The organism is Erysipelatoclostridium sp. MSK.23.31, assembly GCF_019125875.1.
Lineage (GTDB): Bacteria > Bacillota_I > Bacilli_A > Erysipelotrichales > Coprobacillaceae > Thomasclavelia > Thomasclavelia ramosa.
On record NZ_JAHOCB010000017.1, the window covers coordinates 1 to 57671 of the forward strand.

Annotated in this window: 56 protein-coding genes and 1 riboswitch (1 of these 57 running past the window's edge); of the genes, 40 read left to right on the top strand and 16 right to left on the bottom strand. The window is 31.3% G+C overall.

Annotated features, from left to right (window positions below; genetic code table 11):
• Positions 1 to 973: tyrosine-type recombinase/integrase (locus KSU54_RS08955; protein ID WP_226817388.1), on the top strand; the 973-nt coding region annotated here is incomplete at its 5' end.
• A 512-nt stretch (positions 974 to 1485) separates the two neighbouring features.
• On the opposite strand, the gene KSU54_RS08960 is transcribed toward KSU54_RS08955, so the two are convergent.
• From KSU54_RS08960 to KSU54_RS08985, 6 genes are all read right to left on the bottom strand, one after another.
• Entirely contained in the window at positions 1486 to 2871 is a 1386-nt protein-coding gene (locus KSU54_RS08960; RefSeq protein WP_003535622.1) for a hypothetical protein, read from the bottom strand.
• The gene (locus tag KSU54_RS08965; RefSeq protein ID WP_040434129.1) at positions 2852 to 4279 is read right to left on the bottom strand and encodes a hypothetical protein; all 1428 of its coding nucleotides are present in this window, start codon (positions 4277 to 4279) and stop codon (positions 2852 to 2854) included. Before KSU54_RS08965 ends, KSU54_RS08960 begins: the two co-directional genes overlap by 20 nt.
• Positions 4280 to 4400: 121 nt before the next feature.
• Complete coding sequence (locus KSU54_RS08970; RefSeq protein ID WP_008792571.1) at positions 4401 to 5624, bottom strand: MFS transporter; 1224 nt, start codon at positions 5622 to 5624, stop codon at positions 4401 to 4403.
• Complete coding sequence (locus KSU54_RS08975) at positions 5617 to 6399, bottom strand: zinc dependent phospholipase C family protein (protein WP_117561337.1); 783 nt, start codon at positions 6397 to 6399, stop codon at positions 5617 to 5619. Before KSU54_RS08975 ends, KSU54_RS08970 begins: the two co-directional genes overlap by 8 nt.
• Before the next feature lie 202 nt (positions 6400 to 6601).
• Positions 6602 to 7387: a zinc dependent phospholipase C family protein gene (locus KSU54_RS08980; RefSeq protein WP_008792573.1), complete on the bottom strand. Its 786-nt coding sequence runs from the start codon at positions 7385 to 7387 to the stop codon at positions 6602 to 6604.
• Entirely contained in the window at positions 7387 to 7737 is a 351-nt protein-coding gene (locus KSU54_RS08985; RefSeq protein WP_003535627.1) for an arsenate reductase family protein, read from the bottom strand. The genes KSU54_RS08980 and KSU54_RS08985 overlap by 1 nt, the downstream gene beginning before the upstream one ends.
• A 167-nt stretch (positions 7738 to 7904) precedes the next feature.
• Here KSU54_RS08985 and KSU54_RS08990 point away from each other — a divergent pair, with 167 nt between their 5' ends.
• The 10 genes from KSU54_RS08990 to KSU54_RS09035 all read left to right on the top strand — a co-directional run bounded on the left by KSU54_RS08990 (position 7905) and on the right by KSU54_RS09035 (position 16797).
• Complete coding sequence (locus tag KSU54_RS08990; RefSeq protein WP_003535628.1) at positions 7905 to 9812, top strand: BglG family transcription antiterminator; 1908 nt, start codon at positions 7905 to 7907, stop codon at positions 9810 to 9812.
• A gap of 10 nt (positions 9813 to 9822) precedes the next feature.
• Positions 9823 to 10401 carry an RDD family protein gene (locus KSU54_RS08995; RefSeq protein WP_008792574.1) on the top strand — a complete coding sequence of 193 codons (579 nt, stop codon included), beginning with the start codon at positions 9823 to 9825 and terminating at the stop codon, positions 10399 to 10401.
• A gap of 86 nt (positions 10402 to 10487) precedes the next feature.
• The gene (locus tag KSU54_RS09000) at positions 10488 to 10811 is read left to right on the top strand and encodes a PTS lactose/cellobiose transporter subunit IIA (RefSeq protein WP_008792575.1); all 324 of its coding nucleotides are present in this window, start codon (positions 10488 to 10490) and stop codon (positions 10809 to 10811) included.
• A gap of 24 nt (positions 10812 to 10835) precedes the next feature.
• Positions 10836 to 11156, top strand: coding sequence for a PTS sugar transporter subunit IIB (locus KSU54_RS09005; protein ID WP_003535631.1), 321 nt, complete (start codon positions 10836 to 10838; stop codon positions 11154 to 11156).
• Between the two features lie 16 nt (positions 11157 to 11172).
• Positions 11173 to 12540, top strand: a complete 1368-nt coding sequence (locus tag KSU54_RS09010) for a PTS sugar transporter subunit IIC (RefSeq protein ID WP_117792149.1) — start codon at positions 11173 to 11175, stop codon at positions 12538 to 12540.
• Between the two features lie 11 nt (positions 12541 to 12551).
• Complete coding sequence (locus KSU54_RS09015; protein ID WP_003535633.1) at positions 12552 to 13073, top strand: GrdB-related putative oxidoreductase; 522 nt, start codon at positions 12552 to 12554, stop codon at positions 13071 to 13073.
• Positions 13074 to 13131: 58 nt separating this feature from the next.
• Positions 13132 to 14088, top strand: a complete 957-nt coding sequence (locus KSU54_RS09020; protein WP_003535635.1) for a N(4)-(beta-N-acetylglucosaminyl)-L-asparaginase — start codon at positions 13132 to 13134, stop codon at positions 14086 to 14088.
• 1 nt (position 14089) lies between these two features.
• Entirely contained in the window at positions 14090 to 15190 is a 1101-nt protein-coding gene (locus KSU54_RS09025) for a Sapep family Mn(2+)-dependent dipeptidase (protein ID WP_009008842.1), read from the top strand.
• A 15-nt stretch (positions 15191 to 15205) separates the two neighbouring features.
• On the top strand, positions 15206 to 15940 hold the full coding sequence (locus KSU54_RS09030; protein ID WP_003535639.1) for a copper homeostasis protein CutC: 735 nt from the start codon (positions 15206 to 15208) through the stop codon (positions 15938 to 15940).
• A complete protein-coding gene (locus KSU54_RS09035) occupies positions 15937 to 16797 on the top strand; it encodes a YitT family protein (protein WP_003535645.1) in 861 nt (286 codons plus the stop codon). The genes KSU54_RS09030 and KSU54_RS09035 overlap by 4 nt, the downstream gene beginning before the upstream one ends.
• Before the next feature lie 47 nt (positions 16798 to 16844).
• Here the strand turns inward: KSU54_RS09035 and KSU54_RS09040 are convergent, their stop codons facing one another.
• Positions 16845 to 17813, bottom strand: a complete 969-nt coding sequence (locus KSU54_RS09040) for an HD domain-containing protein (protein WP_003535646.1) — start codon at positions 17811 to 17813, stop codon at positions 16845 to 16847.
• A gap of 21 nt (positions 17814 to 17834) precedes the next feature.
• On the bottom strand, positions 17835 to 18206 hold the full coding sequence (locus KSU54_RS09045; RefSeq protein WP_003535647.1) for a hypothetical protein: 372 nt from the start codon (positions 18204 to 18206) through the stop codon (positions 17835 to 17837).
• Positions 18207 to 18437: 231 nt separating this feature from the next.
• On the opposite strand from KSU54_RS09045, the gene KSU54_RS09050 reads away from it, so the two are divergent.
• Positions 18438 to 20972, top strand: a complete 2535-nt coding sequence (locus KSU54_RS09050) for a bifunctional diguanylate cyclase/phosphodiesterase (protein WP_003535648.1) — start codon at positions 18438 to 18440, stop codon at positions 20970 to 20972.
• A 35-nt stretch (positions 20973 to 21007) separates the two neighbouring features.
• Here the strand turns inward: KSU54_RS09050 and KSU54_RS09055 are convergent, their stop codons facing one another.
• On the bottom strand, positions 21008 to 21775 hold the full coding sequence (locus KSU54_RS09055) for a MurR/RpiR family transcriptional regulator (protein WP_003535649.1): 768 nt from the start codon (positions 21773 to 21775) through the stop codon (positions 21008 to 21010).
• A gap of 189 nt (positions 21776 to 21964) precedes the next feature.
• Between KSU54_RS09055 and KSU54_RS09060 the strand changes: the two genes are divergently transcribed.
• From KSU54_RS09060 to KSU54_RS09080, 5 genes are all read left to right on the top strand, one after another.
• Entirely contained in the window at positions 21965 to 23374 is a 1410-nt protein-coding gene (locus tag KSU54_RS09060; RefSeq protein WP_008792586.1) for a PTS sugar transporter subunit IIC, read from the top strand.
• Complete coding sequence (locus tag KSU54_RS09065) at positions 23355 to 24830, top strand: sialate O-acetylesterase (RefSeq protein WP_003535652.1); 1476 nt, start codon at positions 23355 to 23357, stop codon at positions 24828 to 24830. Before KSU54_RS09060 ends, KSU54_RS09065 begins: the two co-directional genes overlap by 20 nt.
• A gap of 306 nt (positions 24831 to 25136) precedes the next feature.
• Complete coding sequence (gene mgtE, locus KSU54_RS09070) at positions 25137 to 26480, top strand: magnesium transporter (protein ID WP_003535653.1); 1344 nt, start codon at positions 25137 to 25139, stop codon at positions 26478 to 26480.
• A gap of 11 nt (positions 26481 to 26491) precedes the next feature.
• Complete coding sequence (locus KSU54_RS09075; protein ID WP_003535654.1) at positions 26492 to 28246, top strand: hypothetical protein; 1755 nt, start codon at positions 26492 to 26494, stop codon at positions 28244 to 28246.
• Between the two features lie 2 nt (positions 28247 to 28248).
• On the top strand, positions 28249 to 28425 hold the full coding sequence (locus tag KSU54_RS09080) for a hypothetical protein (protein WP_003535655.1): 177 nt from the start codon (positions 28249 to 28251) through the stop codon (positions 28423 to 28425).
• A 160-nt stretch (positions 28426 to 28585) separates the two neighbouring features.
• Here the strand turns inward: KSU54_RS09080 and KSU54_RS09085 are convergent, their stop codons facing one another.
• Positions 28586 to 31456 (bottom strand): MBL fold metallo-hydrolase, encoded by a 2871-nt coding sequence (locus tag KSU54_RS09085; RefSeq protein ID WP_003535656.1) that lies wholly within the window; start codon positions 31454 to 31456, stop codon positions 28586 to 28588.
• 374 nt (positions 31457 to 31830) lie between these two features.
• Between KSU54_RS09085 and KSU54_RS09090 the strand changes: the two genes are divergently transcribed.
• The 11 genes from KSU54_RS09090 to KSU54_RS09140 all read left to right on the top strand — a co-directional run bounded on the left by KSU54_RS09090 (position 31831) and on the right by KSU54_RS09140 (position 42864).
• The gene (locus KSU54_RS09090; RefSeq protein WP_008792589.1) at positions 31831 to 32490 is read left to right on the top strand and encodes a response regulator transcription factor; all 660 of its coding nucleotides are present in this window, start codon (positions 31831 to 31833) and stop codon (positions 32488 to 32490) included.
• Positions 32487 to 33497: a sensor histidine kinase gene (locus tag KSU54_RS09095; RefSeq protein ID WP_003535659.1), complete on the top strand. Its 1011-nt coding sequence runs from the start codon at positions 32487 to 32489 to the stop codon at positions 33495 to 33497. Before KSU54_RS09090 ends, KSU54_RS09095 begins: the two co-directional genes overlap by 4 nt.
• A 67-nt stretch (positions 33498 to 33564) precedes the next feature.
• Positions 33565 to 34332: an ABC transporter ATP-binding protein gene (locus KSU54_RS09100; RefSeq protein WP_003535661.1), complete on the top strand. Its 768-nt coding sequence runs from the start codon at positions 33565 to 33567 to the stop codon at positions 34330 to 34332.
• On the top strand, positions 34322 to 36295 hold the full coding sequence (locus tag KSU54_RS09105; RefSeq protein ID WP_003535663.1) for an ABC transporter permease: 1974 nt from the start codon (positions 34322 to 34324) through the stop codon (positions 36293 to 36295). The genes KSU54_RS09100 and KSU54_RS09105 overlap by 11 nt, the downstream gene beginning before the upstream one ends.
• Positions 36296 to 36388: 93 nt before the next feature.
• On the top strand, positions 36389 to 36937 hold the full coding sequence (locus tag KSU54_RS09110; protein ID WP_003535665.1) for a sugar O-acetyltransferase: 549 nt from the start codon (positions 36389 to 36391) through the stop codon (positions 36935 to 36937).
• Positions 36938 to 37163: 226 nt separating this feature from the next.
• Positions 37164 to 38498 carry a dicarboxylate/amino acid:cation symporter gene (locus tag KSU54_RS09115; RefSeq protein WP_003535667.1) on the top strand — a complete coding sequence of 445 codons (1335 nt, stop codon included), beginning with the start codon at positions 37164 to 37166 and terminating at the stop codon, positions 38496 to 38498.
• 246 nt (positions 38499 to 38744) lie between these two features.
• A riboswitch (Lysine riboswitch) is annotated at positions 38745 to 38918 on the top strand.
• Positions 38919 to 38978: 60 nt separating this feature from the next.
• Positions 38979 to 39449, top strand: a complete 471-nt coding sequence (locus KSU54_RS09120; RefSeq protein ID WP_008792590.1) for an ACT domain-containing protein — start codon at positions 38979 to 38981, stop codon at positions 39447 to 39449.
• A gap of 9 nt (positions 39450 to 39458) precedes the next feature.
• Positions 39459 to 40352 (top strand): 4-hydroxy-tetrahydrodipicolinate synthase, encoded by an 894-nt coding sequence (gene dapA, locus KSU54_RS09125; RefSeq protein WP_003535671.1) that lies wholly within the window; start codon positions 39459 to 39461, stop codon positions 40350 to 40352.
• Between the two features lies 1 nt (position 40353).
• The gene (gene dapB / locus KSU54_RS09130; protein ID WP_009008852.1) at positions 40354 to 41097 is read left to right on the top strand and encodes a 4-hydroxy-tetrahydrodipicolinate reductase; all 744 of its coding nucleotides are present in this window, start codon (positions 40354 to 40356) and stop codon (positions 41095 to 41097) included.
• A gap of 12 nt (positions 41098 to 41109) precedes the next feature.
• A complete protein-coding gene (gene lysA, locus KSU54_RS09135) occupies positions 41110 to 42417 on the top strand; it encodes a diaminopimelate decarboxylase (protein ID WP_003535675.1) in 1308 nt (435 codons plus the stop codon).
• A gap of 42 nt (positions 42418 to 42459) precedes the next feature.
• Positions 42460 to 42864: a GNAT family N-acetyltransferase gene (locus tag KSU54_RS09140; RefSeq protein WP_008792592.1), complete on the top strand. Its 405-nt coding sequence runs from the start codon at positions 42460 to 42462 to the stop codon at positions 42862 to 42864.
• Between the two features lie 38 nt (positions 42865 to 42902).
• On the opposite strand, the gene KSU54_RS09145 is transcribed toward KSU54_RS09140, so the two are convergent.
• Positions 42903 to 43733 carry a class I SAM-dependent methyltransferase gene (locus tag KSU54_RS09145; protein ID WP_003535680.1) on the bottom strand — a complete coding sequence of 277 codons (831 nt, stop codon included), beginning with the start codon at positions 43731 to 43733 and terminating at the stop codon, positions 42903 to 42905.
• Positions 43734 to 44051: 318 nt separating this feature from the next.
• Positions 44052 to 45029 carry an aldo/keto reductase gene (locus KSU54_RS09150; protein WP_117792153.1) on the bottom strand — a complete coding sequence of 326 codons (978 nt, stop codon included), beginning with the start codon at positions 45027 to 45029 and terminating at the stop codon, positions 44052 to 44054.
• 159 nt (positions 45030 to 45188) lie between these two features.
• Between KSU54_RS09150 and KSU54_RS09155 the strand changes: the two genes are divergently transcribed.
• Entirely contained in the window at positions 45189 to 45791 is a 603-nt protein-coding gene (locus tag KSU54_RS09155) for a LysR substrate-binding domain-containing protein (RefSeq protein WP_081446366.1), read from the top strand.
• Positions 45792 to 45816: 25 nt separating this feature from the next.
• Here the strand turns inward: KSU54_RS09155 and KSU54_RS09160 are convergent, their stop codons facing one another.
• Positions 45817 to 46308 carry an ECF transporter S component gene (locus KSU54_RS09160; protein WP_003535694.1) on the bottom strand — a complete coding sequence of 164 codons (492 nt, stop codon included), beginning with the start codon at positions 46306 to 46308 and terminating at the stop codon, positions 45817 to 45819.
• Between the two features lie 352 nt (positions 46309 to 46660).
• Between KSU54_RS09160 and KSU54_RS09165 the strand changes: the two genes are divergently transcribed.
• Entirely contained in the window at positions 46661 to 46807 is a 147-nt protein-coding gene (locus KSU54_RS09165) for an IS3 family transposase (RefSeq protein WP_369931495.1), read from the top strand.
• A gap of 27 nt (positions 46808 to 46834) precedes the next feature.
• Here the strand turns inward: KSU54_RS09165 and KSU54_RS09170 are convergent, their stop codons facing one another.
• Positions 46835 to 47527: a GTP pyrophosphokinase gene (locus KSU54_RS09170; protein ID WP_008792597.1), complete on the bottom strand. Its 693-nt coding sequence runs from the start codon at positions 47525 to 47527 to the stop codon at positions 46835 to 46837.
• Positions 47528 to 47600: 73 nt separating this feature from the next.
• Here KSU54_RS09170 and KSU54_RS09175 point away from each other — a divergent pair, with 73 nt between their 5' ends.
• The 3 genes from KSU54_RS09175 (at position 47601) to KSU54_RS09185 (ending at position 51192) form a co-directional block, all read left to right on the top strand.
• Positions 47601 to 47963, top strand: coding sequence for a hypothetical protein (locus KSU54_RS09175; protein WP_003535696.1), 363 nt, complete (start codon positions 47601 to 47603; stop codon positions 47961 to 47963).
• Positions 47964 to 48102: 139 nt separating this feature from the next.
• Positions 48103 to 49101 carry a diguanylate cyclase domain-containing protein gene (locus KSU54_RS09180; protein ID WP_003535697.1) on the top strand — a complete coding sequence of 333 codons (999 nt, stop codon included), beginning with the start codon at positions 48103 to 48105 and terminating at the stop codon, positions 49099 to 49101.
• Positions 49102 to 49194: 93 nt separating this feature from the next.
• Positions 49195 to 51192: an AAA family ATPase gene (locus KSU54_RS09185; protein WP_003535699.1), complete on the top strand. Its 1998-nt coding sequence runs from the start codon at positions 49195 to 49197 to the stop codon at positions 51190 to 51192.
• Here the strand turns inward: KSU54_RS09185 and KSU54_RS09190 are convergent.
• Together KSU54_RS09190 and KSU54_RS09195 are read right to left on the bottom strand one after the other, a co-directional pair.
• Positions 51189 to 51767 carry a DedA family protein gene (locus KSU54_RS09190; RefSeq protein ID WP_003535700.1) on the bottom strand — a complete coding sequence of 193 codons (579 nt, stop codon included), beginning with the start codon at positions 51765 to 51767 and terminating at the stop codon, positions 51189 to 51191. The two genes, KSU54_RS09185 and KSU54_RS09190, sit on opposite strands and share 4 nt — an antisense overlap.
• Positions 51739 to 52707: a Na/Pi cotransporter family protein gene (locus KSU54_RS09195; protein WP_307726370.1), complete on the bottom strand. Its 969-nt coding sequence runs from the start codon at positions 52705 to 52707 to the stop codon at positions 51739 to 51741. The genes KSU54_RS09190 and KSU54_RS09195 overlap by 29 nt, the downstream gene beginning before the upstream one ends.
• A gap of 105 nt (positions 52708 to 52812) precedes the next feature.
• Between KSU54_RS09195 and ispD the strand changes: the two genes are divergently transcribed.
• The 7 genes from ispD to deoC form a co-directional block, all read left to right on the top strand.
• Complete coding sequence (ispD, locus tag KSU54_RS09200) at positions 52813 to 53448, top strand: 2-C-methyl-D-erythritol 4-phosphate cytidylyltransferase (RefSeq protein WP_003535706.1); 636 nt, start codon at positions 52813 to 52815, stop codon at positions 53446 to 53448.
• A complete protein-coding gene (locus KSU54_RS09205) occupies positions 53449 to 54834 on the top strand; it encodes a glycoside hydrolase family 3 N-terminal domain-containing protein (protein WP_008792600.1) in 1386 nt (461 codons plus the stop codon). It abuts the gene before it with no gap.
• 134 nt (positions 54835 to 54968) lie between these two features.
• Complete coding sequence (rpsF, locus tag KSU54_RS09210) at positions 54969 to 55250, top strand: 30S ribosomal protein S6 (RefSeq protein ID WP_003535710.1); 282 nt, start codon at positions 54969 to 54971, stop codon at positions 55248 to 55250.
• Positions 55251 to 55265: 15 nt separating this feature from the next.
• On the top strand, positions 55266 to 55748 hold the full coding sequence (gene ssb, locus KSU54_RS09215; RefSeq protein WP_003535713.1) for a single-stranded DNA-binding protein: 483 nt from the start codon (positions 55266 to 55268) through the stop codon (positions 55746 to 55748).
• Positions 55749 to 55765: 17 nt separating this feature from the next.
• Positions 55766 to 55996: a 30S ribosomal protein S18 gene (gene rpsR, locus KSU54_RS09220; RefSeq protein ID WP_003535715.1), complete on the top strand. Its 231-nt coding sequence runs from the start codon at positions 55766 to 55768 to the stop codon at positions 55994 to 55996.
• A gap of 360 nt (positions 55997 to 56356) precedes the next feature.
• Entirely contained in the window at positions 56357 to 57127 is a 771-nt protein-coding gene (locus tag KSU54_RS09225; protein WP_003535716.1) for a DeoR/GlpR family DNA-binding transcription regulator, read from the top strand.
• Positions 57128 to 57330: 203 nt separating this feature from the next.
• Positions 57331 to 57671: the 5' portion of a deoxyribose-phosphate aldolase gene (deoC, locus tag KSU54_RS09230; protein ID WP_008792602.1), read on the top strand. It continues 340 nt past the right edge of the window; only the first 341 of its 681 coding nucleotides appear in the window; its start codon is at positions 57331 to 57333; its stop codon lies off the right edge, out of view.

The window sequence follows — 57671 nt, forward strand, 5'->3', positions numbered from 1 at the left end:
TATCGACAGCACAGGCAAGAAAATGACGCTTTGCCAACTCTATGCCAAACAGAACTTACAGAGGGCGAATGTGAAGAAAAGCACACAAAAACAACGGGAACAACTCATGCGGTTATTGAAAGAGGACAAGTTGGGTGCTAGGAGCATTGATGCGATAAAACCCTCTGACGCTAAGGAATGGGCGTTACGCATGAAAGATAAAGGCTTTTCCTATAACACCATTAACAACCATAAACGCTCGTTAAAAGCGTCATTCTATATCGCCATACAAGACGATTGTGTAAGGAAGAACCCTTTTGATTTTAAGTTAAGTGAAGTCCTAGAAAATGATACCAAAGAGAAAGTCGCATTGACAGAGGAACAGGAACAAGCCTTACTCTCATTTATCAAGACAGACAATGTGTATCACAAGCATTATGATGATGTGCTGATACTGTTAAAGACTGGACTTCGTATCTCGGAACTGTGCGGACTGACAGTAGCTGATATTGATTTCAAGAATGAAGTTGTAATTATCGACCACCAGTTACTAAAGAGCAAGGAACAGGGCTATTATATTGAAACGCCTAAGACGAAAAGCGGAATAAGACAAGTGCCATTAAGTAGAGAAACAATACAGGCATTTCAACGGGTTATGAAGAAACGCCCAAAGGCAGAACCATTTGTGATAGACGGACAGAGCAATTTCTTATTTGTCAATCATAAAGGCAAGCCCAAAGTTGCGATTGATTACAACGCCTTATTTGTCCGTATGGTAAAGAAATATAACAAGCACCACAAGGACAATCCCTTGCCACATATCACACCGCATACGCTACGCCATACATTCTGCACAAGACTGGCAAGCAAGAACATGAACCCAAAAGATTTACAGTATATCATGGGACATTCAAACATTAGTATCACAATGAACTGGTACGCTCATGCGTCCATAGATACCGCAAAATCAGAGGTTCAGCGTCTAATCGCATAGAAGTATTTACCACGATTTTAACCACGCTTGATAGCGAAAATATAAGAAGATAGACCTAGATATGTGAGGTTTACCACAAAAGCAAAATGCCCGTAGAGCCTATAAAATAAGGCTTTGCGGACATTTAAGGAGATATAAAAAGATAGTCAAAAAGACATATATAATTTTTATCAATTAATTTATTAATATATTGATCTAAGTAAAAATTTTTTATTTTGTTAGACAAGCCTTGTTTTGAAGAAATGAAGACTACTTTATTTGTATTATCTTTGATTATTAAAATGATGATTGCCATTAAAAATATTTCCGCAAGCAAATGGTTTTCTTGATACAAATACTGGTTCTAATTATCGCTTGGATTTATTAACAGCATTAGCTAATTTTTTACTGGGTTCTCACTTTGGTGATTTATTAAAAAATTAATATAATTTTAATAACTAAATAGACTAATAATTATTGTAAAAGCAAGAGTGATAAGTTTAGCTCTATAGCTAATATCGATTCTTTTCATTTCATGCTCCGATCTTTATTGATAAGCTCCGATTAGTAAAAGAATAGTGATATTGGTGTCTTTTAATAATCTCAATACAGTCATTAAGGGTTTTTAGATCATCATCAAGATAATTAAAATTATTATTTGAAAAAGTTATTTTATGATGATTTAATTCAATAATTAGTTCGTCGTTTTGATTACTATGGCGCAGAGAAAAATTATATAACCTTGTAACCAAATCAATTATCTGTTCACGATTACCTTTGATAATCATCATTTGTGGTTTATAGGATAACTTTATCTTTTTAAAATTCAACACATTAGCACTGTTGTGTACTAATTGGGTGATTAGTTGTGAAATATCTATTTCTTCTATATTTTCTGGAATCGAATCAAAACTCGAAGCTTTAGAATCAGGAGAAACTGGAATTTGTTTTTTTTCAGCAAAGATTATTCCTACTCCAAGATAGATCATCCCTAAAAGGATGAGCGCTAATAAATAGTTATAATAGTGTGTTGCTAAATAATCAAAAAAGGTATACTCTTCAAATAAACCATCAAATTGATACCAGACTAAATAGCCTTTTTCATTAAAATCATTAATTCCATATAGCTCATTAAAGTCAGTATGCTGGCTATATTTTCCTGATAATTCTTGAATACAAATACTTGATGTAATTGTACTTGTTGTTTCTAGAATCTGCTTTTGATTAGAATCAATATTTTGATAATAACCGTTTTGATCAAGATTTTGATAATTTTTTTTAAAACATTTTTCTAAATTTTCATAAGATTGCAGGGTATAATTGTAAGCATAGTCGCTATCATATTCATAAATAGTAATTAAAGGGCAGTCTAGACTGACAAGCTGGCAAGTAATTGTTGAAGAATTTGCTTGCCCTAAAATAACTTGTTCATCAAAGGCTAAATATGATAGTTTTGAAACTTCAATAAAATCATTGTTGTTTTGATCATAATTTAATGTAACATTAATTGTTTCAATATTATTTTCTGATACTTGAGAAAGTAGATATTGGCTTAAAATTTTTAATTGATCATAATTTAGCTGCTTTAATGAGATAACTGATTCTTTATTATTACTATTTATAGTCATTGACCAAGTTTCACTGGCTGGTAAATAGGGATTAAGCTCTTCATCATAAACAATATAGGTATTTGTAAGAATACGCTCGAATTGTGCATTAACGGCATCTTCAACATGATATGAAGAAATTTTTAAATCATCATTAATACTATCAGCAACAATTTTAACAGGTGAATCGTCTTTATAGATCTGTTTAGCCTTTTGATAATCTTGGTATGTAAAAAAGCTTATTATGATAGCGATACTAAAAGTTATAAGAATCATTATTTTAGCAAGTTTATTAAAGTGGATTCGTTTCATCGGTTGCTCCTTTAATTATTTGTTTAAATAATAAATTATTGTGGTCAAAAGTATACTCATAATTATGAATTTTAATAATTTCTAAACAGTCATTTAATGCAGTTAAGTTTTCAGTAGTATAAGTAAAATTATCATTAGTGAAGGATAGTCCGTTTTCGATAAAAATAATCGATAAATTATCATTACTAGCACTATATCTAATCGCAAAATTATATAAAGTAGTTATAAGTTTTGTTATTTGTTTACGATTCCCTTTAATAATAGTTGTCTGAGGCTGATATGATAAAATCAATTTTTTAAATTGTAATAAGTTTGAGCTATTATCAATAAGTTCAGTAATAATCGGTTCAATGTCAACATCTTCAACATTCTTTGGTGTAACTGCGGGAACTGGATTAAGAACAATTGTTTCATATTGTGGTAAAGTGATGATATTTCGTTTTAAGATTAAAATAAAGAGAATACTAGTTATGCCAATAAGAAGATATATATAGTAATAGTCAGTAAAATAATTAAAAATAGTATATTTTTGATAATAATCGTCTACTTGATTCCAGACTAGATAGCCAAGACGATCATCAGGATAATCAAATTCTTTAGCTGAAAATGAGTCATGATGACTATATTCGCGTGACAGTTTTTGGATACAGTAACTAAAATTATATGCATTTTCTTCTGCTTCGTTATTTATTTTAAACGGATCATCATCAGGGGTCGATAGTTTATAGTAACCGTCATCTTGAGTTTTTGTATAATTTTGCTTAAAGAAATTTTCTAAATAGTTATATATTTTAATGTTTGAATTATAATAATAACCATTCCAGTCTTCATCTGATGGAATCTGAATATCTAGAAATGGTGTATATAGATTTGTGAGTTCGCAAGTAATGGTAGCAGTAGAGTCATTAGAGATATATACTTCGTCATTGATTGCAAAGTAAACTAAATTACTTACGATAATATGGTTATCGGTAATTGCAGAATAATTAAAAGTTACATTGATTGTTTTAGTCTTATCTTCATCCATCAAGGCAATAAGTTTTTCACATATTGATTTTAATTTTTGATAGCTGATTTCACTGAGTGAAACCTCAGCAATATTATCACCATTTTTAGCAGCAAAGCGCCATCTTTCATGAGGGGCTAAGAATGGTTGAAAATCTTCATCAAAGGCTAGATAAACTGATGTGACGTTTCGATCAATATTAGCTATAACAACATCTGTAAACCGTGAATAGTTATATTTTAAATCATCATTAATATCATCAGCAACATATTTAGTTGGCCAGTCATCTTTTATTGTTGCTTTATGTGCATAATAGCCAAAGTAAGTGAAGATTGTAGTAATCATCATCATGGTGATAATATAGATACTTGTTATTTTGGTAAATTTGTTTAGTCGTAACATGATTGATTTCCCCTTTCATCATATAGTAATCAAATTTATCAAGTAAATTAATAATTTCCCCTTTTTTTAATTTTATCATTATTTTGCTTTAAAGACTTGTAAGATAATAAAAAAGCAGACTTTAGTCTGCTTGATTATGGCATTTAGACTTGAAAATAATGCCACCAATAACGAACATACATGCAATCACCACAACTCCGTATTTTGAATTATCTGTAATTTGAGTAGTAATCCCCATTAATAAAGTTCCCATAAATGAGGCTCCCTTACCAAATATATCAAAAATTCCAAAATATTCACTCGCCTGACTTTCTGGAATGATTTGAGCATAATATGATCGCGATAATGCTTGAATTGCGCCTTGAAAAACAGCAACAAAAACAGCTAATACCCAGAATTTCCAAGCTGTATCAAGCCATAAAGCAAAGACAGCGATGAAAAAGTATCCAATAATGCAAGAAAGGATCAATGATTTAACAGGGAATTTTTTAGCAAGTTTTCCAAAAATCAAAGAAAATGGAAAAGCTACTACTTGAGTAAGTAATAAAGCTAGTAGTAAACTATTATCATCAATTCCAACATCTTTTCCATATGAAGTTGCCATCTCAATAATAGTATAAACACCATCAATATAGAAAAAGAATGCGATAAGGAAGAAGAGTACCTTTTTATTATTTTTAATACTAGTTAGAACACGTTTTAAATTATTAATAATTGGTTCTTTAGCGGTTGTATAATTAATTTGCTGATAGTTTTTCAATAATGGGATAGTAATAAAAAACCACCACAAAGCATTCATGATAAAGGCAATTGCTGTTGCCATAACAGTTGAAAGGCCAATTGTATCACAACCTAAAATCAATAGTAGACTGATTGTAAAAGGAATACAACTACCGATATAGCCCCAAGCATATCCGTGTGAAGAAACTTGATCAACCCGCTCATATGTCGTAATATCAACCAGCATAGAATCGTAAAAGATCAAACTGGTCGCAAACCCCGTTTTAGCAACGATAAAAATAGCTAAAAATACAATCCAGCCAACTGGAATAGAAAGGGCAGCTAAGCTTAATACTCCCATCATCATAAAGAATGTAAAGATTGGTTTGCGCACACCTTTACGATCACCAATACTTCCCAGCATAGGTCCTGCTAATGCAACAATCAATGTTGAAATTGAAATAGCATAGCTGTAGTAAGCAGTAGAATCACTTAAAGATATTCCGGCTTCAGTAGCTAAGTTTTTAAAATAGATTGGAATAATAGTTGATACTAATAATACAAATGCTGAATTTCCGACATCATATAAAACCCAATACTTTTCTAATTTTGTTAGTTTATTCATAGTTGTAATTAAATCGTTTTGATATTGCAGTATTGTTCTGGTAACTGTAATAATATTCGATTATCTCCTTTGTGGCAATATTTATCGACTGGTTAAAAAGATTAACTAATATATCAATGTTTTCTTCAATTCTTTTTTCTGGTTTTGCAGTCATGACCATTCCACAGTATGACTTAGCATTAACAATTTTCATTCCTGTTAGAATCAAAGATCTTTTTAAAACACTCCGGCAAGCAAAAAGATGATTAAAGCGTTTAAATGATTTTAAAGAAGCTAAGATCGTAGCTGGAGCTAAATTAAAAAACGGAGCAATAATTTTAGCATTTTCAAGATTGATCTGGTAATGTTTTGGGGTTGAATAGTTAAATGATTCATGGTTTAGTATCATAAATCGCTGATCTAAATCTCGCTCGATTTCAAAGTGACCAATTTCACGATTAATCATTGTTTTATCGATGTAACCATGACATTCACTATCTAAAATAAAGTGATTAATAAAACCCAAAATATAGGCTAATGATTTTTCGTTTGGTTGTTCTTTTAGAAGTTTCATCGCATTTTCAAAGAAAGCTCGTGCAATATCTTGGTGTAGCTGATTACCTAAAGTATTGACAGGATTTTTTTTAAGCGGTTGATAGAAAAATAAAATATCAGGGCCTTGAAGACCAATATTGTAGAGATTTAAATTATCATTAATAATTTTTTTAATTGTAGTATTTTCAAGCTTATTTAAAACTTGATTCCCAAATTGCTGATGTGTATAACTTGCCGGCATAGTTAACCTCCCATTCTTGGATATTATATAAAGATATTATTTGTTGAACGAGCATGATTAGTTTAAGATTAGGTAAATATTTATCTAAGAAATCTTTTGATTAAATTATACTGTAATTCGAAGAATAATTACAATTTATTAATAATAAAACTGTTCATTTATAATGAACAGTTCGATAGATTATATTTAAAAAGCAATAATTTTATTTGAAATTATGTTCAAATCGATATGATAGAGAACGATCATACTTAATTACATCAATAAAATTGTAGATTGCTTCATATGATTCACTAATACTTTGATTAAATAAACTTTCTAACTTTTCTAAGTATGGGTCGACTAATTTATTTGGTCTGTAATTTACAACAAACCCCTGGAATCGTTTATATGTAAACGTGATTTTTAAAACTAGGTAAATCAAGCCCCGTTTATAAAACTGTGGTGCTAATAATAAACGATCATAGAACTTCATCCCTTTAAGACTCTTATAGAGTTCTTTTTTTGTTGCTTTAAAATATGGCTCAATGTTGTTGAGCGTATGATCATTAACCTTAATGTGATCAGTTAATTTAGTTCTTAGAGGATCTAAACGATCTTTGACCATAAAATAACGATCGAGCTCAGTTTCTATTTCAAAATGAGTTACACCAGTTTCTTTGATAATCGTATTAATATACGGGTGGCAGTTACTATCAAGAATGTAGTGACAGATGAAACCACAAAGATAAGCAAATTGTGGGGCACTTTTGGTTTCTTTTAAGATTTCTAAAGCTTGGTAAAAAAAGATGTCAGCTCTTTCTTTATGCATAGCACTACCTAAACGATTGATTTTACTATGGATATATGGGCGGTTATAAAAAAGAATATCAGGACCATGTAATCCAATATCAAATAGATCTTGATTAGTTTCCAAGACACGTTTAAGGGGCTGATTTAATTTATCAAGCACTAGTTGTCCAAGACGATAATGACTATAAGCTGCCGGCATTATTTTAGATTATCGTATTCATTGGCTTTAAAACCAACTAATACACTATCCTTAGTTTCAACAATTGGTCTTTTTACTAACATCCCATCAGTAGCTAACAATTCTAATTGCTCATCTTCAGTCATTGTGGGAAGTTTATCTTTTAATTGGAGTTCTTTGTATTTTAAGCCAGAAGTATTAAAGAAGCGTTTGAGCGGTAAGCCGCTTTTTTGATACAAAGCAGTTAATTCTTCTTTGCTTAAACGTTCTTCAACGATATGTCGATCATGGTGATCAATCCCAAGTTCATCAAGATATTTCTTGGCCTTCTTACAAGTACTGCATTTTGGATATTCAATAAAATTTATCATATTCTCACCTCGTCTATAGTTTAACTCATTTTATCCTATTTTAACAATGTTATGCATAGAAAAATAAGTTATAATTTAACCCGGATATTTTTCCTAACAGTTAGGAAAAAAGATTGCAACTTAGGAAAATGAATGCGTGATATATTATAAAAGGAGCTGATAAAGAAATGCTAAACAAACGCCAAACAAATATTATTGATCTTTTAAATGATTATGGAAAATGGATTACTGGTAAAGAAATCGCAAAAGTTCTAAATGTATCTGACCGAACAATTCGTTCAGATATAGAGAATATTAATAATTATTATGATTGTATACTGATTCAGGCTAATAAACGTCTAGGATATCGTTTAGATGAGACATTATTGCATAAGCAGGATATTGAAACTAAAGATATAATCCCACAAACTTCCCAAGAACGTTGTATATATATTATTCAAGAACTTTTGTTTAAAAGTCATGAAATTAATTTGATTGCCTTGCAGGATCAGGTTTTTGTAAGTGGTTATTCAATTGATAATGATATAAAAAAGATCCGTAAAATGATTAATGATTACCCTAGTTTAAAACTAGTTAGATCTAAAAATTATATTAGTTTAGAAGGAAATGAAACAGATAAGCGAAAGTTATACAAACAGTTATTGACGGCAGAGACACAAGGGAATTTTATGAATTTAAATTCAATTGCAGGATTATGGAATAGTTTTGATCTATTAGAAGTGAAAGATATACTAGAAGAAATTTGTGAAAAATATGATTATCAGATTCATGAGATGACTTTTCCAATGATCATGATTCATGCCGGAGTGGCGATTGAGCGGATCATTAATCATAACTATATTAAGAATCAAACAATTAGTGAAAAATTAGAAAGCAGTCGAGAATATCAGATTTCATATGACTTCTTTACACAGGTTAGTACGATGATCAATATTGAACTTGTTACTGATGAAGTAATTTTATTTGCTTTATTATTAATGGGAAAAAGGGCAAATGATTATCGTAAGGATATTATCAAAGAAAAGCTGGCAGTCGATGTTGAACATTTAGTTGAAGCAGTAATTGTTGAAGTTAAGGAATATTTTGATATTGATTTTTCAAAAGATAAGGATTTAAAAGTGGGTTTAGCAATGCACTTACAATCATTGTTAGAGCGTCAAAAAAATAATGTTCAAGTAACTAATGTCTATCTTCAAGAAATTAAACGTAAGTATCCTTTAGTATTTGAAATGGCAGTGCGTGCAGGCGAGGTATTAGCTGAAACTTGTGAGGTTAATATTAATGAAAATGAATTAGCGTTTTTAGCTTTGCATTTAGGAGCAGCGTACGATCGGGTCAATTCTTTAAAACGCTATCGTGCGATTATGATCATTCCTAATAATCAGATGCTATCAAAGATGTGTCGGGACAAGTTAAAAATTCGTTTTGAAGAACGAATGATGATTGTTCAAAGCTATGGCTTTTTTGAAGAATCGATGGTTAAGGAAGAAGAACCGGATTTGATTATTACAACAGTACCACTAAAACATAATTTAAATATCCCAACAGTCCAAGTAACTTTATTTATTAATTATGAAGATGAAAGTAAAGTATTTCAGACACTAAATATTTTAGATAAGCATCGCTATCATGATGATTTTGTTTCATTGATCAAAGAATTGATGCGTGAAGATTTATTTCATGTAAAAAATACTATGAATAATCCTAAGGAAATCATTGATTATTTATGTGATGAACTGATTGAAAAAGGGTTAGCAACACAAAGCTATAAAGAAGATGTTTTTAGGCGTGAAGCAGTTTCTGCAACTTCTTTTGTAAATGGATTTGCAGTACCACATTCAATTGAAGTATCAGCAAATGAATCATGTATATCAACTTTAATTTTAGATAAACCGGTGATTTGGGGTGGTTTTGAAGTGAAATTGATTATTCTTCTTGCAATCAGAGAAACAGATAATCATTTATTGAAAATCTTTTTTGACTGGTTGAGTAGTATTGTCAGTGATTCAAATAAATTCACCCAACTGTTAGAAGTTCGGGAACATCAAGAATTTATGGAACAAGTAATAATGTAAGGAGAGAAAGATGGCAACTAAAGTAGTAAAAGCGAAAAAAGAAAGAAAAATAAGGTATGAAGATGCTCCATTAGTAAAACGATTTATAAGCTATTTAATTGACTGGTATGTCGGGGCTTTATGTACTGCGATTCCGATTGCGATTATTTCACAAAAGTTAACGAATACAATGTTAAATCAAAACATTGTTGAATTTAAACAGCCATATGGGATCATTGCAGGAATTTTAGCTGTTTTATTTGCAATTTTTTACTTTGTAATTGTTCCAGCTTATATTTATCCGGGGCAAACGCTCGGCAAGAAAATTTGTAAAATCAAAATTGTTAAAGTGAATAATGAGCAAGTAACAATAAAAAATATGCTATTAAGACAATTATTGGGAGTTATTGTAATTGAGGGTGTTTTATATACTGCAAGTGCAATCTGGCATGAACTGGTTACGATTATTACCCAAACAAATTTTGTTACACCTTTGATGTATGCAGGATTTATAATTAGTGGAATCAGTATTTTACTTTATTTATTTAAAGGAGAACATCGTACTTTGCATGATTATTTAGGAAATACTAAAGTAGTGCTATGTAAATAATTTCCTAAGTCTAGGAAAGATGACTAGCAACAATAAAAAAATTAATTACTTATAATGTTGATTGTAAGGGTATTGGAGGATAAAAAATGGATGGTTTAGAGTTAGTGAGTTTTAAAATTATATCAGCTGTAGGAATGGCTAAATCAAGTTTTATTGAAGCAATGAAGGTTGCTGCTAATGGTGAATTTGATGCAGCTAGAGCAAAAATCAAGGAAGGTGAAGAATCTTTTAACGGTGGACACTTAGCCCATAGTGAATTGATTCAACAAGAAGCTAGTGGAAATCATGTTGTACCAAGTATTCTGTTAATGCATGCCGAAGATCAATTAATGTCAGCTGAAACAATTAAGGTCATGGCTTTAGAAATTATTCGTTTAAATGAACGGGTCAAAGCATTAGAAAAATATTAACAATAACAAAGGGAGGACAAAGAAATGAAAAAAGTTTATCTATTTTGTAGTGCGGGAATGTCAACAAGTATGTTGGCAAGTAATATGCAGGATGTTGCTAATCAACATAATTTACCTATTAAAGTTGCTGCCTTTCCCCACAATAAATTAGAGGAGATTATCTCAGAGGATCGTCCGGACTGTATTTTATTAGGACCACAAGTGAAATACATGTATGAGGAAACGGTAGAACAATTTGGTAGCCAAGGAATTCCTATAGCTGTAATCGATCAAGGTGATTATGGCATGATGAATGGTGAAAAAGTTCTTAAATCAGCGATTAGACTGATAAAAGCAAATAAATAAAAAGGAGGGTAAAAGAATGATTAAACAACTTGAAAAAATATTAATGCCTTTAGCTGAAGCTATTGGCCGTAATAAATATTTAGTATCAATTCGTGATGGGTTCTTAGTATCAACACCATTATTGATTGCCGGTTCAATTTTCTTACTGATTGCAAATTTTCCAATTCCTGCATGGACAGAATGGTTAAGTTCAGTAGTCATTAATTCAAATACAGGGGAGACATTAGCTGCTTTTATTGAAAAGCCATCAGGAGCAACCTTTACTATTATGGCAGTCTTTGCTGTAGTAGGGATTGCTTATTCATTTGCTCGTCAGATGAAGACTGATAAAATATTTGGAGCAGCGGTAGCTATCATGGGATGGTTCTTGATCATGCCTTATACGGTAGAAGGAACTGTAGAAATGGCAGGTAAAGAAATACCAGTATCTTTAATAGGTATCCCAACTGGATGGGTTGGGGCAAAAGGTATTTTTGTTGGAATTATCTGTGCATTTGTAGCTGTGCATATTTATTCATGGGTTGAGAAAAAAGGCTGGGTAATTAAAATGCCGGCAGGAGTACCGCCTACTGTCGTACAATCGTTTGCGGCTTTAATTCCAGCAACTGTTGTAATGACTTTCTTCTTTGCAATTAACTTATTATTTGGTTTTTTAGGAACAAATGTGTTTCAAATTATATTTGAATTCTTACAAACACCATTACTTAATTTAGGAGATACTTTAGGAGCGATGATTATTGCTTATATCTTCTTGCATTTATTCTGGTTCTTCGGAGTAAATGGGGGTTCAGTAGTTGGTGCTGTATTTAATCCAATCTTACAAACATTGTCAGTAGAAAATATTGAATTCTTTAAAACGGGTGTTGGTGAAGGACATATTATTTGTCAACAATTCCAAGATTTATTTGCAACTTTCGGGGGTTGTGGTTCAACATTATCATTGATTATTGCAATGTTATTATTCTGTAAATCTAAACGAATTACAGAATTAGGAAAATTATCATTAGTACCAGGGATTTTTGGAATCAATGAACCAATCGTATTTGGGTTACCAATCGTGTTAAATCCAACAATGATTATTCCGTTTATTTTGGTGCCAACAATCAATATTATTATTTCTTATCTTGCGATGTCTGCGGGGTTAGTACCGATTTGCTCAGGGATTAATATTCCATGGACAACCCCAGTAATTATTTCTGGATTTTTGGCAACTAACTGGGTTGGTGCTATTTTGCAAGCAGTCTTACTAGTATTAGGAATCTTTATTTACATGCCGTTTATTAAAATTATGGATAAGCAATATATTAACGACGAAGCTAATGCAGTTCATGAAGCAGAAGAAGACGATTTTTCATTAGATGACTTATCATTTGATGATTTATAGGAGGCAATTTTATGAAAGTAATTATGATTTATGATCAAATTCAATCTGGTGCAGGAATCAAAGATGACCATATGATTCCTTTAGGAGCTAAAAAAGAACCGGTTGGACCAGCAATTATGATGGAACAATATTTAAAAACAGTTGACGGACGCGTGATGGCATGTTTATATTGTGGTGATGGGTATTATGAAGCAAATCCTGAAGAAGTTAGTCGTAAACTATGCGCGATGGTTAATAAGTTAAAACCTGATGTAGTAATGTGTGGACCAGCATTTAACTATTTAGGTTATGGCAAGATGGCAGCTAATATTGCCTATGATATTAATCAGACAACAGATATTCCTGCATTTGCAGCAATGTCAAAAGAAAATGAAGAAACGATTAATGAATTTAAAGATAAAATTCATATTATTGAAACACCAAAAAAAGGTGGGATTGGCTTAAATGAATCATTAGATGGAATGTGCAAATTAGCGAAAGCATTAGTTGATCATGAAGATCTAAATCCGATTACTTCAAAGTATTGTTTCTAAACTAAAAAGGATGCGGATAACGCATCCTTTTATCAAAAAATAAAGGAGGAACTCTTAGATGTGGGGTATTATTGCAACATGGCGAATGGCCGTAGAAGGAATCAGTAAAGCAAGTCAAGTTTTAGCAGAAGGTGGTGACGCTGGTGACGCAATCGAAATAGCGGTTAGAGAGGTAGAGGACTTTCCGTACTATAAGTCAGTTGGATATGGCGGGTTGCCAAACGAAGAAATGGAAGTTGAATTAGATGCGGCTTTTATGGATGGTGATACATTAGATATTGGTGCGGTAGCGGCAATCAAAGATTATGCAAATCCAGTAAGTATTGCAAGACGATTATCAAAAGAAAAAGTGAACAATTTGTTAGTTGGTGAAGGCGCTGAAAAATTTGCTCATAAAGAAGGTTTTGAAAGAAAGAATATGTTGACTGATCGTGCTAAAATTCACTATCGTAATCGTGTAAAAGAAGTTCAAGCATTGGAAATTAAACCCTATTCAGGACATGATACGGTTGGAATGGTATGTTTAGATACTCATGGTAAAATGACTTCGGCTACTTCTACAAGTGGCTTATTTATGAAAAAAGCTGGTCGGGTCGGAGATTCACCGATTTCTGGATCGGGCTTCTATGTTGATAGTAAAGTCGGTGGTGCAAGTGCTACTGGCTTAGGAGAGGATGTTATGAAAGGGTGCGTAGCTTATGAAATTGTTCGTTTAATGAAAGATGGAATGCATCCTCAGGCTGCTTGTGAAAAAGCGGTTAATATGTTTGATTTAGAATTAAAAGAACGCCGTGGTCAAGCAGGTGATATGTCTTTGGTAGCAATGAATAATAAAGGAGAATGGGGTGTTGCTACAAATATTGAAGGATTTTCATTTGCTGTTGCTACTGCTGACCAAGAACCAATTGTTTATTTGACAGAAAATAAAGATGGAAAATGTATACATACGGTAGCTAGTCAAGAATGGTTAGATAATTATATGGCTACAAGAACAGCCCCTTTAGAAGAAAAATAAGATGGAAGATATAATTTTAAAAAAAGTTGATGATATTGCTGAACAAATGATTAAAAGTATTATTGAAATTGTAAAAATCGATAGTGTTGAAACAGCTCCTTTAGAAAATGCTCCATTTGGCTCAGGGGTCAAAGCAGCTTTAGATGCTACTTTGGATTTAGCTGCTTCGTTGGGATTTGTAACAACAAATATTGATAATTATATCGGATATGCAAGTTATGGTGAAAGTAAAAATTATATTTGTGCTATTGGTCATTTAGATGTTGTTCCAGTTGGGACAGGCTGGAAACAGCCTCCGTTTAGTGGGTATGTAGAAGATGGGGTGATTTATAGTCGGGGAATTTTAGATAATAAAGGACCAATCTTATCATGTCTATTTGCTCTTTATGCACTTAAAGAATTAAAACTTGAATTAGCTCATGAGATTAGAATTATCTTTGGTTGTGATGAAGAATCTGGTTTTGAAGATTTAAAATATTATTTAAGTAAAGAAAGACCGCCGTTAATGGGATTTACACCAGATTGTAAATATCCTGTTGTTTATGGTGAGCGTGGACGGGCTATAATTAAAATATGCGGGAAAAAGGATAGATTAAAAGAATTCTTTGATTTGGTCAATAATTATATTTTAAATGCTAAAAATAATGGCGAAAGGTTTAATATTGATTTTCAAGATCAAGAATTTGGATTATTAGAAGTTCGAAATTATCAATTAGAATTAGACGGAGATCCAAGTATTCAATTTAGTGTTAGTTATCCAGCGAGTGTCACAGTGGAAACAATAGTCAATAATATAAAGATGGTAGTTAGCAATTTTGAAGTTAATTTAGTGGGAAATTATGATCCTGTAAAATTCCCGCTAAAATGTAAATTAGTAAAGACATTAGTCCATACTTATGAAAAGGTAACTGGAGATGATGGAACACCAGTTACTACAACCGGTGGGACATATGCTAAGTTGATGCCTAATATTGTTCCTTTTGGACCATCATTTCCTGGTCAAAAAGGAATTGGTCACCAACCTAATGAATGGATGACAATTGAAGATATTATTACAAATGCTAAGATTTACGCCTTAAGTTTATATAATCTAGCAAAATGAAAGTAGGGATGCAGAGTGATTGAAATATGTTGTGGAAGTTATGAAGATGCTCTAAATGCATATTATGGTGGAGCAAAAAGAATTGAGTTGAATAGTGCCTTACATTTAGGTGGTCTAACACCTAGCATTGGTTCATTAAAATTGACAAAAAATACTACAAACTTAAAGGTAATCTGCATGGTTCGACCACGTGGAGCGGGATTTTGTTATACAGATATTGAATTTAAACAGATGATGATAGAAGCTAAGGATCTATTAGAAAATGGAGCCGATGGTATAGCCTTTGGATTTTTATTAAAAAATAATGAAATTGATATTGAAAGAACCAAGGAAATGGTTTCACTAATAAAGTCTTATCAAAAAGAAGCGGTTTTCCACCGTGCTTATGATTGTGTAAAAGACCCATATGCCAGTATTGAGATATTAATTAATTTAGGCATTGATCGCTTGCTTACGAGCGGACTACGAGCTAAAGCCGCTGATGGTAAAGATTTAATCAAAAAATTACAAACAAAGTATGGCGATAAAATAGAAATATTAGCTGGAAGTGGAATTAACAGTACAAACGGACAAGCAATCATGGAATATACAGGAATCGCTCAAATTCATTCTTCATGTAAAGATTGGCAAAATGATCCAACTACAAGTGGAGAATTTGTAAACTATTGCTATGGACCGGCAGAGCATAAAGATGATTTTGACATGGTTAGTAAGGAATTAGTTGAAAAATTAGTGAAATTAGGATTATGAAAAACAAACTCTGGTTTCGATATCTAATAACGATTGTAGCAGTAATTGCATCTTCTTTTTTGCAAACATACGCTATCAAAGTTTTTGTAGAACCAGCTAATCTGTTATCTAGTGGTTTTACTGGTGTAGCAATTTTAATTGATCGAATTACTTCATTATATGGCTTTAATTTTTCTACTTCTTTAGGACTGATTGTTTTAAATGTACCAGTAGCAATCTTATGTTTTAAAAGTATTGGAAAGAAATTTGTTATTTCTTCTTTGTGCCAAGTTTTTTTAACAAGCTTTTTATTAAGGATTTGTACATTCCCACCGTTATTTAATGATGTTATTTTAAATGTTTTTTTTGGTGGATTTGTTTATGGGATGTCGACAGTAATTGCATTAAGAGGGAATACTTCATCAGCTGGTACCGATTTTATTGCTTTATATGTTTCTAATAAAATGGGTAAATCCATCTGGGAGTATGTTTTTATTTTCAATGCCTTGATTCTTTGTATCTTTGGTTATATGTTTGGCTGGATATATGCAGGCTATTCAATTGTCTTCCAGTTTATTTCAACCAAAACAATCTCATCATTTTACCAAAGGTATAAGCGGGTAACATTGCAGATTACAACAACCCACCCGGAACAGATAATTGAAAGATATGTTAAAGATTATCGTCATGGTGTTTCAGTTGTTAATGGTTATGGTGGTTATAGTAAAAATCCAATGAGTTTACTTCATACGGTTGTATCTGCTTATGAGGTTCAAGATATTGTTCAATTAATGCATGAATCTGATGAAAAGGCGATAATTAATGTTATTCCTACGGAAAATTTCTTTGGCGGTTTTTATCAACGCCCAATTGAATAAAAAACAACTGCTTTATTTAGCAGTTGTTTTTTTGAGAATAACTTATTTTAAGTAACTTTAACATAACGATCAAAATGATCTCCTAAAAAACTGTTTAGTTCACTTTTAAATTTGGGAGACTGGTTGATGATTCGCTGATTTCCAATCATAGGATTAAAGTAGCGATGTTTAGCATTTATTTTATAATAACCTGCTTTTTTATTATGACTAATATCAACTTGATGAAAATGACAAAAAGCTTCCCATTTATCGCTTAATTCTTTGTCTTTGCAGATGTTTTTAATGACAGAACTTTCATTAGTATATAAATCATCTTGTGTGATAAGCTTTTTTGTCAACGCAGTTTTTAATAGATTAGCTAAATATTCCATACAATATCGATTTTCATCAGAGGTGTAAACACGACTGCATTGAAACATTACTTTTGTCAACATTATTGCTTTATCTTTACTTTTAAAGATAATTTCATCTTTTTTATCATTAATTATTAAATCGTAATAAATTGACTTAATTTGTTCGACTGATAAAAAATTATAATAATATGCGTTTGCAAGAGTATATTCTAATCGATCAGCTGATAATTTAGGACTTTCATTATCGGCAATTGGATATTTATGATAATCATAGATTAGATTAATATCTATCTCGTATTTAAGAAAAATTTTTTGTAATTCACGACTATTAAAAATCATCTTTTTTGTTTCAGCTTCAGTAGACTCTTGTTTTTCATAATCATTATTCAAGAAGTCAATAACATGAGCGAATACAGGGGTGGCTATATCATGTAATAGAGCTGCAACAGTAGCATGCTTATCATGAGTAAAATGATAAGTTATTAAAGAAACGCCAATACTATGATCATATCTTGAAACTCCAAAACTATTTTTAAATGTTTGAAACTGTGTATATTCCATTCCACAATTCATTCCAATATCTTTGAGGCGAGTAAAGATATTTGTGTTCATGATTTCTAAAAGATACGGTGGAATCGTATCATGATATATTTTATAAAACATTATTATCTCTCCCTGTGTTAATTATAGTTGCTCAAAGGGATCATATTTAGGAAGTGATGATCCAAATTCTTTTAATGATTTTATAAGACTATTAGGACTCCATTCAATCAAAGATATACCATCAAATTCATGAACGCCATCTAAGTCAATACAACTAAAGTGCCATTCAACAATAGAATGTTTATTAGTGTGAATAAATTGTTTAATTTCCCACTTATCTAATTTAAAGTGTTCGTGCCAGTCATTGAACCATTTTTTTATTTCAATGATTCCTTTGTATTCAGGACCCCAAGATTCACTATAATAAGCATCGGATTCAAAAATCACTTCAAAATTATTCCAATGGGAATCAAACCATGATTGAAACCATTCAATTATTAGATCTTCTTTCATAAAAATTATCCTTTCTAAATTATTAATAGTACTTAAAGTATAGCATTATTTGTGATACTCGTCATTTTCTTATCTAAGTCCAAAGCAAATATCTTCAAAGTTTTTGGGGATAAAGTTTTATATTTAATGATAACTAATGTTTTTTATAATTTAAAAATAGTTTTTACCTTTAGTAATTGTTAGTATGGTATAATAAAGATAGTTGAAATTTGGAGTAAAGGAGTGTTAACAATGGGTTTTGATGATTTTAAGCAGCTGGTAGATAATATGCAAATTAATTTATATCTTACAGATATTCAAACAAATGAAATAATTTTTATGAATAATAAGATGAAAGAAACTTATAATTTGAAAGATCCAGAAGGTAAAATATGTTGGAAAACACTTCAAAAGAATCAAAGCGGACCATGTCCATTTTGTCCACTTATCAAATTAAAACAAATTAATAATTTATATCAGTCGATTAGCTGGCGTGAAAATAGTGATCTTACTAATCGTATTTTTGAAAACTATGATAGTTTAATTAAATGGGAAAATGGTAAAATTGTTCACATGCAACAGTCAATCGATATTACTGATTCTGAAATCCTAAGTCACCAGGCTAGTATTGATGACTTATGTGGATTATTAAATCGTCGTGCTGGAAAAGAAAAACTGCTCGAGTTTATGGTGAAAAAGAAAAAAGCTAAAGAAAGCTTTACAATTGCTTTATTAGATATAAATAATTTAAAAAGAGTAAATGATTCTTTTGGTCATCAAGAAGGAGATTTTTTATTAAAACAAATTGCTTATGCAGTAAAGCAGGATCTTGATAAGGAAGATCTTATCTTTAGATTAGGTGGAGATGAATTTGTTCTAGTTTTTGGGCATAAAAATACTAAGGATAGTGCTAAATTTTTAATTGAGAATCAAAAAAATATACAAAAGCTGCAAGCTTTATACAATAAGCCTTACGGATTTTCATATGCTTTTGGAATGTATACAGTTTTACCAACTAATAAATTGACTGTTAATGATGTGATAACTAGAGCAGATGAACAAATGTATCAGGAAAAGTTGCGATATCGTCGAACTCAGTTAGCAGAGTTGGAAGATGTTTCAGTAGGATCTACTAATGTAGCTTGTTTTCAATATGATCCAACACAACTTTATGAAGCTTTGATCAAAAGTACCGATGATTTTATTTACATATGTAATATGAAGACAGGTATTTTTAGATATTCACCAGCCCAAGTAAAAGTTTTTAATTTACCAGGAGAAATTATTGACCATCCTTTACCATTTTGGAAGGCAATCGTACATCCCCAAGATTGGGAACGTTTTTATAAATCAAATATGGCAATTGGCGAAAATAAGATGGATTATCATTCTGTTGAATTTCGAGCGATGAATAGTGATGGTGAGTATATTTGGTTAAAATGTCGTGGACAGTTAATGCGCGATGAATTTGGTGAGCCTAATTTATTTGCTGGAATAATGACACAGTTAGACCGTCAAAATAAAATTGATCCCCTAACTCATTTATATAATCGTCAAGAATTTGCGAAAGCTTTTGAGCTTAAGACTAAAGATAAAGCAATCGATAATCTTGGAATTATGGTTATTGATATTGATGACTTTAAAAATATTAACGAAATATATGACCGTTCATTTGGGGATTTTATTATTAAAACAGTAGCCCAATTGACTCAGGCAGTTTTGCCAGGTAATACTAGTATTTATAAATTGGATAGCGATCAAATGGGGCTGTTGATTGAAAATAGTACCGAATTGGAAATTACTAAATTATATAATGAGATACAGAAACAATTATTGCATGAACAACTATTAAAACGTTATAAATGTCCGATTCAAATTTCAGCTGGATGTGCAATTTATCCTAAAGATGGGTTAACATATAATGAACTAAATAAATATGCTGATTATTCATTACAATATGCCAAGGATAATGGAAAAAATAAATTAACTTTCTTTTCAAACTACATCCTTGAGCATAAGATGCGTTCATTAGAAATTTTAAAATATATTCGTGAAAGTGTAAGTGATGATTATCGTGGCTTCGAGTTAAATTATCAGCCCCAAGTTGAGGTGAGTAGTAAACAAATCAAAGGAGTTGAGGCATTGTTAAGATGGCAGTGTCAAGAATTAGGAAAAGTATCACCAGTTGAATTTATTCCCATTCTTGAAGAGAGCGGGCTAATTATCCCAGTTGGTCTATGGGTTATAAAGAAAGCAATTCAGGCTTGTTCGAAGTGGGTCGTATATGATCCTGAATTTTCTGTTAGTATTAATGTATCTGCGCTTCAGATGTTAAATAGTGATTTTGTGAAAGATGTAAAAAAGGTTCTGAAAAAAGAAAAGCTGGCACCTAAAAATATTGTCTTAGAATTAACAGAGAGCTATATGGTTAGGAACATGGATTTACTAAGAACAATTTTTGAGCAGCTTCGCGAATTGGGATTTAAAATTGCAATGGATGATTTTGGAACGGGGTATGCCTCATTGGAAATTTTAAAGACTGTTCCTGCTGATATTGTCAAGATTGATCAAACGTTTGTACGTGATATTAAGATTAGTAAATTTGATAAAACTTTTATTCGTTTTATTGCTCAAATTTGCCACGATGTTGATATTGAGGTATTGTTGGAAGGAATTGAAACAGAAGAGGAATTTAATGTTGTTGAACCGATGGAATTAGATTATATTCAAGGATTCTTGTTTGGACGTCCTCAAAGTGAAGAAGAAATTACGAATAAGTTGATATAAATTAAAAATGCTATGTTATCATAGCATTTTTAATTTTACGTATTTAATCCATAGTAATAGGAGATAATTTCAGAAAAATAATATAACATAATACGATTATCAATTTGAATAATAGAATCGATACTGCTAATTGGTAAGGAAATCGAAGGTAAAACAAATGCTAAATCAACTAGAGGTAATAATTCAGAATTACCATCAATCGTGATTAAAACTATTTTTGCACCTTTAGCAGAAGCTTCTTTAATAAAGTTTTCATAAGTATAAGTAGAACCAGAAACACTATAGATAATACAAAGATAATCTTGATTAATAGAGTTAATTAGATAGGTAAGCTGAATATCCTCGCGTACACTTTGAATAAAGCGATTATGAGAGTATAAAGAATATTCTAACTGACTAGCAGCAAAATAGGTATTGTTGATCCCAATTGATAAGACATGTGGATATTTGTCAATCAATGATGCTAGTTCTTTTAGTTGATGATCATAATCTAGAGCACCAAGTTCTAAAATCGTATTACTGTATTCTTGAGAAATCTGACTCAGTAATGATTCGTTGCTGAGTTTTTTTTCATCGTTATTTTTAAAACTTTCTTCAACAGAATATTTGAATTCTGAGTATCCACGGTATCCAAGCTTTTGATAGAAACGTAGGATTGCAGACTTAGAAGTTTCACAAAGGTCGCCTAAAACAACAATGGAGTTATTAACGATTTGAGGATCTTCTAAGATACGAGCACAAATTTTACGTTCACTAGGTGTAAACTCAGTATAATGAATGGCAACTGTTTTTTTAAAGTCCATATTAATACCTCTTTTTCTTATTTATAATTATATCGATAAACCAAATTAATTACAATAGAGAAAATTCCCATAACAAAAAATAATATTGATAAATTTCTCAACGGTGATATAATTGCAATGTAAACGCTTTTACATAAGAGGGCTTTTGGACATTATCCGGAGATGTCTAAAACAAAAAAGGAGAGAAAAATGAAAGATAAATTTACTGCACTGATCTGTAAAGTATCAGGAAATCGCTTTTTAAATGTATTGAGGGATTCTTTTGTATTGGTTGCTTCACTGACATTAATTGCTGGATTTGCAATTATGATCAGTTCTGTATTTATTGACCCCAATGGGATTATTTTTGGTTCATCTGGACTTGGTCTAGGGGAGATGATCTTTGGAAGTGAGAAAGAGTTCTTAGCATCAGGATTTGCTCAAATGCTAGTACAAGGACAAAATATTTTTAATTTTTTTAGTAAAGGGGCTATGTCGATCAACGCTCTGTTGATTGTGGTGATTTTTTCATATAATGTCTCAAGAAAATATTTTAGTGATAATCGTGAGCATATGGTTTCAGTGATGTATGCTTTAGCAGCATTTTTTATTTGTTTGCCTTGGGATTTTAATTATACAAGTGCTAAGGGAATCGAGGTCGATATTAATGGAATTATTAATTCGAATTTTTTAGGTCAACAAGGAATCTTTTTTGGACTGATTGTTGCAGGTAGTGCTACATTTATATTTAATAAATTATCTAAGTTAAATATTTCAATAAAGATGCCGGATTCGGTACCTCCAGCTGTAGCTCAGAGTTTTGAATCTTTAGTGCCGGGGATGTTGACATTATTTGTCTTTATTATTGCAACCGTTATTAGTAATACTTTTGCTGGTGAATCATTACCGGAGTTTATTTTAACAACGCTTCAAGCACCAGCTTTAGCAATATCTAAAACCGCAGCGTTTGCTCTAGTTTCCCAAATTACATGGCCATTATTCCAGTGGCTGGGAATTCATCCAACTGCTATTTGGGGAGCAATTTTTGGAATGACCTGGGATATTGCTGGAAACGAAAATGTTTTAGGTGTTGCTAAACATTTATATACAACGATGTTTATGAATTATTCAACTATTGCAGCGGGAACATTTGCTTTAGCACCAGTATTATCGATATTATTTTTCTCAAAACTAAAACAAAATAAAAAGATTACCAAAGTGGCTTTAGCTCCAGCAATTTTTAATATTAGTGAACCGATTACATTTGGATTACCAATCATTTTAAATCCAATCTATTTTATTCCCTTTATTATTGTGCAACCATTGTGTTTCTATATTGCGGTATTTTTTACTAAGATTGGTTTTATCCCAGTAGTATGTAATAATGTTCCTTGGACAGTACCACCGATTATTTCGGGAATTTTGTTTACTGGAACAATTGCAGGCGGGTTAGTGCAACTAATAAATCTAGTTATATCAATGGCAATATATTACCCATTTGTTAAAATAGCTGATAAAATGGAATTAGATAAAATGACTGAAACCGAGAAATTAGAAGCGGTGGAGACAAAAAGAGTAAGTTTATTAAGAGGCAGAAAAAATGAAACTAAGATTAGCTGAAATCTTTACATCGAGAATGGTTTTGCAACATGGCAAAGAAATAAATATTTTTGGAACCGGTGAAACAAATCAACAAGTAACTATTACTATTCAAGGACAAACCGCAACAACAACAATAATAAATAATAATTGGTTGATTACGCTGCCGGCGCTAGAAATAAGTACGGATGAAACATTAATAGTTTCAACTGGATTAGAAACTATTACGTTATCAAATATTTTAATTGGAGATGTTTATTTTTTAGCAGGTCAATCTAATATTGAATTTAAATTTAAAGATTGTGATTCAGTAAAAGTTGATCAGGAAGTATGCTATGATCGATATTTAAGGTATTATGAAGTTCCACAAATTGAATATGAGGATGAAAATATCAAAATACCGCCCATTAGAAATCAAGGCTGGCAAATATGTGATAATCAAACGATTAATGATTTTTCAGCAATCGGTTATTATCTTGCTTATTATTTGCGTCATGATATAGACATCCCAATCGGATTAATTGCAGTTAATAAAGGTGGTACATCAGGTTCTTGCTGGATAAATGAAACATATCTTCAAAAAAATCAAGAAATCAAAAAAGTATACTATGATGAATATTATCAAGCAATCATGAATCAAACAGAAGCACAAGAAGATTTAGAAATAGCTAAATATAAAGAGCGTGTTAAGCAGTACCAGCAAAAAGTGGCATTATATCAGCAAACTTATCCAGAACGTAATATGAGCCAGTTAAAAAAAGATGTTGGACATACACCATGGCCGGGACCGCGGGGGAAAAAAGATTTTTGTCGTCCAGCAGGACTATATTACACGATGTTTAAAAAAATCTGTCAATATAGTGGTAAGGCAGTTATTTGGTATCAAGGGGAAGAGGATACTAAAAATGCTTATTTATATCATCAATTGCTACAACTGGTGATTGAAAATTGGCGTGAAGATATGAAAGCTCAAATTCCCTTTATTATTGTGCAATTACCTGAATATGATGATGATAAGAATGATAACTGGCCTATTTTAAGAGATGCCCAGCAGCAGGTTTGTAGAGAAGTACCTGCTTGCTATTTAGTTGTAACAATGAATTGCGGGGAAGAATTTAATATCCATCCCCAAAATAAAAAAACAGTCGGTCATCGTATTTTTTGGCGAATCAAAGAACTTTTTTATGATAATCAATTTAATGGGCATTCTCCGAAGATAATAAATATTGAAAATAATTCTAAAATTATAATTGAGTTTGATCAAAAATTACACAGTAGAGGTATTAATAATTTTATTTTAGAATTACCAGATCATCAAGTTGAGACAGTTGGGATAATTAAAGAAAATAAACTGCTGGTTGAGCGACCTGCCCAAGTTAGAACAATTAGTTATGGATATCAAAATTATTGTAAGATAAGCATTTTTGGAGAAAATAATTTACCTATTGCACCTTTTAAAATACAATTAACTAAATAATCTGTCATTTTTATTTAAGAGCAATGATATTTGTAGTGTCCTAAAAAGTTAGGGTAACTTTAGGCGGTCACTACAATCGGCTCTTTTTCTTTTTAGTTCAGCAAAAAGAAAAAGAATTTCAGAATCTTAAATTACTATTTAATTTTATTCAAAAAGTCCCCTATAATCGCATAATTGTGTTAAAATGACTTGGAGAAAGAAGGTGGTAAAAAATGAAAGTCGAGCCTGTACCCCAGTGTTGCGATAGTCTAGAGGATCATTTACCACTAAGATCAGGTATCTAATCCCCAATAAAGGAGGAAACTTATGATCGATACAATTACCAGCGATGAGCTGAAGGATATTCTTTTAAATGGAACGCCAGAAACAATAAAAAAAGTAATAACTAATATTCATCCGGCTGATATTTTAGATATTCTTCATGAAGACGAGGATAGTATTAAAGCATTAATGGACAATCTTCCTAATGATGTTGTTGCCAGCATTATTGAAGAGGAAGATGATGAAGATGACCAGTATGATTTACTGAAATTATTTTCAGATGCTAAACAAAAAGAAATCTTAGATGAAATGTCTAATGATGAAATCACTGATTTGATCGGTGAACTTGAAGAAGATGAAAAACAGGCTATCTTAGATAAGATGGACAAAGAAGATAAAGAAGATGTTGAGCGACTGTTAACGTTTGATCCTGATACGGCCGGTGGGATCATGACGACGGAATATATTAGTATTCGTGCGCGCAATACCGTTGAAAAAACTTTAAAATTTCTTCAAGAAAACACCGAAGAAGATACAACTTATTATCTTTATGTAGTTGATCCACAAAATATTTTAAAGGGTGTTGTATCTTTACGAGATATTGTTACTAGCTCGTTTGATACAGCTATGCTGGATATTACTAATACAAATGTAAAAACTGTATTATATAATGAAGATCAGGAAGAAGTAGCAAAAAAATTTCAAAAATATGGATTTATCATGATGCCGGTAGTTGATGAAATGGACCATTTATTAGGAGTTATCGAGTTTGACGATATTATTGATATTATTCAAGAAGAAAGTACAGAAGATATTAATTTATTAGGGGGAGTAAATTCTGAAGAAAGACTAGATTCATCTGTTGGAGAATCGGTCAAGAGTCGGATTCCCTGGTTGATTGTTAATTTATTTACGGCAGTAATGGCGGCTTCCGTGGTTAGCTTTTTTGAAGGAACGATTGCTCAAGTAGTTACACTTGCAACTGTTATGCCAATAGTTACAGGAATGGGCGGTAATGCAGGAACTCAGTCTTTAACAATCGTTGTACGAGGGCTTTCATTAGGTGAAATGAGTAAAGAGAATGCAACCTGGATCATGTTAAAAGAAGTAGCTGTTGGTTTTTGCAGTGGTGTGATAATAGGAATTATAGTTGCGTTAGGCTCAATGTTATTTGAAGGAAATCCAGTTTTTGGTTTAGTAACGGGATTAGCCATGTTTTTAAATATGATTTTAGCAAATATTGCGGGTTATTTTATTCCGGTTATTTTGGAAAAATTTCATATTGATCCAGCTCTAGCAAGCGGAGTTTTCGTCACAACTGTAACTGATGTATTGGGATTTTTCTTTTTCTTAGGATTGGCAACAGTATTTTTGCCATATTTAATTTGAGGTAATTAAGTATGGAAGTAAAATATGTGAAAAAGAATATTGCTAAAATCATAATTAGTCTATTTTTCATTATTATGATGCTGTTTGGAGCAGCTTTTGCATTGATTTGGTTTAAACATATTTTTAATTATATGACATGTTTGATTGTTGCGATCGTGGTTTTTATTGTAATTATTATTCTTAATAAAAAAGGACAAATTTGTCGCAATGTTGAAATTGGTGAACAAGGGTTAGTTGATCATTTGGGAACCTTGGAGTATCGCGAGATAAAAAAAGTTATTTATGATAATAATAGAATTGAAATGAATTATGGTTTTGCTAATATTGTAACAAAATACCATGAAGTTTTGCTCGATAAACTTCAAGAACAAGGCGTTACAATGATTGAATATAATGGTCGTCTTATTAATTTTGAAAGAGTTTCACTTTTAATTATTTATGGTTTAGGGATATATTTCTTTTATAATTTATTTGTTTTAATTTTTGGAATAATTTCTTGCTTAAACTATAACTATGAGATTATTAATAGTCTTGGCATAGTTGTTCGAGTTTTGAAATTAATAAGTATTTTGCTAGCACTATTTGTATATAACCGGTTAAAAAATAAAAAAGCAACAGTGATCATTATAATTGTAATTATTGTAGGATTTATTGTATGGGGACAGTCTGTTAAAATAAAAACATACCATGATTATTATGGGAAGTTTGCTTGTATCATGAAAGAACGTGAGTTAAATATTTATAAAGATATTATCGCAGAATATGGAATTTTAGATAAAACGATTAATAATTTAGATAGTTATAAAGTTGCAGATTTAACCAATTATGAAAAAGTAATTGTGTATCAAGGAACGAATATATCAGGACAGTATATTGTCCATCGAGATGTAAAAAATAATAATTCAAAAGAGCAGATCTTTGCTTATTATAATGGGAAAACTTTTACTCACGGAGCTTTGCATATAACTTTTAATGATGGTAAACTAGCTATTATAGATTACAATGGAGCGGTTTATGATTATGATAAACTAAAGCTGGTTAATGGTTATATTCTCGAAATATATAAAGATAATGAAGTGAAAAAGTGTTTAATTTTTAATTATTTTAAAGGTTATGATGATGACGAATATCGTCGTTCTTGGGAATTGGTTATTTCTAATCTTAATGATGGTAAACAAAACTTGTATATTTTAAAAGATTCAGATGATGAAAAGGTAAGACCACAACCAAATAATAAGTCTGAAAATAAAATAGATGCACAAACTGAAACAGACCATGTAGTTAGTGATGAGATTAAAGTAAGTAATGGTGAAAAGTTGATAAAAAAGATGGATAGTATTAATATTACAGCCTTTGAATCAAATGAAGATTTTGTTAAAATAAAAGCTGACAGTAGTGATTATAATGAAATTGTTTTAGAGGTGGCAAAACAATTCACAATTATAAATAATACTGATAAGAAAATAGATACACAAATTCTAGGGATTACTATAATGTCTGGCAGTCTTGAGGAATTTGGTGTTGCAACAAATGATCGCCAAGATGTTGAAGATATTGGTAAAGTTAAAAATACTTATTACTATCGAATTAGAAAAGTTGGTAATTATTATTTGGCAGCCCGAGTTGGTGATGATTGTAGTGTCAATGTTGGATTAACCATGCTAGAGCCAGTGATTGCGACAGATACTTCACAAACAACAGATTTTCTTTATCGAATTGATGGTAAAAAATATTTAGGAAATCGATGGGGAGATATAGGAGGATAGAGATGGAAGAAAAGTTAGATGAGATGATTGTGTTATTAAAAAATATTGATAAGAATTTACAAATTTTAGTTGATGAAAAAAATGCAGTAAAAGTAAAGAAACCAAGTAATGATGCAATCTTAAAACAATTTGAAGAAACTGAAAAATTATTTAATAAAGTAATGAATAAAGGTAAGTAAATTATAAGCAATTGCTGTAATTAGTGCAGTTGCTTTTTATTATTAAAGAAGATAGCTGTCTGTTTAATATGTTTTTGTAGTCAATTAGGGATAAAAAAACAAAGGTTTTTAATAAACCTTTGCTTTTTTTATTTCTATAATTATTTAAAACTGTATGTGATTATCTTATTGCTTTGCTTTTTTTAATAACAGTTACTAATGCAAATAATGATAAACTTGCAACAATAACAAATGGTGCAATCATTGTTGAATCACCAGTTTTAACACTTGTAGATGTTGATGGTTGAGTTGCTGGTTTTTCAGTATCGTTAGGAGTATCACTAGGATTATCAGTAGGAGTATCTGGCTCTTGTAGATCCAAACGAATTGTTTCACCAGTTTCTAAATCACGAGCATATTTACTCATAAATTCCCACATTAATTTAGCATCTGGAGTATAGTTCCAATGTCCCCAACCATAAATACGAGCCATGCTGATTTCTACACCTTTGGCATTTTCAATTGCACCAACATCGATTTTAGCAATATTTTCAGCGGTTGGCTCAATTGTATAGCGTTTTGTCCAAGGAACACCATATAGATATGCATCTTCATCTTTGATGTCTTCAACTTGAGTAACTTCCATATCATTTAATTCTTGATAAAGTTGAGCTACTTGTAATCCTGCATTTAATTCTGTTGTATCAAATGCATCTTTACAATATTCATCACCATCACCAGTGAAGAAAATAATTGGCATATCATATTTATCTTTATTAGCAGCAACAGCTTCTTTATTTAAGTCACTTGCACCGAATGGCCCGGAATGACCAGCTCCAGCAGCAAAGTATTTAGCATCTGATAGACCGGCATTTGTTGTATTTCTACTTCCGGCAGATAATCCAGAAATATAAATTCTTGATTGATCGATCTGTGGATATTTCTCTTCAATGATCTTTAACATTGTAATAACATCTGAATCAGGAGTTTCATTAGAATCATCAGTCATTGGATCGTATGTATATCCTTGATATGTATGACCTTGCCACTCAGGACAAATTAAGATTACACCTTCTTCACTTGCTATTTGTGCCCATCCTGAAGTATCATATTGAGTTCTAGGATCATTTGTATTACCGTGGAATAGAATAACTACTGGGACACTTCCTGGTTGAGCATCTTTAGATTGTTCAGGAATATATTCATACCATAATGAATCAGTACCATCTTTATCTAAATCTTGAGTAACTACATGACGCTCAATATTATCGATTGCATCAACAGAATCAAAATATTGGTATTTTCTTGCTTGATCAGCTTCTTTATCACCAGAAAGTAATGGTCTAGAGTACCAAGTTGCTGTTTGTTTATAGACTTCACTATAGTTACCAATTCTTCCAAATTTTTCTAAAACAGTATTCCATGCATCTTTTGTTGCATCAGCAGCACTTGTTTTTGTATCGCTATTAACAACAACGATTTCATAATGACTTTCTGGGTTTTCATAATATCCATCTTTTACCTTACCAGCATTATTTGCTTTTACATAACTATTGATAACAGCTTGATCATCAGTTACTAAGTAAGTAGGAACAGATACTTTAACTTCTTGCCCTTGAGCTGGATTAATTAAAGCAAGTCCAGATACAAAGTTCATATAAGATGTTAAGTTTTGATTAATGAAAGTTGCTCCATCACCAATCCCAATTAATTTAAAGTTATTTGAAACACCAATTTTACCTACGATCGTTTCAAAACCTATAACATCATCATCAGTAAAAGAAATGCCATTAGCAGGTCTAGCAACATAAACTTTGCTTGCCGCCCGATCAACAATATCTTTTATTCCTGATTCATTAATATATTTTTGTGCTTCTTCATCTGTTAAATTTCCATCAGGATAAACAACGAAAGTTGCAGCAGCGGCAGCATTGACTGATTCAATACTTAATTTATCGCTACCACTGTAAACATAGGCTTCGCTCATTTCATTAACTGAGGCCTTGTAAGCTTCAACGTACTTTGGTAATGTATCTATTTTAGCCTTTGCACCATTGCTTGAAAGCTCAATTGCATCAGGCGCCCAGGCAACTTCTGGATAAGGTTGTGAAATAGTTGTACCATCTAATAGACCGCTAATAACTTGTGCCATATCGTTGAAATATTGAATTGACATTTCGTTAGGTCTTTGGGCATTGTCTTCCCAAAATTGTTGCCAGCGATGACCAGCTAAAATAGATAGAGAAGGATTTTCATTTAAAATAGTTCTAGCTAAAGCACATCCTTCGTTTAAAGCAGCAATTGGGTTTCCACCATTTGTTTCAAAAAGTGCCCAAATAAATCCACTGCCAAATGTATCACCAGTAAATAATGCTCCATGAGTGGTATCTGTAATCATAAGAGAGCCTTCGGTATGAGCACTGACAACATTGAATACATATGGGGCACCATAAATGTTAACAGTATCACCATGATTAACTTTTGTGATTTTACTATCAAATTGAGTGATTGCTTCCGCGGCAGCAGCATAATCAGGTTCACTGATATATACTTTTTCAACGTCAACGTCTGCGAATACTGTTTCTGATCGTCCAAAGCCAGTATGATCACCATGACTATGAGTAATAATAATTGATAACGGCTTATTTCCTGTCATTGAATTTACGATTGTTTTTGCATTTTGAATATCTTCATCGTTTTCAGAGCCATTTCCTAAATCAACTAATAATACACCGTCTTCTTCTAGTACAAAATACATAGATGATGGGTTATTTGTTACGCCGCTCTCATCTGTTGCACCACCAGGAAGTTTTTTTGTTCCCTCATCCCAGTGATAAATATTATCCTTGATTTTCTCTACTTTGTACCTTCCTAATTCAGCATATCCATCATCAGTAAGATCTGTTAAAAATGCATTTCCATTTGGATCAAGTTCTACTACTTTAGATGCTGTTGATTTGGATCCTTGGTCTCCTTCGGCCTGTACCGCACCAATACCACTTAATGCGAACATCAGGCTTAGGGAACCAATAAAAAATTTTTTCTTAAACATTTCTTTTTTCCCTCCTTCATTATAAATATTTTATCACAGCGGCTTTATGAAAGCGATTACAAAAACTGATGGTAAGTATCATAATTTGATACCTAATATCATAATTTGATTGATATTTATACAATTAAATATGATATAATCATTAAATAACTTACTTATTTATAAATTAAAACTGTTAAATAGAAATTCTACACTAATAACGATATTTAGTAATTATATGATTGAGACATAGGATTTATCCTATGTCTTTTTTTGTTTTAAAATTATCGTAGCGAATTTTTCTAACTAAAAAATGAGATAATAATAACTTACATCTTTGTAAGATAACTATGTAATAAAAAATAATTGTGTATAATAAAAAAGAGGAGATCGTTATGAAAATATTAATTATTGAAGATGATTTAGAATTACGAGAAGAATTAAAAGTTTTATTAGATAATAATGGTTACCAAGGAATCATTCTAAAAGATTTTAAAAATGCGTTAGAAGAGATTTTAGTAATAGATCCAGATTTGATTCTATTAGATATTAAGATTCCATTTTTGAATGGACAGCAGCTATTAAAAAAATTAAGAGAAAAATCAACTATTCCAGTTATTATGGTTACAAGTAAAGATAGTGAGATCGATGAAATTCTTGCATTAAGCTATGGTGCTGATGATTATATTACTAAACCATATAATCCAACGATTTTATTACTGCATATTGAAGCTGTTTTTAAGCGACTCCATAAAGCTGAACCAAAACTGACTTATCAAAATATTAGGGTTAATTTGATGAAAAGTACGTTAGAAAAAGATGATCAGGAATTATTGTTATCTAAAAATGAGATGGGAATTTTTTATTATCTTCTTATGAATCAAGGGAAAATCGTAACTCGTGATGATATTATGAATTATCTATGGGGTACGGATAAATTTATTGATGATAATACTTTGACAGTTAATATGACTAGACTAAGAAAAAGACTTGAAAAGATTGGCCTTTTTGATGTGATTGAAACAAGGAGAGATCAGGGGTATATGTTAATATGAGAATAAAAGAATACTTACTAGATAGACTGGCCTATCTAGTTTTATTAATAATTATGATTGTGAGCGTGCTATTCTTCTTATTGATGTTTAAAGTTTCAAATGCATTAATTTATGCTATTGTTTTAGTTATGCTTTTATTTAGTGGTTTGCTTATTGGATATGATTATTATCAAAAACATGCTTTCTATAATAATTTTCGCATTAAATTAAATCAATTAGATAAAAAATGTTTAATTACAGAATTGATTGCTCAGCCTGATTTTCTAGAAGGAAAGATTTTATATGAGGCATTGTATGAGATTGATAAGTCAATGTATGAGGAGATTGAGACTTATCAAGATAATCTTAAGAATTTTAAAGAATATATTGAATTATGGATTCATGAAGTTAAATTACCAATTTCTAGTGTAAAGTTGATGATTCATAATCATGAACATAATGAAAGAAAACTAAAGGATCAAGTTAGTCGAATTGAAAATTATGTAGAACAAGTTTTATATTATGCCCGACAAGATAGTAGTGAGAAAGATTATTTGATTAAACAATGTGAATTAGGAACAATTATTAGAAATGTTATTAAGAAGAACCAAGATAGTTTATTGTATCAAAATATTAAGATCGAAATCGGTCAAGTTAATTGTTCTGTTTTAAGCGATAGCAAGTGGCTAGAATTTATTATTAATCAAATTGTTAGTAATAGTATTAAATATCGGCGTACAGATAAGTGTAAAATAGCTTTTAATGTGATTAGAAGGAATAATATTGCTTTAGAAATAATTGATAATGGTCTGGGAATCAAGACTAGTGATCTAACGAGAGTATTTGAAAAATCATTTACTGGTGAAAACGGGCGTCTTGTTTCTAGTTCTACGGGGATGGGCTTATATATTGTTAAGCGATTATGTGATAAATTAGGTCATAAGATTATAATTGAATCTAAATATAGTGAGTATACGAAAGTAACAATTTCTTTTAATGATGAGCAATATTACAAGGTTGTAAGGTGATGTAAGTTATTTCGATGTTACCAAGACCGCCTTTTTTCTATAATTTAATTGTAAAGGAGAAAAGATTATGGAAAATATTCTAACGATTGAAAATATTAGTAAATATTATGGAAATAAGAGTAATCTTACTAAAGCTATCAGCAATATTTCAATGAATGTTGATAAAGGTGAATTTATTGCTATCATGGGGGCTAGTGGTTCAGGGAAAACTACACTACTGAATGTTATTTCAACTATTGATAAAGTTACAAGTGGTCATATTTATATTGAAGGTCAGGATATTACAAAACTTAAAGGTAATGATCTAAATAGGTTTAGACGTGAAGAACTAGGATTTATTTTTCAAGATTTTAATTTATTAGATACGCTAACAGCTTATGAAAATATTGCTTTGGCTTTACAAATTCAAAATTTTAAAGCTAAAGCAATTGAACAGCAAATAAAAGTTGTTGCAAGAAAATTAGATATTGAAGATATTTTAAATAAATATCCTTATGAAATGTCTGGAGGACAAAAACAGCGTGTAGCTAGTGCGCGGGCCATTGTTACAAATCCTAAACTTGTTTTAGCAGATGAGCCTACTGGAGCGTTAGATTCTAAAAGTTCTAAAATGTTATTAGAACGACTTCAAAGATTAAATCAAGACTATCAAACAACGATTCTAATGGTAACTCATGATGCTTTTAGTGCCAGCTATGCTTCTAAAGTGATTTTTATCAAAGATGGAAAGGTCTTTAATCAATTTAATCGAGGTGAAGCTACTCGTAAACAATTTTTTGATAAAATTATTGATGTTGTTTCTTTGCTTGGGGGCGATGTAAGTGATGTTATTTAATCTTTCATTAAAGAATATTAGAAAAAGTTTTAAAGATTATGCAATCTATTTTTTTACATTAATCCTTGGAGTGGCAATCTTTTATATCTTCAATTCTTTGGAAAGCCAAACAGTTATGCTGAAACTAAATAGTTCAACTAAAGATATTATTAAACTAATGAATAATGTGTTGTCAGGCGTAAGTGTATTTGTTTCATTTATATTAGGGTTTTTAATTGTCTATGCAAATCAATTTTTAATGAAGCGAAGAAAAAAAGAGTTTGGGATATATATGATATTAGGAATGTCAAAAAAACAGATTTCTAAAATACTATTAGTTGAAACTATAACAATTGGTTTGATTTCATTAGTAATTGGTTTAGTCTTAGGAGTCGCTCTATCTCAAGTAATGTCGATTGTTGTAGCTAATATGTTTGAAGCAGACATGACTAAATTTACATTTGTTTTCTCTTTAAGTGCGTGGATAAAAACAATGATTTATTTTGGGATTATGTATCTTCTGGTTATGGTTTTTAATACGATTCAAGTAAATCGCCAACAATTAATTAAATTATTGACAGCAAATAGACAAAATGAAGAAGTTAAATTAAAGAATACCTATCTTTGTATAGGGATCTTTATTGGTGCTGTTGTATTATTAAGTTATGCTTATTATAACGTTACCGCAGGAGCTGGTAATTTAACGAACAGCAGCTCAGTGCTTTTCCAAATGATTTATGGTGCTGTCGCAACGTTTTTAATCTATTGGTCTATTTCAGGTTTGATTTTAAAATTTGTTATGGCATCTAAAAATTATTATTTCAAAAATTTAAATAGTTTTACGGTTAAACAAATTAGTAGTAAGATTAATACAACAGTACTTTCAACAACGGTAATTTGTTTAATGCTTTTTTTAACAATCTGTATTTTTTCAAGTGCTTTTGCGTTAAATAATTCTGCAACAGAAGAGATAAATGAGTTAGCTCCAGTTGATATTCAAATGCAAAAAGATGTAAGTGTTGATAATTTATCAATTACAAAATATTTGTCTCAAAAGCAAATAGGATTAGATGATTTAAAAAACATTTATACATTTATGACTTATCGTACTTCACAATTGACATATAGAGATACTTTTGGCAGTGCCTTTAAAGATGTAAGTGAAAGTTATTTGAATAATTGTGAAGATATTATTAAACTTAGTGATTATAATAAATTGGCTAAAATATATAATTTACCAACTTATGATTTAAAAGACGAATATGTTGTAATGGGGAATTATGAAAATTTAATGTTTAGTCGAAATCAATTTCTTAAAGAAAAACCAGCTATTGAGTTAAACGGAAAGATATATCAGAGTAAATTTGATAAATGTCAAAATGGTTTTTTATCAATGCAGTCTAGTCATATGTGTATGGGAGTGTATATTGTTCCAGATGAAGCGGTTAGTAATTTTATTCCTGCTGATAGTTATTTAGTGGGTAATTATGCTGCAAATGATCAGGATACAAGAAACGAAGTAGATGAAAAAATGCACAGTTATAGCTCTGATGTCTTATTGATTAATACAAGAATTCAAATTTCAAGTAGTAGTGTGTCTATGGGAGCTATGGTTATCTTTATTGGTTTATATATAGGAATTGTATTTTTGATTTCTTGTGCTGCTATCTTGGCACTCAAAGAGTTGTCACAAAGCATTGATAATAAAGGAAAATATCAGATTTTAAGGAACGTTGGTGTTGATGAAAAAATGATTAATCGTTCTTTATTTAAGCAAATAGCTGTTTATTTTGCTTTCCCGCTTATCTTAGCATTGATTCATTCAATTTTTGGTATCCAGGTTTGCAATATAATGCTGCAAACATTTAATCAGGCTAATGTATTTGATGCTATTATAACGACTGGAATCTTTTTAGTTATTATTTATGGTGGTTATTTTATCATCACATACCAGTGTAGTAAAAGTATTATTAAAGATAAGTAGAGGATTATACTGACGAGGGGATTCACTTCAATTTTATATACTAGTAATTGAGGTATAGATTATATGTTATGATGATAACAAGTAGGTGATAAAATGAGTGAGTTTGAAAAGATGAGAGCGGGAGAAATTTATAATCCCCGAGATTTAAAACTGATCTATATGTATGATAAGACAGCGCGGCGTTTGCATAGGTATAATAAAAGGTGTTTTCATGTATATAATATGCGAAGCCGCTTAATGAAAAAAATTATTAATACAAGCGGTAATTTTTGGATTCATCCGCCATTTCAATGTGATTATGGCTGTAATATCTATTTGGGAAAAGATGTTATGATTAATTACGGCTGTGTGTTTTTAGATGTTTGTGAAATTAAGATCGGTGATAATACTCTGATTGGTCCACATACCCAAATATATACTGCCTGTCATTCAATCGATCCACAAGAGCGTTTAAAAGAAATTGAATTTGGGAAAGCAGTTACCATTGGGAATAATGTTTGGATTGGTGGAAACTGTACTATTTTACCAGGAGTTACGATTGGCGATAATAGCGTTATTGGAGCAGGCAGTGTGGTAACTAAAGATGTTCCTGCTAACGTACTAGCTTATGGCAATCCATGTCAACTAAAAAAGAAGATATGATTTTATAAAGTTCTTAAGCTTTTGCTAAGAACTTTTCATTATTCTTGACATTTGTCCAGCAATAGTATAAATTTATATCATACTAATACAGTAGGAAAAGAGGGATAGGATGATTTCCGTAAAGATATTAAAAAATAAAAAGATTTTTGAATGGGAACGAATGTATGGCTGTTGTCATAATTAATAATGTTGTTAAATAAATTTATTAAGGAAAGAGGACAGTTAAATGAATATAAATATTTTTGAATTAGGAGCCGTGCTTCTTGCAGGTGTTTTCTTCGCAATTATCTATTTTCTAGGTAAAGTGAAGAAGTATGATTTTGGGCTTTTAACTATTTTAGGATTAGTTTTTGGGGTAGCCGTAGGATTGATTTTTAAAGGACATTATTTGTATTTAGAAGCAATCGGAACGATTTATTCGCATTTGATCTTAGCGATCGTTATCCCGCTATTATTATTCAGTATTATTTCAAGTATTACAAATTTAGGAACATCGATCAAATTAAAGAAAATAAGTGCCAAAGCGATAATATTTTTATTATTAAACACCCTACTAGCTAGTACTATAACACTGACCTTAGCAGTAGTAACTAAAGTTGGAAGTGGCATAAATTATCAATTGGCAAGTGATTATAAAGCGGTGGAAGTTCCGGCATTCATCGATACGATCATTAATTTATTTCCAAGCAATTTGGCTAACAGTTGGGTAAATGGCGAAGTAGTACCTATTGTAATTTTCGCTGTAATTGTTGCGATTGCCTACAATAAGATTGCCCGTAATCAGCAAAAAGCTGTTTTACCGTTTAAGCATTTTATAGATGCCGGAAATCGTGTGATGGGAGAGGTTGTTAACTTTGTTATTAGCTTTACACCGTATGCTGTATTAGCATTGATTGCACGTGCAGTAAGCAAGAGTGCTCTAAGTGATCTGATTCCGCTATTGAGCGTCTTAGGATTAGCATATTTATTGAGTATAATCCAAATTTTTGGGGTAACCAGTGTTTTATTAAAGGTGGTAGGAAAGTTAAATCCGCTTAATTTCTTTAAAGGAATTTGGCCGGCTGGGGTAGTAGCATTCACTTCTCAAAGTAGTATTGGGACAATTCCTGTCACTGTTAGACAACTTACAAAGAAACTAGGAGTTAATGAAGATGTTGCTTCATTTGTAGCTAGTTTAGGGGCTAATCTAGGTATGCCGGGATGTGCAGGAATTTGGCCAGTTTTATTAGCAGTCTTCGCAATAAATGTTTTGGGGATTGATTATTCAATCGGCCAGTATATATTTTTAATTGTTTTAGCTGTAGTAGTATCAATTGGAACTGTTGGGGTGCCTGGTACTGCAACCATTACTGCTACTGCATTATTTGCTTCAGCAGGCTTACCGATTGAAATTATTGTTTTATTAGCACCTATTTCAAGTATTGTAGATATGGCAAGAACAGCAACTAATGTTGTTGGTGCCGCTAGTGCTGCAATGTTAGTTGCCCGAAGTGAAAATGAATTAGACCTTGCTGTTTATAATAATGAAACAATCGGACAGCCGGATTTAGAAATAATTTAAAAATAGAAGCTATGAAGATAAATTCATAGCTTTTTTATGTTCATATTTTAGTGAAAACAATCTATCTGGAAAAATAATCAAGAATAGTTATTTTTCTTTATTTGTATAATTTTGACATTTTTATGATTTTGTTTCATATAAATTATTGATAAAGCCAAAAATGAGCATGTTTTTATATAAAAACACTGGTTAAAGCGGTATAATTGGTATTGTAATATGATATCTATTGTGATATATTGTAAACAGATATTAGATAGAGGCGCGAATTGTTAAGAAGTTTTTACCATAAGATGCAAACCAGGTAAAAAGGGAGGAGCGTTCGCCGAAGAGATAAATGATTGCATGCGTTTATCCTCTGGGCTTATAGTGAAGATCTATAAGACTGTCATTATCAATAGATAATGGTGAGCTATCATTGTTCATACGCTGTTTATGTTGCAATGATACTCATTGCAACTTTTTTTGTAAAGGAGAACAATGATGGAAAATATTATTGATGCAGTGAGCTACGAAGAAAATATTATTCAATTACAACTTAGAAATGTTCCTAAACACCCAATGATTATTGCCAAGATATTTACAATCTTGAGTGAGTGTGGGGTAAATGTAGATATGATTTCTCAAGTAATGATTGAAGATGCGATGCAAATTGAGATTACACTTGATGAAAAATATCAAAAGAATCTTAATGATGCAATTATGAGATTAAAAGATGAGGTTAAGCAATTAGAAATTGCGACTAATCGTAAATATTTTAAAATTGCAGTTGGGGGAAAATTACTAGAAACGACCCCTGGGGCAGCGGCTAAAGTATTTACTATTTTAGGGGATAACAACATTCATTTTTATCAAGTAACAACCTCTAAACGAACAATCTCGTTTATTGTTGATAAGAAACACAAAGAATTAGCAATGAAAAAATTAGATGAAGCTTTTGGCTTAAATATATAGGAGGAAATTATGGCTATTTTTGAAGGTAGTGCAGTAGCACTAGTATTACCAATGCATGAAGATGGAAGTATTGATTATGATGGATTTAGATGTCAGGTTCAAAGAATGCTTGATGGCGGTGTACAAGCTTTATTAGTTAATGGAACTACTGGTGAAACTGCAACGATTCATATTGATGATGAATTTAAATTATTAGATATTACATTAGAGATGGCAGCGGGAACTGGTGTAAAGGTTATCGCTGGAGCAGGATCAAATGACACCGCAACAGCTTTAAAGAAAGCACATTATGCTAAAGAAAAAGGGGCTGATGCAATTTTAGTTGTAACTCCATATTACAATAAAACAAGTCAGCGTGGTTTGATCAAACATTATACGACAGTTGCTGATGCAGTAGATATTCCAATGATTTTATATAATGTTCCAGGAAGAACGGGAATAAATATTAATGTTGCAACAGTTGTTGAATTAGCTAAACATAAAAATATTGTTGCTATGAAAGATGCAACAGATAATATTGCATATGCAATGGAAGTTTTAGCTAAAACTCAAGGTATGGATTTTGATATGTATTCAGGATGTGATGATAATATCTTGCCATTTATTTGTGCCGGAGGAAAAGGAGTTATTTCAGTATTATCAAATATTTATCCACGCCAAACTGAATTGTTGGCTCAATTAGCATTAAAAGGTGATTTACCTAAAGCTCAAGAATTGGCCTATGCTCTTGAGCCGGTATGTCGCTATTTGTTCATTGATGTTAATCCAATTATGCCTAAAGCTGCATTAGCAAGAATGAATGTATGTAAACCGACATTGAGATTGCCTTTGATTGAAACAACCGAAGAAAATAAAAAATTATTGTTTGATGCGATGGATGCATTTGAAAAGTTGGGGTTTTAAGATGAAAGTATTAGTATATGGATATGGATTAATGGGGAAAAAGATTGCCCATAAAGTAAGAAGTCAAAATGATATGGAATTAATGGGAATTGTAAGTTATGAATTTGATGAAAAAGTTCCTGAAAAAACATATAGTTCATTAAAAGAGTGCGATGAAAAAGCCGATGTCATCATCGACTTTTCTCATCCGAACAATTTAAATGATATTTTAACGTATGCATTAGCGAATCAAACAAAATTAGTAATTGCTACGACAGGTTATAGTCAAGAACAGCTTGATCAAATTAAAGAAGCATCTAAAGAAATTGCTATCTTTCAATCATATAACACATCATTTGGGGTGCAGATGGTTACAAAAATGTTACGACAATTCGCAAAAGAATTTTATGACGCAGGATATGATATTGAGATCCTTGAAAAACATCATAATCAGAAAATTGATGCACCTTCAGGAACTGCTGAATTATTATATGAAGTTATGGCTGAGGAAATTGATGGCGTAGAAGCGTGTTATGATCGCAGCAGTCGTCATGAAAAACGAAAGAAAGAAGAAATTGGGATCCAGTCATTGCGTGGGGGAACAATTTTTGGGGAACACACGATTATGTTTGCGGGAGTAGATGAAATTATTGAAATCAAGCATACGGCTTTATCAAAAGAAGTATTTGTTCAAGGTGCGATTAGTGCTGCTTATGCACTAAATGATAAAGATAATGGTTTATTTACTTTAAAATCATTATATTAATAGGGGGAAAATATGGTCTTACAAACGGAATTTGCACAAATTAAAAATAATAACTTATACATAGATGATGTTAAAGCAACAGAGTTAGCAAAAAAATATGGAACACCTTTATATGTTATGTCTGAAGGACATATTAGACATCAATTTAATAAATTAAAAACGAAAATGATTGAAAAGTATGAAAATACACTACCATTATTTGCATCAAAATCATTTTCTTGTATTGCAATTTATAAAATTGCTAAAGAATATGGTGTTGGAATCGATTGTGTATCAGCGGGTGAGATTTCAGTTGCTTTAAAAAGTGGATTTGATCCTAAAAAGATTTATTTCCATGGAAATAATAAATTACCATCAGAAATAGAATACGCGTTAGAAAACGGGGTAGAAAATTTTGTAATAGATAATTTTTATGAAATAGATTTAGTCCAAGAAATTGCTTCGAGATTAGGTGTCAAAATAAATGGGATTGTCAGAATCACACCGGGGGTTTATGCAGGAGGTCATGACTATATTCGAGTTGGTGCCAAAGATACAAAATTTGGTTTTAGCAGCCATGATAATACATATCTAAAAGCAATCAAAAAGGTAATTGATGCTCCAAATATTAATTTTGATGGAATACATTGTCATGTTGGCAGCCAAATTGAAGATATTCAAGCGTATGTTTTAGCAATGAATAAATTTGTTGAAATTGCTTATGAAATTTATGATATTTTTGGAATTGTAATTAATAAATTAAATGCAGGTGGTGGTTTTGGAATTGCTTATACAGCTGCTGATAACCCATTAGAATTTGAAACAGTAGTTGATACGATCATGGAAATCATTACTAAAGGATTTGATGCTCGGGGATTAAAACGTCCGATGGTCCTAGTTGAGCCTGGTCGTTATTGTGTAGGAAATGCTGGAATCACATTATATACCGTCGGGTCATCTAAATATATTAAAGATATTCGTGATTATATTACAGTTGATGGTGGGATGACTGATAATATTCGTTCTAGCTTATATGCTGCTAAATATGATGCTATTATTGCAAATAAAGCAGAAATGCCGACGGATCACCTAATTACTGTTGCTGGAAAGAACTGTGAATCTGGGGATATTTTAATTAAGGATATTATGTTACAAGACCCAGAGCCCGGAGATATTCTGGCAATGTTTTCAACAGGAGCGTATCATTATTCAATGTCATCAAATTATAATCAATTGCCAAAACCGGCAGTGGTATTTACGTATGAAGGTAAGGATCGTGAAGTGATTCGTCGCCAGACATTTGATGATTTAGTTTATTACGACATTGATTCAAAATATTAATTAAAGCGGCATATGCCGCTTTAAACATAGATGGAGGAATTTATGGAATTAACCTATAAGAATATTAAAGAGATTTCGCAAGAGAGATTAGTTGATTTATTTAAATCGGTAGAGTGGGAGTCAGCGAACTATCCTGCTCAATTAGTACAGGCAATAAAAAACTATGGAAGTGTTTTTAGCGCTTGGGATAATGATAAGTGTGTTGGTCTGGTTGCTTCGATGGACGATAGTATCATGGTTGCTTATGTTCATTATGTTTTAGTCAATCCACAATATCAAAAATATGGAATTGGTAAAAAACTGATGCAAATGATGCTGGAACATTATAAGGACTATCATAAAGTTTGTTTGATTGGTGTAAATACTGCTGTTGGTTTTTATGAACATCTTGGTTTTGAAGTTAATGAAAAAGCAAAACCAATGTTTTATCTGAATAAGAATTATTAATAAAAAATGACTTTTTAAGGAGTCATTTTTATTTAGTCTTATTTTTGGGCAATTACACAAATAGTTTTACTTGTTTTATCATATTTTTGTCCAATGACATCTTTATAAAAATCAAGTTTAGTAAAGCCGGCATTTTTTAAGTCTTTCTCTAATTCTTTCAGGGAAAAAGTATGTTCCCAGATATTATAAGTAGTTATTCTATCTTCGTTAATGACAGTATACTGATTTAAAAATGTATGGACATTATCATAACGATAAAAAGCATTTAAAACTAAGTGCCAGTCATTATGCCAAAAACCATTTTCATTTATTTGCCAATTTTTATGTTCTACCGCTCCATCATATTGTAAAGGAGTAAAGACATCAAATAATAAAGCGCCTTTGGGGGATAATGTGTTATAGATCTTTTGCAAGAGCTTTTTCCTAGTAGCAGGAGGAAGGACACCAAAATCACAATAAATTAAAGTAACTAAATCATAGTGCTGTCTAAAGTTCGATTTGGTATAGTCACTACGAAGGTAAATAATATCAAATCCTTTTTGTTTGGCGGAAGCCTGAGCATAACTGATTGACCGTTTTGATAGATCGATACCAGTAACCTGATAACCATACTGATAGAATAATTCAGCATAAATACCGGGGCCACAACCAAGATCAAGTAAGTTGTTATAATGATGATTAGGTAGTACAGTATTGATCCAGGCAACTGATTTTTTTACAAAGTCAAGTTTACGGGTAGCTGATTCTTGGTTCTCGTTAAGATGAGCTTTTAACATGCCTTTTGAAATATGAGGGTCGTCCCAAATACTTGCTGTACTTTGTTCAAATAATTTAGGTCGCGTATTTAATTGTTTTAATATATCTTTCATCGTGTTTTGTCCTTTCGTATGATCCGGTAACTAGATAAAATAAAAAACTGTGGTTATTTCCACAGTTAAGAGTTTTGACTATTAATGTGGAAATTAAAATAATCATTTGGGCATAACAATAAAACCTGTTTTTGACAGGTAAAAAATTATGCATTTTTGATTATCTAAGTTTTCCACGTTTCACTTATGTTACTGATTATGTAACATCAAGTGCGCCGGACAAAATCATCTCCTTAATAGTTACCGTAATTAAATTATATAGTATTTGTAAAGTAAAAACAATTAATAAAAGCCATAACTGCTATGGCTTTTATTAATTTATAATTTGTCTGTTTTAAGACATAGATAATCAATTTCAGCAGGAGTTAATCTTATTTTTAACGCCTCAGCACATGAATCAAATTCACTTTTATTACGACTGCCAACAATAGCTGCAACATCAAATGGCTGGTCAAGTACATATGCAAGGGCAATATTGATTGAAGGAACCCCTTTGAGTTTTCTTAATTCTTTAGCTCGTTTTAATCGTTCAAAGTTTTCTGGAGTAAAGAAAGCATCTTTAATGTCCTGAGGTGCGTTATCATCGTAAATATCAGCGAAGAAACCGTGTCCTTGAGCGGCCCAGCTAAATAGAGTAACATCTTTATTTTGATGCCATTTAGCAAAATCGTCATCTGCATAGACACAGCCAGGCCAACGTGTTTTCGCGACATGGGCTAAAGAATAAGATGGATTATTTACTGATAATCCTTGGTAGCCCATTTGTTGGCAATATTCTACTGCCGCTTGAACACAATCTAGTTCCCAATTGGATACACCATAAGTAGTAATTAAACCTTCTTGACGATGCTGTTCTAAACGATCCATTATTTCATTGACAGGGACACTAGGATCATCGCGATGAAGTAAGTAAATATCAAAATGATCGCACCCTGTATGAAGTAAACTATAATGAAGATCGTCAGTAATAATATCTGGCTTTACTCGCCAATACTCTGGATGATGGCAGCCTTCAGGGGTAATAATTGGGTGACATGCTTTATCCATAATTACTAATTGATCGCAATTATTACGAGAATCAAACCATTTTTTTAAAACTCGTTCAGATTCACAAGCATGTTCTCCATCTTTGTTTGCCCCATAAAATCTACCTGTGTCGATTACTGTTCCTCCAGCAGCAACATATTGATCCAGCATTGTAAAAATTTCTTCTTCAAAGGCTGGATTAAACCAGGCTGTACCCATAATTAATTTTGAAATCGGTTTGTCTAAACCTTTAATGTTAATATATTCCATTTTTTCATCTCCTAAGCAGTTTTTTTGATTAAATAAGTATTTAAGATAAGACCGATGATTGCAACACCAATAGCAACTAAATAGACATTGTTATAGGCAAGGGGGCCGGCTTCACTGTTAACAAAATTAGCAGCTATCTGAGGTCCAAATAGAGAGCCGATTGAATTAGGAATAATTCATACACTATCATCACAATATATTCCAGATACAATCAGAGGTTATCTCCAGCAATATCCCCAAACAGAGTTTAAAATTCAAACTGATAAAACAGAAAATATTATTAAAGGGCTAAAAGAACATAAATATGATATAGGTTTTTGTGGAAAAATAATTGCTCCAGAATTAGTTTTTATTCCTGTTTTATATCAGGAATTTGTTGCTGTTGTTCCACCAGATCACGAACTTGCAAATAAGCAGGAGATAAGTTTAGAAGAATTAGTAAACTATGATTTAGTAGGCTATCTTGATGATTTAGTAATTGCTCAAACAGTTAAAGAAATTTTTGCAGAACATAAATTGGAGCCCCGCTATATTTCTAAACAGGAAAATGAATTATTGATTGGTGGGATGATCAATCAAGGGTTTGGTGTAGGAATCGCTGCTAATACATCATTTTTAAAAGAATTTGATTTAAAGGTCATTCCTTTAAAATTAAAAAAAGATTACCGTGTAATCTATCTAGTTTATAATAAAGTAGATTATATTTCAGCAGCTGCAGAAAACTTTATCAACTATATTGCAATTAATAAAATAAATTTATAAAAAATTGCTGAAATGCAGTAACTCTTTAATCACTGTTTAATAATTTTGTTGTCTGTAAAGCTCTTGCTAAGATAACATAAATAATAATGCCACCAGCAGTCTGCATAGTTAGACCAGGTAAAGCTCCAAGTGCAGCGGGCCAAGTAAATAAAAAAGTTTCAGCTGCTGTATAAGCTATAATTTGGAAAACGCCACCACCAATTGCACTTATTATTTTACTTGGATACTGTTCCCAAATAATTCCCATGATCCAGGCCATAATGAATTTAATAATTAAAGTTGGTCCGATCCAGATAGCTGCACCACATAGTAAATCGGCTAAAGCACCTCCTAATGCACCAGCAAAGGCACCATCTCTTTTACCTAGAATCAATACACTTAAAAAGATCATACTGTCGCCCATATGAAAGTATCCTCCAGTAGCTGGATTGGGAATTCTAATACTGAATGTTCCAACAAAAATTAGGGCTATCATTAGTGCTGTTTTTGCGAGTTGATTTGTTTTTTCATTAATCATTTCTAATCCCCCTTTAGAATTGATAATATAATAGCAAAATATTGACCATATCTTAATAACCAATAATAAGATATTTTAAAAGGACAGTTTAAATTAATATAGAGAAAAAGTAATCTATGTAGTGACCAACTTTAGGAGGTCACTTTTTATATGAAGTAGAGTAAAGAACTTAAATTAGAATGTATTTAAAAACATAAAAAATGGTGAATGCATAAAAGGACCACCAGGAATTAAACATGAAGTTTTTATAATTAAGTTCTTCGCTGGTCTAGGATATTTGATTCACTTGGAGAAATAGGATTAGAACATGGAAGAACAACCATATCTGTTGAACAAAGAATCGAATTGATTAATAGAGTTTAAAACAAGAGAACAACTCAAAGCTGCAATGAGTGAATATATCGAATATTATAATAACGAGAGAATCAATACAAAAAGAAAAGGATTGAGTCCACTTGCATATAGACAACAATCCTTTCAAGATTTAGCTTTAATTTAATGTGTCCAACTTTTTGGGAATACTACACTAAATCACTTTTTTCTTTGGTTTATTTAATTCCTCATGGATACCTTGCATTTTATAATCCAGATTAGAAATTGTTTTAGCACATTCAATTAGCTCATCACGAACTCCATCAGGAACTTCATTATCAGCTTTATATCGCAAGTGATGTTCTAAACTTGCCCAAAAGTCCATCGCAATCGTTCTAATTTGAATTTCTACAGTAGTTGGCTGAACTTTCTCTGCTAAGAAGATAGGAACTTCAACAACTAGATGTAAACTACGATAACCATTCTCCTTGGGATGTTTAATGTAATCTTTTTTGGCAATAAGTTTAATATCACTTTGTTTTATTAATAAATCAGCAATTTTATAGACATCGCTAACATAATTACAAATAACGCGAACACCAGCAATATCAGTCAAATTAGTTACAATAGAATCTAAAGATACTTCTAGGCCCCGTTTTTCTAGTTTTCCCAATATACTGTTTACAGATTTTAAACGATATTCCATATGATGAATAGGATTATGATCATGTTTTATTTTAAACTCATCATCAAGAATTTCTAATTTTGTTCTTACTTCTTTAATTCCCGCATCATAAAGTTGTTGCAGCGCCATAAATTCTTGTAAAGTGTCAGTTATATCTGTATTAGGAACTAGTGCGGTAAAAGGATCACTGACAATTTCCTTTTGCATAATTCGATTAGTCATAAAATACCCCTTTATTAAATATTTTTTGTATAACTTAATCATAGTTGGTAATAATGAACTTGAGGTGAACTAGATGAAAAAAACAATTGTAGTATTATTAATTATGATGAATATTGTATCAGTAAATGCTTCAAGTAATGACCCAAAATATAAAATAATTGCCAATAGTAATAGTGATAAAGATATTAAGACAATGTATGAAACAAAAGATGACTTAATTAAAGACTATAAAGATTGGATTAAAAGTGTTGATGATGTTGATCAAGCACTAGCTGATCATCAAAAAGATTATCAAGCTAAGTATTATAATGGAGAATATACAATTGTCCTAGGCGCTGGCAAAGGAAAGGAACTTACGGGTACTTTGAAGGCAAGTTATTGTGTAAGTAGTAAAGAAATTAAAAAGAAATCATTTTTTGCAGAATTATTTTCTTAAGATTATCAGTGAAGCGAATTCTTCTAGTTGGTTATATCCAACTTTTGGAACTCACTTTACTGATAGTCTTTTATTATGTCCTAAATATAACTGAAATATGCTATACTATTTAATAGAGTAGTAATGAAAGGAGTCAGAGATGAAAACAGTAAAAGATGCTGAAATCTTTTGTCAATATATAGCCCATGAGTATCTTGGGAAGCGTAATTATAAGTTATTAGAAGATATAATTGATAAAAGGATTACAATCATTGGGACGGGAGCTCACGAGGTTAGTCGCAACATTCAAGAACTTATGACGGCTTTGAATAAAGAAGCAGAACTTTGGGATGGAACTTTTATAATTGAAGATGAATGGTATCAGGGAACTGAATTAGCTGATAACTTATTTGTAGTAATTGGCCAAATTGAGGGCCGACAAAATAGTAACGACCAGTTAGTCTATAGTTTTTCATCACGAGTAACCTTTATTATTGAATATCATGATATGCAGTGGAAGATTATCCATGTTCATCAATCAGTACCGGATTATAGTCAAGGTGATGATGAGTTTTTCCCACAACGGATTGTCGAAGAAAGTAATGCTCAGTTAAAAAAGGAAATTGCTGAAAAGACGAAGGAATTAGAGATGTCCAATCAACAAGTAATCTATAATTTAAGACATGATTATCTTACTGGAATATTAAATCGTCCATCACTTGAAAAAGAAGTTACTGAAGCGATGAGTAATCATCAGTATGGAGTGATCTTAGTATTAGACATAGATTATTTTAAAGAAGTTAATGATAATAATGGTCATCCGTATGGTGATGAGGTTTTGATAAAATTAGCTAATACAATGCAAGAAAGTTTTAAATCAGGAATTTGTGGTCGCATTGGCGGTGATGAATTTATCATTTATCTGGCTTTAGACGATGCTAATTATGATGCAATTGAAAAGACTATTAAAGAATTTAAACAAAATTGGCAGAAGAATATTACAACAATTGATAGAAGCAGCACAATTACTTTAAGTATCGGGGGAGCATATTATCCTAAACATGGTAAAAATTATCAAGAGTTGTGGTCTAATGCCGATAAAGCACTATATTTAAGTAAAAATAATGGTCGAAACAGAATATCTATATATCAACTCTAAACAGTTCTCGAAAGGGAACTGTTTTATGTTTAAAATAAATCGTTTCGTTAATAATTTAAGAGGTCAAACATATAATAAAATTAGAGGTGGAACATGTTAACAAAATTTGATGAACAAGCCCAAAAAGCAATTGTGGTAGGCGAAAGTATTGCTTTTGATTTAGGTCATAATAATGTCGGTAGTGAACATTTACTGCTATCGCTGTTAAAGATAAGTGATTCCAAATTACGGGAATTAGTTAAGAAATATGATGTTGATGATAAAAATATATATGAGGATATAAAAAGGTTGTTTGGGACAAATGATGATCAACCTTTTTATATGGAGTATAGTGATGCTGTAAAAAGTATCTTAGAAGCAGCAATGGAAATCACTAATCAACAAAATAAAAGTAAAGTAACGCTTAATATCCTAACAATTGCTTTATTGCAGAGTGAAGAAAGTGTAGCTCACGAATTATTAAAGAAATATAAAGTTGATTTTGAAGAAATTATCTATCAATTAAATGAAAGTAGTGAATTAGAAACTAAATTAGATCAGATTCAATCACTAGTTAATCTTAATAAGAAAGTAAAACAGGGTGAACATTTAATTGTTGGTAGACAAAAAGAATTAGAAAAATTATGTATGATTTTAAGTAAGAAAGAAAAAAATAATGCGTTGATTATTGGTGAAGCTGGTGTAGGTAAGTCAGCTTTAGTAGAAAAATTAGCGTATTTAATTAATCAAAAACAAGTAAATGAAGGATTAAAAAAGAAAATTATTTATGAATTGAGCTTATCTAGTATTGTTGCAGGAACAAAATATCGTGGTGAATTTGAAGAAAAGCTACGAAAGATTATTGATAAGGTAAAGGAAATGGATAATGTCATCATTTTTATTGATGAGATCCATAATATTATTGGAGCTGGTGGCGCCGAAGGGGCTATTGATGCTGCTAATATTTTAAAACCGTATTTAGCGAGAAAAGATCTAACGATTATTGGTGCAACAACGACAGAAGAATATTTCCAGCATTTTGAAAAGGATCAAGCAATGAATCGACGTTTTAGTGTTATTACACTAAAAGAAAATACTAAAGAAGAAACATTAGAAATTTTACAGAAAACTAAATTATTTTATGAGCAATTTCATCAGATTGAAGTCGATAATGAAGTTTTAACATATTTAGTTGATAATGTTGATCGTTATATCAAAAATCGAACTTTCCCTGATAAAGCCATCGATATTTTTGATTTAGCTTGTGTTAAAGCCCGATTTAAGCAGCAACATATTATTACTAAACAAATTGTTAAAGATGTTATAGAAGAATATACATCAGTTAAGATAAGTGAGGATTATGATTATGATGAAATTAAAGCAAAATTGAATCATCATATTATTGGACAAAGTAAAGCGATTGAACAAATAATCAATCAATTAAAATTAACAAAACAGTCAAAACAACCAAGTGCAGTAATGTTATTTGTTGGAAATAGTGGTGTTGGAAAAAGTGAAAGTGCAAAACAGCTTTCAAAACTTTTGGGGCGTAAATTGATTCGCTTAGATATGAGTGAATATCGTGATAGCAGCAGTGTTCAAAAGATAATTGGAGCAGCCCCGGGATATGTTGGTTATGATAAACCAAGTTTATTACTGGGACAATTACAAACCTATCCTAAAAGTATTATTCTTTTAGATGAAATTGATAAAGCAAGTCAAGATGTTATAAATCTTTTTCTTCAAGTATTTGATGAAGGTTATTTAGAAGATAGTCATAAACGAAAAGTATATTTTAATAATACAATTATTATTATGACGTCAAATAAAGGGACTGCTAAAAATACATTAGGATTTAAAAAGAATAATCATAGTAGTAAAGTTAAGAATTTTTTTAGTGATGAATTATTAAGCCGTATCGATGAAATAATTAATTTTAAGAATTTAACAAAAATGGATTTAAAGAAAATTATTCGTAAAAATTGTCCTCATGAGGTTAAAGAAGAAGATATTGAGTTGATTTTAAAGGAATATGATATGAAACTTCAAGGAAGAGGAATTGTTAAAGCAGCTAATAAATATTTTCAAAATAAAGCGAAGGCCCAAAGTTAATTGAGTCTTCGCTTTTTCCATAAAATAATTAATAGTGTGATGATTGCAATAATCAGTGCGTATTGTTTAACATATTTACTAATTAAGATCCAGTTATTTCCTAAAATAATTCCAAGAACTACTAAAATACTATTCCAAATGATTGTACCAATCAAAGTATAAAATGAGAAACTAAAGAAGTTCATTTTAGTAATTCCGGCAGGCAGAGAAATCAATGATCTAACAATCGGAATCAAGCGACCAATAAGAACAGAGATTTTTCCATATTGTTCAAACCAGTTAAGGGAACGGGATAGATCATGACGTTTAAAATAAAATCGGACTAGAAGCTTTTCGAGTCGTTCTAGATTGATTAAGTAGCCAAACCAATATAGAATCACTGCGCCTAAATAAGAACCAAGCGAAGCAACTGTAATTACGCCTAGAGGTGTTAGGTTTGTGATCGTTGTCATGAAACCGCCAAAAGTTAAAATTATTTCACATGGGATAGGCGGAAATAAATTTTCAATCGCAATTAAAAGAAAGATTGCCTTGTAGCCGTAGGTGTTAATATAAGCGAGAAGGTTTGTGAGCATAAGTGACCTCCTGTTTTGATAATGGGATTACTTTATTAGCCAGATAGATCAATAAGTTATCAAATGGTAATAGAATAATAGTTGAAATGATATTAAAGAAAGTATGCATATAAGCAATTTGCATCATATAATTTGGAGTCAAGGATTCGATGAATGAAACTAGTGGGATAAATTTTGCTAAGATTACAAAAATAATAGTTCCGAGTACATTAATTAAGATATGAATAGCACTTAAACGTTTTGAACTGCGATCGCCATTAAGTGATGCTAAAACTGCGGTTATACAAGTGCCAATATTTTGACCATAAATAACATTGGTAGCCATTGCAAAACTAATTAATCCCTTTTGATAAATAGTTTGCAAGACGCCAACTGATGCAGTTGAGCTTTGAATCAACGCCGTAAAAACTGTTCCAACTAAAATAGCGGTTAAAGGATTGTCTAAATGACCAAACATATTAATAAAATATGGGGATGTTTGTAATGGTGCCAGAGCTACGGCCATACTGTCCATTGCTAAAAAAATCAATCCTAGGGCCATTAAGACACGTCCTAAATAAGCAATTTTATTTTTTAAGAACATTAGTAATAATCCAAGGACACATAAATAGATTGCTGACTGACCTAAATCTAAAGCAATCATGAGTCCAGTTACAGTAGTTCCGATATTAGCACCTAAAATAATCCAAGTTGCTTGATTTAATGAAATTAGATGACTATTAAGGAGACCGATGAGAATAATAGTTGTAGCAGAGGAACTATGAATTATTGCTGTGATGGCTGTTCCGGTGATAACACCTAAATATTTATTTGAAGATAGTTTATATAAAATATTTTCAAGCTTATCGTTTGCTAAGGTATCAAGGCTAGTTGACATTAGATGCATACTATAAAGAAAAACACCGAGACTAGCAATAAAACCAATTATATTTTTAGTAATAAAATCACTCCCTTATTATTACTAATTATATTAATAAATCGATAAATAATGTTTGTTTTCAAGATAATCATTAAATGTTACAATGAGTGAAAGGATGTGATATTGATGAATTATAGTGCGATTATTTTATGTGCTGGAAAAGGAAGCCGGAGTGGACTGGATTATAATAAAATGTTATATCGTTTTGGTAATCAAACTGTGTATCAAATGACGATGAAAACTTTTTTAAATGATCCGCGCTGTAAGCAGCTTGTTGTAGTTACAAAAGCGGATGAGATAACTGATTTAAAACAGTTAGTGACAGATAAGAGAATTGTTTATGTTTATGGAGGTAAAGAGCGTCAAGATAGTGTTTATAATGGCCTGCAGGTAGTTGACCAGGATCATGTATTAATCCATGATGGAGCTAGACCATATATAACGACAGAAAAAATAGATGATTTATTATTATGTTTAAAAGAATATGATGCCTGTTTATTGATGGTACCAGTTAAAGATACGATCAAACTTTGTTGTGATGATACTGTTGAGGTGACTTTGCCGAGGGCAAGATTGATGCAAGCTCAAACTCCGCAAGCCTTTAAAACGAGTTTAATTAAAGTTTGTTATCAACAGGCTCAAGATAGTGGGTTTATTGCTACTGATGATGCCTCATTGGTTGAAGAGTTTAGTACAGCTCCAGTCAAAGTTGTAATAGGCAGTTATGAGAATATTAAAATAACTACTCCTGAGGATCTTTAAATGAAGGAAAGAAATAATAATTTTATTACTCATAAAATCATTATAATCATTGTTTTATTAGGATTGATCATGGGGGCGTTAGTTTATCAGTTGCGCTTAGCAGGGGAAGGCGAAACTACGATAACAGCTAAAGAGTTAAAGGGACAGATAGTTGATATAACACATGAAACAATCAGTTTGCGTGATGATAATAATATTGTTTATACGGTGGATTGTCAAAAGGCCAAAATAAAAGGTGATGAGTTACAGTATGGGAACTTAGTAACTATCAAATATACGGGTAAACTCGAGCAAACAACCGCGATACAAGCAATTGATGTTTTAGGCTTAAATGTTCAAGCGGTTCAAGTTAGAAATGGTGGAACTGGTAATACGGATGCTACGATAGCTTCGCATAAGATTGCAGTAATGGTTGAAAAGATGACGTTAGAGCAGAAAATAGCACAATTATTTTTAGCTCGGTGTCCTGAAAGTCAAGCAGTTGAGTTGTTGTCACAATATCAATTAGGTGGCTATATGTTATATAATCGTGATTTTCATAATCGGACCCGTGAGGAAGTAATTGAAAATATTCAGTCATATCAAAAAGCAGTTACTATCCCGATGTTGATTGCAGTAGATGAAGAGGGCGGAACTGTAGTACGGGTTAGTAATAATTTACGCAGTAACAAATTTCGTTCTCCCCAAGATGTTTTTAAAGCAGGCGGGATGGACGCTATTATTAGTGATGCTACAGAAAAGTCGGAGTTTTTAAAAGAATTTGGAATTAATGTAAATATAGGTCCGGTAGCTGATGTTGCAATGAGTAAAGATGATTTTATCTATCAACGTTCATTTGGAACTGATCCTAATGAAACAGCTGAATTTGTGAAAAATGTCGTAAAGGCAATGAATGATATTAAGATGGGAAGTGTTTTAAAACATTTTCCCGGATATGGGAACGTTGCTGATAATCATACTGCTATATGCCATGATTCACGTGATTATGATTCGCTTGTCAATAATGATTTCTTACCATTTAAAGCTGGAATATCTGCAGGTGCAAATAGTATTTTGATTAGTCACATAGTAGTTGATAGTATTGATGATCAAAATCTAGCATCATTGTCACCTAGAGTGAGTAAGATTTTACGAGATGACTTAAATTATCATGGCGTTATTATTGCTGATGATATTTCAATGGCTAGTGCAAAAGCCTTTGGAAGTGAAGGTGAAGTTGCGCTTAAAGCGATTAAGGCAGGGAATGATTTAATTATGACTTCTAATCCTCAAGAACATATCTCGGCACTTATTACAGCAGCTAAGAATGATGAAATATGTCTCAATTCGTTGGATCGTTCTGTAATGCGAATCTTAACTTGGAAAAGTCAGTTAGGGATACTGTAAAATATGATGATTTAATCAAATAAATCATTGCTTTGTTTTGATTGGTGTGCTATTATAATTGAGCATGTAAAAATATTATATTTACTGCCTGCTTATCCAAAGAGATAAGCCAATAGACCATAGGAGGTATAGAAATGAACAAGTATGAAATTATGTTTATTGTAAAACCTGACGTTGAAGATGACGCTAGAAACGCTTTAATCGAAAGCTTTAAAGGAATTTTAACTGCTAACGGTGGAACTGTTGATAACGTTGACGAATGGGGATTACGCGATTTAGCTTATGAAATCAAAGATTACAAAAAAGGGTACTATGTAGTTGTTGATGCTACTTGTACAGCTGCTGATGTTGCTGAATTTGAACGATTATCAAACATCAATGCATCTATGTTACGTCATTTAACTCTTCGCAAATAGAAGGAGGCGTACTAGATGATTAATAGAGTAGTCCTAGTAGGACGAATGACTAGAGATCCTGAACTTAGAAGAACACCACAAGGTGATGCGGTTACTTCTTTTACTTTAGCGGTAAATCGTAATTTTACAAGCAGAGATGGTCAACAACAAGCAGATTTTATTAATTGTGTTGTGTGGCGTAAACCTGCTGAAAATGTTGAGAGATATTGTTCTAAGGGAAGTTTAGTTGGTGTTGAAGGAAGAATTCAAACACGTAGCTATGACAACACTCAAGGTCAAAAGGTATATGTTGTAGAAGTTATTTGTGATAGTGTGCAATTCTTAGAAACAAGAGCTGCTCGTGAAAGGCAACCACAGCCACAACAACAAATGCAACAACCGTACCAACAACCACAAAATAATGATAATTTCTATGATATGAAAACAGTTGAATTAGAAAAAGAATTTGATAATTCAATTAATACATATGATATCATGGAAGATGATATTCAGTTTTAAAGAAAGGAGTTTTCAAAATGGCATTTAGAAAACAAAGAATGGGTAGAAAAAAAGTTTGCTACTTCACTAAAAACAAAATTACTTACATCGATTACAAAGATGTTGAATTATTAAAAAGATTCGTTTCAGCTAACGGGAAAATTATCCCAAGACGTGTAACTGGTACTAGCGCTAAATATCAAAGAATGTTAGCTACAGCTATCAAACGTGCTCGTCAAATGGCTTTATTACCATACGTTGGTGAATAATTGAAATTTAAACCCTTGATGAATTCAAGGGTTTTTCTTTTTTTCTAAAAGATTTGACATCAAAAAATCTTTTAAATAGAAATAATAGGTGTAAATATAGTGATTTATGGATGAGAAACCATTAAAAATCAATAAAATAAGTGTTATCATACGTTGGTGAATAATTTTGACTAATAAACCTTGATTAAATCAAGGTTTATTTATAGAACAGTTTGATTTAGCAAATCTTAGATATTGTTTAAAGTTATAGTTAACAAATCATATAATTTTATAAAAAGTAATTATATAATGAAAAAGATTATCTTTTTAAAATAATTGAATAAAAATGGCATTTAAGTATAATGAAAAGAAGAGGTGAGTATGATGATTGCAAGTGAGAGGTTTTTAAGAATAGTAAATACAGTTAATGAACGTGGGTTTATTTCAACAAAAGAACTTTCTGAAAACTTAGATGTAACAGAAACAACGATAAGAAGAGATTGTGAAGAACTTGAAAAACAAGGACTGCTGATAAGGGTTCATGGCGGAGCAAAAAGTATTGAGCAAAAAACAATTCTTTCAAATAAAGATGAAAAACAAATGAGCGAAAGAATTACTAATAATAAAGAGAAAGATTTAGTATGTAAAAAAGCAGCATCATTTATCAGGGATGGAGATTGTATATTTTTAGATGGTGGAACAAGTATTGTACCGATGCTAAAATATATAAAAGGAAAAAATGTTAAAATAGTAACACATAGTACCTTGATTGCAAATGGATTTAATGATTTTGAATCTGAATTATTTATGATTGGTGGTAAATATATTCCAGAATACAATATGTCAGTTGGTCCAATTACTTTAAGTGACTTAGAAAAGTTTAATTTTGATTATGCTTTCTTAAGTTGTGCCGGGATAGATATAGATAGAAAATTAGTCTATACAGCTGAAATGGATACAATGGCAGTAAAACAAAAAGCAATGGACTTAGCAGTAAAGAAGTATTTATTAATTGATTCATCAAAGTTAAGTGTTAAAGGTTTTTGTAGCTTTATTAGCAGTGATGATTTTGATGCAGTTATCTGTAATAAGGATGCTCATATGAATATTGATGATATTCCAGTAAATTATATTTTAACAAATGAAGATTAAATAAAGACATATTGAACTAGTTTGTTTGATATGTTTTTTTATACAAAAAAACAAAAACGAACAAAAATAAACAAATATATGTTTACAAATGTTTGTTTATGTGTTATTTTTTAATTAAGGAGGAAAGATAACGAACAAAAACAAACAAAAATAAATAGTTATCTATTAGAAAAATGAAAAAAATAACAAAAAAGGCAAATGAAATGAATTTAAAGGAGTTAGCATCTTATATTGACTATTCAGTTTTAAAACCAGAATTTACTGAACAGGAAATTATCGATCTAACAAAAGATGGAGTAAAGTTAAATTGTGCAACTATTTGCATTAATCCTGGTTATATGGATTTATGTGAGCCTTATGTTAAAGGAACAGACACAATGCTATGTCCAGTATGTGATTTTCCATTTGGAACAAGCTCAACAGAATCCAAAGTTAAACAAATTGAAATTGTGGCTAAATACGATTCGGTTAAAGAAATTGATATAGTCGCTAACTTTGGAATGATCAAAAGTGGAAAGTGGGAAGAAGTTTTAGCGGATATTAA

Bases quoted from the DNA above. Each gene is read 5' to 3' on its own strand.
- KSU54_RS08960 (WP_003535622.1), bottom strand. From the start codon at position 2,871: ATGAAACGAATCCACTTTAATAAACTTGCTAAAATAATGATTCTTATA.
- KSU54_RS08965 (WP_040434129.1), bottom strand. From the start codon at position 4,279: ATGTTACGACTAAACAAATTTACCAAAATAACAAGTATCTATATTATC.
- KSU54_RS08970 (WP_008792571.1), bottom strand. From the start codon at position 5,624: ATGAATAAACTAACAAAATTAGAAAAGTATTGGGTTTTATATGATGTC.
- KSU54_RS08975 (WP_117561337.1), bottom strand. From the start codon at position 6,399: ATGCCGGCAAGTTATACACATCAGCAATTTGGGAATCAAGTTTTAAAT.
- KSU54_RS08980 (WP_008792573.1), bottom strand. From the start codon at position 7,387: ATGCCGGCAGCTTATAGTCATTATCGTCTTGGACAACTAGTGCTTGAT.
- KSU54_RS08985 (WP_003535627.1), bottom strand. From the start codon at position 7,737: ATGATAAATTTTATTGAATATCCAAAATGCAGTACTTGTAAGAAGGCC.
- KSU54_RS08990 (WP_003535628.1), top strand. From the start codon at position 7,905: ATGCTAAACAAACGCCAAACAAATATTATTGATCTTTTAAATGATTAT.
- KSU54_RS08995 (WP_008792574.1), top strand. From the start codon at position 9,823: ATGGCAACTAAAGTAGTAAAAGCGAAAAAAGAAAGAAAAATAAGGTAT.
- KSU54_RS09000 (WP_008792575.1), top strand. From the start codon at position 10,488: ATGGATGGTTTAGAGTTAGTGAGTTTTAAAATTATATCAGCTGTAGGA.
- KSU54_RS09005 (WP_003535631.1), top strand. From the start codon at position 10,836: ATGAAAAAAGTTTATCTATTTTGTAGTGCGGGAATGTCAACAAGTATG.
- KSU54_RS09010 (WP_117792149.1), top strand. From the start codon at position 11,173: ATGATTAAACAACTTGAAAAAATATTAATGCCTTTAGCTGAAGCTATT.
- KSU54_RS09015 (WP_003535633.1), top strand. From the start codon at position 12,552: ATGAAAGTAATTATGATTTATGATCAAATTCAATCTGGTGCAGGAATC.
- KSU54_RS09020 (WP_003535635.1), top strand. From the start codon at position 13,132: ATGTGGGGTATTATTGCAACATGGCGAATGGCCGTAGAAGGAATCAGT.
- KSU54_RS09025 (WP_009008842.1), top strand. From the start codon at position 14,090: ATGGAAGATATAATTTTAAAAAAAGTTGATGATATTGCTGAACAAATG.
- KSU54_RS09035 (WP_003535645.1), top strand. From the start codon at position 15,937: ATGAAAAACAAACTCTGGTTTCGATATCTAATAACGATTGTAGCAGTA.
- KSU54_RS09040 (WP_003535646.1), bottom strand. From the start codon at position 17,813: ATGTTTTATAAAATATATCATGATACGATTCCACCGTATCTTTTAGAA.
- KSU54_RS09045 (WP_003535647.1), bottom strand. From the start codon at position 18,206: ATGAAAGAAGATCTAATAATTGAATGGTTTCAATCATGGTTTGATTCC.
- KSU54_RS09050 (WP_003535648.1), top strand. From the start codon at position 18,438: ATGGGTTTTGATGATTTTAAGCAGCTGGTAGATAATATGCAAATTAAT.
- KSU54_RS09055 (WP_003535649.1), bottom strand. From the start codon at position 21,775: ATGGACTTTAAAAAAACAGTTGCCATTCATTATACTGAGTTTACACCT.
- KSU54_RS09060 (WP_008792586.1), top strand. From the start codon at position 21,965: ATGAAAGATAAATTTACTGCACTGATCTGTAAAGTATCAGGAAATCGC.
- KSU54_RS09065 (WP_003535652.1), top strand. From the start codon at position 23,355: ATGAAACTAAGATTAGCTGAAATCTTTACATCGAGAATGGTTTTGCAA.
- mgtE (WP_003535653.1), top strand. From the start codon at position 25,137: ATGATCGATACAATTACCAGCGATGAGCTGAAGGATATTCTTTTAAAT.
- KSU54_RS09075 (WP_003535654.1), top strand. From the start codon at position 26,492: ATGGAAGTAAAATATGTGAAAAAGAATATTGCTAAAATCATAATTAGT.
- KSU54_RS09080 (WP_003535655.1), top strand. From the start codon at position 28,249: ATGGAAGAAAAGTTAGATGAGATGATTGTGTTATTAAAAAATATTGAT.
- KSU54_RS09085 (WP_003535656.1), bottom strand. From the start codon at position 31,456: ATGTTTAAGAAAAAATTTTTTATTGGTTCCCTAAGCCTGATGTTCGCA.
- KSU54_RS09090 (WP_008792589.1), top strand. From the start codon at position 31,831: ATGAAAATATTAATTATTGAAGATGATTTAGAATTACGAGAAGAATTA.
- KSU54_RS09095 (WP_003535659.1), top strand. From the start codon at position 32,487: ATGAGAATAAAAGAATACTTACTAGATAGACTGGCCTATCTAGTTTTA.
- KSU54_RS09100 (WP_003535661.1), top strand. From the start codon at position 33,565: ATGGAAAATATTCTAACGATTGAAAATATTAGTAAATATTATGGAAAT.
- KSU54_RS09105 (WP_003535663.1), top strand. From the start codon at position 34,322: ATGTTATTTAATCTTTCATTAAAGAATATTAGAAAAAGTTTTAAAGAT.
- KSU54_RS09110 (WP_003535665.1), top strand. From the start codon at position 36,389: ATGAGTGAGTTTGAAAAGATGAGAGCGGGAGAAATTTATAATCCCCGA.
- KSU54_RS09115 (WP_003535667.1), top strand. From the start codon at position 37,164: ATGAATATAAATATTTTTGAATTAGGAGCCGTGCTTCTTGCAGGTGTT.
- KSU54_RS09120 (WP_008792590.1), top strand. From the start codon at position 38,979: ATGGAAAATATTATTGATGCAGTGAGCTACGAAGAAAATATTATTCAA.
- dapA (WP_003535671.1), top strand. From the start codon at position 39,459: ATGGCTATTTTTGAAGGTAGTGCAGTAGCACTAGTATTACCAATGCAT.
- dapB (WP_009008852.1), top strand. From the start codon at position 40,354: ATGAAAGTATTAGTATATGGATATGGATTAATGGGGAAAAAGATTGCC.
- lysA (WP_003535675.1), top strand. From the start codon at position 41,110: ATGGTCTTACAAACGGAATTTGCACAAATTAAAAATAATAACTTATAC.
- KSU54_RS09140 (WP_008792592.1), top strand. From the start codon at position 42,460: ATGGAATTAACCTATAAGAATATTAAAGAGATTTCGCAAGAGAGATTA.
- KSU54_RS09145 (WP_003535680.1), bottom strand. From the start codon at position 43,733: ATGAAAGATATATTAAAACAATTAAATACGCGACCTAAATTATTTGAA.
- KSU54_RS09150 (WP_117792153.1), bottom strand. From the start codon at position 45,029: ATGGAATATATTAACATTAAAGGTTTAGACAAACCGATTTCAAAATTA.
- KSU54_RS09160 (WP_003535694.1), bottom strand. From the start codon at position 46,308: ATGATTAATGAAAAAACAAATCAACTCGCAAAAACAGCACTAATGATA.
- KSU54_RS09170 (WP_008792597.1), bottom strand. From the start codon at position 47,527: ATGACTAATCGAATTATGCAAAAGGAAATTGTCAGTGATCCTTTTACC.
- KSU54_RS09175 (WP_003535696.1), top strand. From the start codon at position 47,601: ATGAAAAAAACAATTGTAGTATTATTAATTATGATGAATATTGTATCA.
- KSU54_RS09180 (WP_003535697.1), top strand. From the start codon at position 48,103: ATGAAAACAGTAAAAGATGCTGAAATCTTTTGTCAATATATAGCCCAT.
- KSU54_RS09185 (WP_003535699.1), top strand. From the start codon at position 49,195: ATGTTAACAAAATTTGATGAACAAGCCCAAAAAGCAATTGTGGTAGGC.
- KSU54_RS09190 (WP_003535700.1), bottom strand. From the start codon at position 51,767: ATGCTCACAAACCTTCTCGCTTATATTAACACCTACGGCTACAAGGCA.
- ispD (WP_003535706.1), top strand. From the start codon at position 52,813: ATGAATTATAGTGCGATTATTTTATGTGCTGGAAAAGGAAGCCGGAGT.
- KSU54_RS09205 (WP_008792600.1), top strand. From the start codon at position 53,449: ATGAAGGAAAGAAATAATAATTTTATTACTCATAAAATCATTATAATC.
- rpsF (WP_003535710.1), top strand. From the start codon at position 54,969: ATGAACAAGTATGAAATTATGTTTATTGTAAAACCTGACGTTGAAGAT.
- ssb (WP_003535713.1), top strand. From the start codon at position 55,266: ATGATTAATAGAGTAGTCCTAGTAGGACGAATGACTAGAGATCCTGAA.
- rpsR (WP_003535715.1), top strand. From the start codon at position 55,766: ATGGCATTTAGAAAACAAAGAATGGGTAGAAAAAAAGTTTGCTACTTC.
- KSU54_RS09225 (WP_003535716.1), top strand. From the start codon at position 56,357: ATGATGATTGCAAGTGAGAGGTTTTTAAGAATAGTAAATACAGTTAAT.